Consider the following 56,993-nt stretch of genomic DNA (forward strand, 5'->3'; position numbering starts at 1 on the left):
GCAGTTTTTTCATGAAAACCATCCCACTCCAGGGGGTGATTTCTTTGTCAGTAAAGGCCAGTTTTAAGTCCATCTGCCATGTAAGTTAAAATGACACGGAAAATCGTGCAATTGTGGTCGAAAAAAACAACTCATAGCATTGATAATCAGTGATTTAAAACCTAAAAACCCTAATGGCGGCCATTAGAAATTAAGCCCTAATGACAATTCTGGGTTTAAACTATTATCTTCGTTGTATGCGCATCATTTTTTCCCTTTTCCTTCTGATGTCTTTCAACAGTGCGGTCGCTCAGGACACGCTAAAATGGCTGTCGGTTGGGTTCAATACGCAGGCATACAAAGGAGACCTGGGGGACAAATACAGCAAATGGACGGGTGGGCTGTACACGAGCCTGCAGTTTAAGACTCAGAAGAAATGGAATGGCAGCGTGAATCTTATCATAGGTAATGTTACCGGACAAGACCTCAATCCGGTTTTCAACGTCAGCCCTGAAAGTGGCAGACAGCCCAATACCTATTTCAGCAATTCCTTTGTAGCGGCCTACTACCAGCTTCACTGGAACGTTTATCTGAGGAGTCGTCTCAGGGTATTCCTGGGCCAGGGAATCGGCTTGATGAGATACAATGCCAAAGACGAGCAGGGGGTCAGCCTGGCCAACCAAACGAACACCCGGGCCGCTAATGAGTCGGCAGGCAATATTGCTTTGCTTCTGCCTACCAGCCTCGGAACAGCCTATCGGTTTAAAAACAACTTTGGCGTAAGCTACAAATTCACCCTGCTGAACACAGCCACTGACTACCTGGACAACATTTCACAATTGGGGGGTGTCACGGGTGGCGACAATGTGCTGGCACATCAGGTTTCCTTACTGGTGCCCATTTATTTCTAACTGAAGCCCTCAGCCTTCGATTTCTTCCACTAGCTGCTGATACCAGGCCTCTCCGTATTTTCGGATCAGCGCCTCTTTTAAGAACTTGTAGACAGGCACACCCAGCTCCTTGCCATGGTCACAGGCAGGCGCACATATTTGCCAGCGGTGGTAGTTAAGGGCGTCGTAGTTATCGTACTTCGATATCCTTATTGGGTACAAATGGCAAGAAATAGGTTTTCTCCATTTTGTTTTTCCTGCCAGCCAGGCTTGCTCAATGGCGCATTTTAAAATGCCTCTTTCGTCATAGATAGCGAAGGCGCATTCCTTATTATTGATAGTAGTGGTCGAAAAGTCACCCTCCTCGTCGAGCAGGTAAGCCCCACTTTTCTCAATGGCCTTCACCCCAGCATCGGACATAAAAGGCTTCACTTCATCCAAAATGCTATCAATTTGCTGAAGTTCGTCTTCCTCTAAAGGAGCGCCCAGGTCGCCTTCGACGCAGCAAGCGCCTTTGCACTTGGTAAGGTCACATACAAACAACTGCTCTTTGATGTCGTCAGAGATGACGGCGTTTTCTACCAATATCATGGCACAAAGTTCTCGCTATTTACGGAGTAAAACAACGATTCACCCTAAGACGCTTACCATTTCCATATTATCTTCAACCTGTCAGAGCTCTAAGTGAATAGTTTAAAACGAGATATGCCGATCAAATTCAGAAAATATCGTTATTTGTAAATGACAAGAAAGAGAGGGCAGAGTGTAGAAACGCTTCTTATAAATTAACTGTTTACTGAAAGTATGGCTTCCAACGACACATTCAACCTCAAAATAAGCCGAGCTCAGCTTTTCAATTTAGTGAGTAAAATGAGCAAGAAGGATCAGAGAGATCTGCTAAAAGCCCTTCAGGACAGAACCTATTTGCAGCGCTTCGAAGATTTACTTCAGAAATTCCACACAGACGATTTAACTATGGAAGAAATCTCCCAAGAGGTTGAATTGGTGAGACAAAAAAGGTAAGATGAAGGGAAACATCAAGTACAAAGTAATAGTCGATACTAATACTATACAACCTGAAGAAAAACCTTTCGGCTCTGATTCGAGCCCTTTTTTAGAGTTGGTCTTAGCTCTTTAATTTCGAACCTCCTAGCAAATCAATGTGGCACTAAACCTAAAATTCAAAGAGTGTCTTAAAAGTACTGATATACCCCAGCTTAATGAAGTTTCCAAACTCAAGGCCAATGCTTTTTGATGGCTTCCTTTCCTTCTTAGGTGAAACACTTGTTTTAATAAGTATCACATTAAACTAGCTGTTAATCTTCAGCTTGTTTTCGCACCTATACGGCGCTCAAATTTTGCTGGTCTTATCGCTGGAATGAATAATGGATAAAGTATTACCTGCGCCGCAGAAACTGCCCTACAATTCCAGCCAACCCTACTGCGCCGATAATTGCTCCTCCAATCTCAAATCCTTGTAAAACAGTATAAAACCCACCAATGAGGGCAATCATGCATAAGATAAATGCAAATACCTGACCAGTCCTTCTCAATAGAAAATCCTTATCTAAGTGTTTTTCATCAAGATTGTGCTGGTGTTTTTGCTCTTCTAATACCATCCTTTTCATTTGCCCAGTGAGATCAGGATCAATCTCATTGTAATAATCATAATCCTCTGGAGAAGGGTATGGCCCTGTTCTTATGCTGACCTGTTGAGAAACTATTTGAACGATTTTTCTAGCTTCATTTCCACCAAGCTTAGGAAACTGTTGGCGAATCTGTTTTGTGATTAACTCACTATCAACCTTTTTAGCCATTAATTATAATGTATCAAGGTCTTCAATAGAAAAACGATTATCAAATCCCTTTTTAATAGAGTTGCCACTTAACGCTCTCTTATAATATATGCCAACGTTATACCAACTAGATCTTAGATTATTGTTATTTCTTAACTCCAATCCATCTCCCATTATGCTAAAAGCAGACCAGGCTCCATTATTGAAGGATTTTCTTCTATTGTACATAGTTGATTCTCTGAATGGTGAAAGCATAATATTAAGTATCTACTTAACGATGTTGCAAATATATTAGTTTAATATACTAAAAGTATAACTAAAATAATAATACATTAAACTGAAGCCTCTTCATATCAATGCCATCAATAAGTTGAGAGCCTATTCCTCATACAAAGCAGCAATCTTCGACAACTCGCCGTCGATAAACTGCCTGTCCAGCAATTTGCCTCTTACCATCACCCACTGAATTTTGCTCATATTGGCAATATCATCTAGTGGGTTAGCCTTCACAAGCACCAGGTCGGCCGAAGCACCTTCACTCACCTCCCCAAACTTTCCTTTTTGATTGAAAAACACTGCACTGTTAATCGTGCCTGTTTTCAAAGCTTCATAAGGGGTTAACCCGCAGTCGATCATCGACTTGAGCTCGTGGTGAGCCGAGAACCCGGGCACATTAAACACCTGCGGTGCGTCGGACCCCAAAATGATGGGCACGCCAGCCTCGTGCATCTTTTTGATCATTACTTTCCTGATCTCATTAAGTCTGTTGGCATTGGCTGCGCTAAAAGTAGGTCCACTCAAAAAGTTCTCTTTTGACCTTTTCCAGTTGGCCCTGGTCTGCTGCGACATGTAAATCATTTCTGGATCGGCCAGCAATGCATCAGCCGATTTGGTTGATATCCAACGATCAAACAGCGACTGAGTAGGCACTATTGCCACATTATTATCCAAAGTCTTTTGAATAAGCCCATCCAGAAGGCCCATGTCTGTATACGGCACCCAGTCGACGCCGAAGAACCCATTGCTTTCCGGATCGAGCCCTAAAGTGTCCGGCACCAGCCCCTCGACATAGCCGTCAACATGATCTACCGTTCCATACCCCGCCTCCAACGCATGACGTATGCCAACAAACACTGACACGTGGCCGCTGTACGTCTGCCCAACCTCTTTTGCTGCGGTTACCATTGAATCAAAAACCGACAACTTAATGCCGGGATGCAGCTTCATAAAATCGTAACCCATCTCCTTTTGTTCTTTCACCAGTTTCACGGCCGACTCTCCGGTAGGCACACTATTTCCATTGAAAGAAGGGCCTGATGTGAAAATCCTGGGCCCAAGTATTTCGCCGGCCATTACCTGCTCCCTGAGTTTCAAATGTTCGGGATGCCCAAGCATGCCCCTGATGGTGGTGACACCCTGAGAAAGATAAAGGAAGAGCGTTTCAAGGGTTTTATCAGGGCCTGGACCTGGCTGAGGTATGTGTGCATGCATTTCAGTGAGACCTGGCACCAGGTAGGCTTCTTTCGCATCAATGATTGTAGCTGCCTGACTAGGCATGAAATGCTTTTCACTTACTATTTTGGCAATCAAACCGTCTTTCACATACACCACCTGCCCGGTTACCACCTTGTCAGAGGTCATTGTGACGAGGTTAGCATTGGTAATTGCAAAATCATAGCCATCGCCAACATTGGGGTCACCAACGCAGCCGCAGACAAAAAAAACAGCAATGAGGAGAAAGAATGGGTTCAACGATTTCATATAAATGCCTGGTTAGTCCACTGAGTAAGTAGCACAATTTAATGAAACTATTGATTGAAAGTACTGGCTATGGGTTGGAGCCAAAAAAAGCCCTGACCAACGGTCAGAGCTTTATCGCTATGCTTAAGAAAATTTATTCATTTCGAAGCGCATTCACCGGATTGGCCGTAGCTGCCTTTATCACCTGTGAAACAATAGTAACCAGGCCAAGACAACCAACAATGAGCAAAGCCATCGCTATGACGCCAAACCCAATCGACACTCTGGTAGCCATCAGGTTCAGCCACAAATCGCTGACCAGCACTGCAATGGGCACAAACACCACCACCGAAATGATAATTACCATGGAAAACTGGCGGGTGAGTGACATGACGAGGTATTGAGTGGTGGCACCAAGCACTTTTTTGATGCCAATCTCCTTCACTTTTGTTTGAAGATGGAAGCTCACCATGCCCAACAACCCAAGGCAGGAAATAAAGATGGCAAAAAGTGAGACAGCAGTTACAATTGCCGTGATATCCCCCAGAAAAAAGTAAAAATGATCCATTTCCTGATCCAAAAAGCTGTATTTCAACTCCCTTTTGCTGTCTATCGACTTCCACGCTTCCTGTAGGTCACTTATCACCGATGGCACATTGGCAGAACTAATTTTAAGGTTAATGTTCTCATAACTGTCCGGCATAAACCGCAGGGCCATCGGCTCTATGGATTTCATCAACGGCTCGAAGTGGTAGTCTTTCACTACGCCAATTATCTGCACCCGGTTTTCTTTGTCCAAAATAATCTCCTGTCCGATGGCCTCATGGGGAGTTTCAAAGCCGACCGTTTTTACAGCGGTTTCATTAAGGATGATGAATTTCTCTGTGCCTTCGCCGTCCCCAGGCGCATAGTCTCGTCCTGCCAAAAGCGTAATCCCGAACGTGGAAATGTAATTATCGTCGACAGAGAAGTGATTGAGCCCGAATCGCTCGCCCTCCATATCTCTTTGAAAATCGGCACCATGCGAACGGCCAATGGCAGGGTTGTGGGACGAAAAAGTGTAGGCAGTTACAGCCGGATTCTTACTAAGCTCAGCTGCCACTATCTCCGGTTTGCTGCCCTGCAATTCCACCACAAGCAAGTTCTCCTCATCGAATCCGTACTCAGAGTTCACCATCAGGCTGGTTTGCTCCCTCATCACAAGGATGGAGATGATCATAAAGATGGATAGGCCAAACTGAACGATCATGAGCACTTTTTTGAAAGAGAAGTTCGACATGAATCCCCTCTTACCTGCACCGCCCGAAACCCCATGATAGCCCTTCAATGCCTGAATGGGGCTAAACTTTGAAAGGAAAAGAGCAGGAAAAACACCCGCTATAAGTCCAACAAAAACACTAAAGCCAACGAAGTAAGGAAAAGCGCCGTAGGAGAAATCAACACTCAGTTCTGCCAGAGTAAATATCTCCAGTCCATTGAAGGCGGGGATCATCACTTTAAGAATACCCACTGAAAGAATGAGTGACAGCATGGCCATGATGACGGATTCGATGACAAACTGATGAATCACCTGACGCCGGGTGGCACCCGACACTTTGCGAATACCAATCTCCCGTGCCCGGGTCAGTGATTTTGCCAGCGACAAATTGGTGTAGTTGAACAGGGCAGTCACCATTACCACAAGGGCAAGAAACCCAAAGAACGCCAGCACAATGCTGGGAATGTAAAACCCCAGTTCGTTACCATACATATTGCCCATGGCAATTTTTGTCACCGGGGCCACGCCAAATGTGTAAGGCTGTCTGTCCTCAGCCCATTCGATGTTTTCTTCGGCTAGAGCAGTGACAGTAGCTGCTACCTGCTGAGGGTCTACACCCGGGTTCAGCTTGAAGTAATTATAACCCACCCACAAGTTTGACCAGTTGTCGTTCTTCTGGTTCGAAAAAGGACCGTCGTCAGCCATCGAATTGAGTGTACTCATGGAACCGAGGGCCTCAAATTTCATGTGCGTACTAACTCCGTCCATATCAAGCACGCCGGTGATTTTGAAGGGTCCAACACCTGTATAATCAAGCACCAACCCGAGATAGGAATCCCTTTTTCCAAAAAACTTTTCAGCTGTTTCCTTGGTCACAACCACTGAAAAAGGGTCTCTTAACGCAGTTTCTTTATTGCCTTCCATCAGTGGAAATGAAAAAACCTTAAAGAAACTTTCATCCGCCAAAAGGCCATTGATATCCAACACCTTGTCGTCTGTTTGTGCCTCTCTCCGAAAATCAGAACGTAAATTGGTGTATGCCTCAAAATAGGCATACTGATCAACCATCGCTTTCCTGAAAGGCAAAGGACTGCTGGCTGTTCCTGCGAAAATACGGGGTGCATTGGGGTTAAAGCTCTCGATCCTGTAAATACGGTCAGCGCCAGCATGAAACCTGTCGTAGTTGTACTGATTGTAAATGATGGTGATAAGCAGCAACGAAACCGACATCGCCAATGACAATCCGGCGATATTAACAAAGCTGAACAGCTTTTGGCGAGCCATGCTCCTCAGAGCAATTTTGAGGTAGTTCTTAAGCATAATAGTCCTTTTTTAAGTTATGAGCTTTAGACTATTACTTTACGCTTTCAGTTACCCTGCCAGTAGACCTATTGTATTGAAATGAATAAATGAAGGATTGAACAGATTATTCACTTAAGTGAGCTGATTGGCGGGTTCTCCCATTTGATAGGCACCCTGGTCAGCGTCCTGTTCCATTTGAAAAGAAGTTGGGTTCCGTTTTCATCGGGTTGAAACTCTATCGTCAACTGCTCTACTTCTTCTTTTGGGTTAAGCACCGGCACTTCCACCCTAAGCACATCCAGGTCGTAGTTGGGTTCGAACTTACCCCACTGGGCTAATTCACTGTTGAGTACTATTGTCCAGCGGGCAGATTCAGGAATAGTGTAGAGTCTATACCTCCCTTTTTTTACCGGCTTACCACCAAAAACCACATCTCTGCTAAACTCAATTTCTGTGGCTTCGTTGGCACCTGTGCGCCAGTACTCGCCGTATGGCACCAGCCCACCAAAAACCTTTCTCCCCCTTTTGTAGGGCCTGCCATAGTCAAGATCAATGGTAATGTTCTGCGTTTGGTAGGTTGCCTGCCCCCTTGGGCTCAGTCCCAGTGAATTATAGAATTCGTAAGCCGTATAGCCACCGTAGACCAGCAGTGCCAAACCCAGTCCAAATAATACCTTTTTCATTTCCTTCTACTTTAACCATTCGTACAATTGGTAGTGGTCGCCATTCATACCAAGTTTGCTGTACACGCCCTGAGCCGATGTGTTGGTTTTATCCACGTACAATCTCAGGCCTGCCAGAGAAGGAATCCTTTTAACTTTGTCGGAGAGAAACTGATACATTTTCTTAAAGACACCTTTTCCCCGGGACTCTTCTATCACAAACACCGACTGAATCCACCACACAGTGCTGTTTCTCCAGTCGGACCACTCAAAGGTGATCAGCAATGAGGCTACAATCTTACCTTCCTCCTCAGCTACAAAATACGTGCCCTTATTTGGATCGTTGAAAACAGAAATGACACCTTTTTCAACCACGGCCCTGTCCAGATTCAACTTTTCTGTTTCCCAGGCCATTTTTATCTGGAAGTCGATAATAATCTTAGCATCTCCTAATGATGCCTCACGGATAGTCAAATTCATACACTGCTCTTTGATAGAAGGCTGGCAAATTAATAAACGAGTAGAATAATCTGTCAGTATTAGAGGTATTATCAAAACATTCCAGCGCTAGCCGTCCTGCTAAACCCAGATTTCCACAGGCGTCCTCTCCTTAATTTTGCAGATATCAAAATTCCTCCAAAAGTTTCCTCGCATGTGAAGCCCGTCATTTGTTAACTTGCGGTCATGAGTCTAGATGCGGAAGAGGAATTTCTGAAAGAACTAAACGAACCTCAGCGAGAAGGGGTGATTAATACGGAAGGGCCGACCATGATCATTGCGGGCGCTGGATCGGGAAAAACCAGGGTACTCACCTACAGAATCGCCTACCTGATCAAGTACAAGCATGTTGATCCTTTCTCAATAATGGCACTCACCTTTACCAATAAGGCTGCCCGGGAAATGCGCAACCGGATAGAAAAAGTAGTGGACAATGATGCCCGAAACATTTGGATGGGCACTTTTCACTCCGTGTTTGCCAGACTTCTTCGTTCGGAAGCGCATCATATTGGCTATCCAAGCAACTTCACCATCTACGATGCCGACGACTCAAAGTCGCTCATCAAAGCAATAGTAAAAGAACAGGGCCTGGATGATAAAGTTTACAAAGCCAACGCTGTATTTAGCCGCATTTCTGGCGCCAAAAACAACTTGGTTTCGTGGAAAGACTACATCAACAACCCGTTGTATCAGGCCGACGACGAAAGCCAGATGCGGCCGCATATTGGCAAGCTCTACCAGCTTTATGTGCAGCGCTGTTTCAAGGCCGACGCCATGGACTTCGACGACCTGCTCTTTAACACCAACCTGCTTTTCAAAGAACACCCTGACGTGCTCAACAAATACCAGCAACGCTTTCAATATGTGCTGGTGGACGAGTTTCAGGATACTAATATTTCGCAGTACCTGATCACAAAAAGGCTCGCATCCGTTCGACAAAACATAGCTGTGGTGGGTGACGACGCACAGAGTATTTACGCCTTCCGGGGGGCCAATATTCAGAACATTCTCAATTTCGAAAAAGACTACCCCGACCTCAGGATCATCAAGCTGGAGCAGAACTACCGGTCGACACAGAACATTGTCAACGCTGCCAACTCGGTGATTGTAAAGAACAAAGCGCAGCTCCACAAAAACGTTTGGACTTCCAACCAGGAAGGTCGGTTGATAGAGCTCATCAAGGCCGTGAGCGACAATGAGGAAGGGAAGCTGGTGGCTTCGACCATTTTTGAGCAAAAAATGAACCACCAGTACCATAATAGCGATTTTGCTGTACTGTACCGCACCAACAGCCAGTCGAGGGCGATGGAAGAAGCACTCAGGCGGATGAACATCAAGTACAAGGTCGTCGGTGGATTGTCGTTCTACCAAAGGAAGGAGATCAAAGACCTGCTTGGGTACCTGCGCTTCGCTGTCAATCAAAATGACGAACAGGCACTTCGCCGTATTATCAATCTACCAAAGCGTGGCATTGGCGACTCCAGTGTAGATAAAGTTATTGTTGCAGCCGATGAGCAGGGTGTTTCCCTCTGGGAGATTCTTGAGAATATCCACCATTTTGTGGGTGGACGTGCCGGTGAAGCCATCAAAAACTTTGTCACCATGATCAAGAGCTTTCGCATCACGATGGAAAAAAGTGATGCTTACGACACTGCTCAATTGGTCGCAAAAAACTCCGGCTTGCTCAAAGAGCTTTACGAGGACAAAACGGTGGAAGGACTGAACCGGTACGAAAACGTGCAGGAACTACTCAACGCCATCAAAGAGTTCGTTGACAATCCAGAAACGAACGACAAAACGCTTGGTGCCTTCCTGCAGGAGGTATCACTCCTTACTGATGCCGACGACAAAAACAAAGAGCTCGACGACGCCGTGACACTGATGACCATCCACATGGCGAAGGGGCTGGAGTTTAAAAACGTATTTGTGGTGGGCATGGAAGAAGACCTTTTCCCCTCCCAAATGATGCTCAGCAGCCGGGCCGATCTGGAAGAAGAGCGCAGGTTATTCTATGTGGCCATTACCCGGGCTGAACAGCATCTGTTCCTTAGCTATGCGCTCAACCGCTATCGTTATGGCAGACTAAAAACCTGCGAACCCAGCCGTTTTTTGTCCGACATCGACACGACTTATCTGCAGGTGAGCAAATCTATTGGCAACCACGAACCACTGCCGGGAGTGCAGGCGCAGCACTTTGGAAAGCGCTCGCTCATCGCCGGCTTCCCCGAGCAAAAACCACAAGCACCAAGACATTTTGTAAAACAAACTGCTCACCAACCTTCCTCCGACTTCAAACCAAGCGACACCAGCAATTTAATAGTCAGCAACAGGGTGGAACACCCGAAATTCGGCTTTGGGAAGGTAATAAGGATGGACGTGGACGGTGCCAACAGGAAGGCCATCATTGATTTTGAGCAGTTTGGCGAAAAAACTTTGCTTTTAAGCTTTGCCAAATTGAGAATAGTAGAATAGTTTCGCCAAAAGTTTCATTTCGGAGTAAGAAGACTCTACCTTTAGATGAAACTTTTCATTGCGATTTTTGTAAATTGCTAGGAACCCTGTTAGAGTAGCACCAAAACGGCGTTCCTATGAATGACTTCGATGAAGATAAAAGCCCTTTAGTTTTGAGAGAATACGGAAGAAATGTCCAAAAGCTGGTCAACTATGTGAAGACCATTGAGGACAAAGAAAAAAGGACCCGCTTTGCGGAGACCCTTGTGGATTTGATGAAGATGATCAATCCTAACACCAAAGATTATCCGGAGTACACACAGAAAGTTTGGGACGACCTGTATATCATGGCTGGCTTCGAGCTTGAAGTGGACGGTCCTTTTCCTATGCCTGAAAAGAGCATACTTGGTCGTAAGCCAAGAAAAATGGACTACAATACTCACAATGTCCGGTTTAAGCACTACGGAAAAAACGTGGAGCTAATGATTCAGAAGGCGCTGGCTTTGGAGGATGCAGAAGAGCGTGAAGCTGCTGTCATTTCCATTGGTAAGCTGATGAAAACTTTCCAGTTGGCCTGGAACCGTGACAATGTTGATGATGAAGTAATTCTTCAAAACATTGAGCAGCTTTCTAAGGGGGATCTTACGATTGGCATTGAGAAAGTAAAGGAGCAAAACCTTTTCGACCCGTTGGTGAAAGAAAGAGAATTTGCCACCAACCAACCCCGCCAACAACGAGAAAATAACAACAGAGGCGGCAACAACAACAGAAACAAACGTAATTTCCAAAAGCGCAGGAGAAACTAGATGGCCTCTTTCAGGGTAAAGGGAGGGCAGCGCCTTAAGGGGGAAATACAACCTCAGGGTGCTAAAAACGAAGCTCTTCAGATAATTTCGGCAGTTTTACTTACAGCAGAACCAGTACACATCAAGAAAATTCCTGATATCAGGGATGTGAACAAACTCATAGAGTTGTTGGCTGATTTTGGTGTGCAAATAGAGAAAACGGGCCCTGAATCCTACATTTTTACTGCCAAGGACGTTAACCTGGACTTTCTTGAGTCCGATCAGTTCAAGGAAAAGGCTGCATCGTTGCGTGGATCTATCATGATCCTCGGCCCTTTGTTGGCTCGGTTTGGAAAGGGAAAAATACCAAAACCAGGAGGTGATAAAATAGGCCGCAGAAGGCTCGATACGCACTTTATTGGTTTTCAAAAGCTGGGGGCTAAATTCGACTACCACCTTGGCACAGGCTTCTACAACGTGTCAGCCAAAGAGCTTACCGGCACCTATCTTCATTTGGATGAAGCTTCCGTTACAGGCACCGCCAATATCATCATGGCAGCCTCAATGGCCAAAGGCACCACCACTGTTTACAATGCGGCTTGCGAGCCCTACATCCAGCAGTTGTGTAAAATGATTAACCGGATGGGTGGCAAAATATCCGGCGTTGGCTCCAACCTGCTTGTGATCGAGGGTGTTGAGAGCCTGGGGGGTACCGAGCACACCATGCTGCCCGATATGATTGAAATAGGCAGCTTTATTGGCCTCGCCGCCATGACCCAAAGCGAAATCACCATCAAAGATGCCCGCATTGATCAACTGGGCATCATACCCGACACCTTTAGAAGGCTGGGCATCAACCTAGAATTCAGAGGCGACGACATTTTTATTCCTGCTCAGGAGCATTACGTGATTGATTCCTTTATTGATGGCTCCATCCTTACCATTGCAGATGCTATTTGGCCTGGCTTCACACCCGACCTCATCAGTATCATCCTGGTGACCGCCACCCAAGCCAGAGGAACGGTGCTTGTCCATCAAAAAATGTTCGAATCACGCCTTTTCTTCGTAGATAAGCTCATCGACATGGGCGCTCAAATCATCCTTTGTGACCCTCACAGGGCGACGGTGATTGGACTGGACAGAGCATTTCCATTGCGCAGTATACAAATGACATCCCCGGACATCCGTGCAGGCGTATCGCTGCTCATCGCTGCGCTGTCTGCCGAGGGCATCAGCACCATCCACAACGTGGAGCAAATCGACCGTGGTTATCAATACATAGAAAAACGTCTAAACGCCATTGGCGCACAAATAGAGAGGTTTTAAACCCGTTAAATAAGCGTTAACACCTGACTTTGGGTCAGAAAAATATTTTTTTTATATATTCGATTTTTCTATCGACCTGTTCCTGCATGAAACCAATGTCCCAACTACTCGCTAGGGTAGCCGTGTGCTATTTGATTACTCTGAGCGTTTCACAAATTGCTGTGGCTAAAATCAGCCTGAAGACCTTCTCAGAAATAACAACGGCTTCCATCAACAACTCTGAAGAAGCGCCACCTGAAAACATCAAGCAAAATCCTAAGTTAACTTTGATAGTAGTCGACAGTGAAACAAAGAAAAACATCACTGCCAAAGTTAAAGTGCTCGACATGCTTAATAAAAAGGTGCTCCTTGCCAAAGAGCTTAGCGACACGCTTAAACTAAATCTTGCTGCAGGCGGAGACTATCGCATTGTCAGCAAAGCCGACAGCCATCTCTTTAACGAAGTAGAGTTCAATCTGGCAAAAGAAAACCTGGGGCCTGACATCAAAATAACGCTGGAACTAAGCCCTATTAAGGTTGGCATGAAGCTCCAGCTAAAAGAAGTTTTTTTTGAAACCAACTCGGCGAAAATGCTAGAAGAGTCTCTGGCAGAGATACAAGAGGTTTATGAGTTGCTGTGGGAGCACCCGAATCTGGTCGTTCAAATTGCAGCACATACGGACAATTCTGGCACTCACGATGATAACATGGAGCTTTCCGGTCGACGTGCACAAGCCATTGTTGAAGTGCTAAAGGACAAGGGCGTGCCCGAAAAAATGCTCGCAGCCAAAGGATATGGCGAAATGAAACCGCTCCTGCCTAATACCACCGAGGAGAACAAGCAAAAAAACCGACGGGTTGAGTTTATCGTGATTGATATTCTATAGACGCCATAGTACGGTTTTCATGTCGTTGTATTAATATTGTATTCTTAAATGCGGATGTGGTGAAATTGGTAGACACGCCAGATTCAGAGTCTGGTGCCGCAAGGTATGGAAGTTCGAGTCTTCTCATCCGCACTATTTTTTACTCCAAAGCTCGTAAAGCGGCAACCCCTGACTGCTTTTTCCTGTGTGAGTCCAGTTACTTCCCTCCAGCTTATACCTGAATCCAAGCGATTTACCGATCCTATCGTCCGCATTCGCATAAAATTCCAGACTCTCCACATAACCCGTCTGCGTGACAGAATAAGTGCCACCCGCCGTTGCCACAAACTTCCGGGAAATTGTGTCAAAGGCCACCCACTGGAAACGGGTGTCGGATAATATCTTGATGGTCTTTACTTTATAGTCAGTTCTGATTGTGTCGCCTGCTTCATTCCTATAAGCTGCGGCGTACCAAAGGCCAGCCATTTCGCTTTTACTGCCTGAGTCGATTCGCTTCCAATCGCCCAGCACCATGCCGTCCCGGGCCACCAGCTTATAGCCAGTCTCAGTCGGTTTTGCATGCAACACATGCTGTTTCCCTACCTGGTAGTGATCAGGAGAGTGGTACTCTATGGTCACCGACATTTTGCCGTCTTCCATCTTGTAGGTGCCTCCTGAAGTAGAAAGGAAATGATGATCTTTTGTCAGAAAGGAGGCTATAGTGAAGTACGTGTCGCTAACAATCAAAATCTGAGTGACAGGCCTCCCTTTGTCGACACTTTCGCTCATCCAGGCACCAACATATTCTTCATTGGCCAGGATTCCAGTGGGCGCATCAGGCGAGCTTTGCCATGAAAAAAAAACCGGCAAAACCAGCCAATATAAGATGCTCAAAAACTGCATCGGAGAGCAATCACCTCTTAGACCACACCTCGTAAATCGGGTCGCCTTTGCTGCTGAGTCCACTGTGGTGCCAGGCACCCTCCTTCAGCGAATAATCGAACTGCAAAGCAGCTCCTACCCTTGTATTGTCTCTGGAGAAAAACTCTATGTTTTCAGTGTACTTTCCACCTTTGGTGGTGTAATTGCCTCCACCGGTGCCGAAAAACTCTCCAGTAGAAGTGTTGAAGGCGATCCACTGGAAACGTGTGCCTGAAAGGATTTTCATTGTTTTACGAGGGCCACTGGTGTCTCTGTTGGCGATGCTGCCATCATCCGCCTTGCGGCCTGACATCAGCCACGGGCCTGCCAGAGCACCTGGCTTTCCCTTATCTACATTGGTAAAGGCATAATAAATCGAGCCGTCTGAGCTGCTCACTGTAAAACCTTCTTTGGTTTCTTTCAAATTCAGCGTTGTTGGCTGGCCAACAGAAGAAGGATCTGAGCTATTGAACTCCAAAGTGACTGATAGTGAGTTGTCAGTGTTAGAATAGCTACCTCCCAGCGTGGTGATAAAGGAGCCATCGGCCTCTGCATAGGTAGCCATGGAAAAGTATCCGTCGGTCATGACAAGCATATGTTTGGCAGGCTTGCCACTAACGGTAGCGGTGCTGCTCCAGGCTCCTGAAAGATCCAGCTCTCGAAATGAGTCAGCCTTGGTAAATGAAAGATTGATAGTGCCCGCCAAACCTATGCAAGCCATTACGAGTAAAGTGCGTCTTTTCATGGGTATTTGTTTGAGTTTATTACTCAAATTAATGAAAAACAATGACACACTAAAGCATCAGCAGAGGCTACTTACAGTAAAAGATATGACCGGTATAAAACGAGGTTCGCTTACACGTAATTGTTGAGCATTACCGGCATTACAAGCATGAGGAGGTCTTCATTCTCATCCTTGTCTACCGGCACCAATAAGCCTGCTTTGTTGGCAGCCTGAAGTTTAAACGAAATCTTTTTCGACTCCAGGTTACTCAACATCTGAATGAGGAACTGAGCATTGAATCCGATTTCAATATCTTCTCCGTCGTGCTCACATGAAAGTCTTTCGTTGGCTTCATTGGAAAAGTCCAGGTCTTCAGCCGAAATCATCAGCTCACTGCCAGTGATTTTAATCCTTACCTGGTGAGTGGTTTTGTTGGCATAAATCGCAATCCGCTTCATGGAGCTAAGGAACTCCAGGCGGTCGATGGTCATGATGTTATTGTTTTCCGCCGGGATCACATTGTCGTAGTCTGGGAAGCGCTCATCAATGAGTCGGCAAATCATCTTAACATGATCAAACTTGAAGTAGGCGTTTGACACGTTGAACTCCACACTTACGTTGGTGTTTGCCACCGGCAAAGTTGTTTTCAGCAGGTTCAAAGCCTTTCTCGGGATGATCATTGAGTTGGTTACATCCGCAGCCACATCCACCCTGCGGTAGCGCACCAGGCGGTGACCATCAGTGGCTACAAAAGTGGTGTTGGTTTCGTCAAGCTTAATGTATACACCCGTCATGGCAGGACGAAGCTCGTCGTTGCTGGTAGCGAAGAAAGTATTGTTAATGGCTGTTGAAAGCACGTCAGAAGATATATTCACAGAAAAACCATTGGTTACTTCCGGCACCTTAGGGAAGTCGGTGGCGTTTTCGCCTGAAAGTTTGTAGCGCCCGTTGTCGGAGCTGATCTCGATGCTGTAGGTGTCTTCGTCAACAGAAATGGTTACTGGCTGCTCAGGGAGGTTAGAAAGGGTTTCCAGCAAAATCTTAGCCGGAACAGCGATGCTGCCATTTTCTTTGGCCTCCACTTCTATTTCGGTGATCATAGAAGTTTGCAGATCCGAAGCCGTCACTTTCAAGGTTCCGTCGGTAATCTCAAATAGAAAGTTTTCAAGGATAGGTACTACCGGATTAGTGGTAATCACTCCCTTGATAGCTGATAGTTGTTTGAGTAGATATGATGACGAAACAATGAATTTCATAGAATTTCTGTATTGTAAGGTAAGATTGTTAACCCGGCAAAGTTATAACAAAAATTAGATTTGAGGGTAATAAAATGCTATTCCAGTCATCGTTGTCTGGGGAAATTTTACTTCCATAAAAAAAGTGCTTAATCAAGTTGTAAAACCGCTTTTATCAGATTCCCGAAGAAGGAGGTCTGATTCAGTTTAAAGGATACAATTTACCCTAGATAAATTTGTCAGAGACAACCCTTTTGTCCTAAAGCCGGACTGGCTGTTACTTTTCCTTGATGAAAAGTAACCAAAAATCATCGAAAAATTAACGCAAAGGCCAATTGCCCGCACCCTTCCGCCATTTTTCTCCCGCCCTCCTTAATTGGGCACGATGCGCTAAAAGGATTTGATTTCCTTGAAGCCTTCATCCCTCAAAAATTGAGAAGAGACATTACTTTGTTCCAGTTTTTAACCAGGAAACAGGCAATCTGGTCTAATTTTCAGGCCTCAAATCATCCAGAGAAATCAATAGCGAACGCACCCGGCCGGCATCGCAAACAGAGTAGTTTCCCTCCGCATCCTTTAGCAGCACATAGGGTTGATCTGCTGGGCCGGGGTAGACATCAAGCTCCGTATTCTTCGCAGCGTCAATGTCCCTCAACCTGATAGTTGCCACAGGCATTGCGTCCATCAAGCTGTCGTAAACAGGGATTTGCCCTTCGCTGATGAACTCATTGGTAAAAAAAGATTCGTACTGCTGGATGTAGTTTTCCAGCACGAGGGTGTCTGCTTCTGGCAAGTCAACCACTTTCAGGGTGGTCTTATCAAAGGCAATGGTTACATCTTCCTTCTGGTCATCGGCATAGTCGACTGTTAAAGACTGGATTGAGCGCCAGTCGCTGGAAAACAGCAGCCTGTTGCGCCACTGGTTTTCAGTGAATTCAAAGATGCCGGAGACATAGTTGGGATAGCCGGGCAGTTCCACCTGATACACCTTGCTGTCACCAGCCAAAGTGAAGTAAGATTCGGTTTTCGAGGGGTTGCCTGTAGCGGTGAACTCTGCGAGCACACCTTGCTCCCCGCTAACAATTACTTTTCTGCCTGTGGCCATCCACTGCCTTACTTCAGCCAGCTGACTTGGCCCCACTTCTCTTTTCACCCTCACCAGCTTCAGCACTCCCACCAGGAAATTTCGGATAGATCGATCAACTTTGTACTTGTCATTGACCAGCCACTTATCGTTCGCTTTGCTCAATACCACACTATTTTCAGGCGAAATCATCTCAATGCGTGAGATTTTGGTCGTGTCGGATAGCTCCAGTAAATCGTATCCTACAATGGATGTTTCGGATGGACGGCCAGCCCACCATGTGCCGGCAATTAGCAGCAACAAAACGCCCAGAGAGATAAGTAGTGTGGTGTTTTTATGCATGGCCTTGGAACCTGGTGTATTTTCTCTTTCTTAGGAACATTTTAGCGATACCGAAGAGCAGCAAAAGCACCAAAGGTCCTGCCAGATTCAGCACCTGCCAGAATGTGCGGCTTTCATCTATCTTCTGCTTGTCCAGCGGTCGTATCTTCACTTCACGGTTTCTGGCCAAAATCAATCCATCATCGTCCATGAGGTACTCAAGGGCATTCACAATGAAGTCTTTGTTGGCATACACTTTTTGAGAAATGGGGTCGATACCCAGCTCCATTGGCTGCCCGTTTTCAGGGTTCAGCTCATTGCGAATGAAATCGCCATCTGCTACCACTACTATTTTTGAGGGTACACCTTTTTCCCTGAAACCGGTTTTATTGACTCCTCTTGGCAGTGTTCTGTTTCTGTAAAGTGAGCTAAATGGCCCCTCCAGCAAATAGGCCACAGGCTGACTACCCTGATTGAAAGTTTCAGGATTGATGCCTCCCCGGATATCGTTGAGGTTGACCCTGACGGGTGATGACAGCACCCTCGATCTTTCGGAAGTAAACATCAAAGGCGTCTTCACTATGCCATCGGCCTTTACCGTGTCGATAGTAGACGTGAATCGGAAAATGACAGCGTCCAGGTTTTTGACCACAGGGTGATCAGAGAAACGGTTAACTTCGGGAAAAAACGGCCAGGGGATCAATTTCACTTGAGGCTGGTCGCCCACCATGCCATCGATGACCAGAAACTCACCGCAACTTAAATCTTGCACAAAGTCCTGGTTGATGCGGGCCCCGTAGTTGAAAAGCAGATCGGTAAGGTTGTGTTCAATTGGAAAAGCGATGGTGCCTGCTCCCTCCGCCCCTGCCATGTCGACGCTGAGCGCATCAATGAAAAACAGCAGCTTGCCTCCACTCATGACGTACTGATCGAGCAGGTATTTTTCATTTTCGCTAAACTCTACCGAGGGTTTTGCCACAACAATGGCATCGAAGCCAGCCAATGGTTGCACCTGACTGGCCAGCTGTATGGCACTCACCTCATACTTTTCCATCAACAACGACTGGAAACCAGCCAGCGCCAGTGTGTCAATGGAGTAATGATCAACGACCACCCCTACCCTCTTTCTGTCGTTGTTTACTAGCTGTTTGATGGCATAGGCCAGATTGTATTCCACCCCTTCTATCGACTGATTGAGCAGTTCCTCGTTGCCGTCGCCTTTGTTGCCTTTGAGCAGCATCACACCAGCTTCTAGACCTCCGTAGGAAATCAGTGCACCGGGATACAACCGACGACGGACAGTATTGCCGTCTTTGGTATAGCTCAGGTCGGTGGGCTGAATGCCTTTAGCGCTCAACTCCATCATCATTTTTTCTTGCGCCTGACGAGAACCACCTGCCACTGGATTCTTGAAAGTGAACTCCAGGTTTTTACCGCCATACACGCTGAACTCTTCCAACGTCTCCCTGATCGATTTCTGAAGCCTTTTCAGGTTGGAAGGCAGCTCTCCTTCGAGATACACCTCCACATACACCACCTCGTCGAGGTTACGCAACAGTTCTTTGGTGGGCTCAGAAATAGAATACCTTCCTTCCTCGGTCAGGTCAATGCGCACCGGCCAGGTTTCAGCCAGCATATTCACCCAAACAACCAGAAAAAGGCCATTGAGCAATATCAACCATCGGGTCATCTGTCTGCTTTTCCAGTTCATATCCGTTGGTTGAGTTTAAGCCTGGTGATAAGCAGAAAGATGAAAATCACACTTAGGAAATAAACAATATCCCGGGAGTCGAGCAGGCCCTTGCTTAGCGAGTTGTAATGCGTAAGCATGCCCAGCTGCTCAAGGAACAATGAATAGCTGCCCCACACGTTGATGGCGGCGATAGATGTGAAGCCAGTAAAAAGGAAGAAGCAGAGGAACACTGCCAGTATAAAAGCAATGATTTGGTTTTCTGACAACGACGATGCCATTAAACCAATCGATGTGAAAGCGGCCCCCAACAAAACCAAACCAACATAAGACCCCAGAATGCCAGCGGTGTCGAGGTTACCCGGCGGATTGCCCAGCGACGAAATAGAGAAATAGTACAGGGCCGTGGGCAGCAAAGTAAAGACAACGAGAAAGAGGCCTGCCAGGTATTTGCCGCCTATAATCTGCACTTCAGAAAGCGGCCGGGTCAGCAGCAACTCAAGCGTCCCTCCCTTTTTCTCCTCTGCAAAAAGCCGCATAGTAATAGCAGGAATTAGAAACATCAGCACATAGGGCCCGAGGCTGAACAGCGTTTCCATGTCGGCATATCCATAGTCGAGCACGCTGGTTTCGGGAAACACCCACATGAGCAGGCCAATGCCCGTAAGGAACACGGCAATGACCACATAGGCGATGAGGGAATTGAGGAAGCTATTGACTTCTTTGCTGAAAACTGTCCACATAGGCTAAGAAACAGTTTCTTGTGTGAGTTCCTTAAATATATTTTCCAGAGAGTTCTCCTCTTGCTGGATGCCCAACAGCGGCCAGCTATTTTCACCCGCCAGCTTGAGCAGCGACGGTCGAATGTCCTTGTCGGCATCGATTGTAAGCCGAATCTTCCTGGCGTCGATGGTCTCTATATTGACTACTTCTTTCATTTCATCCAACCCGGCAAAGCTGCTCATTTCGTCCGAAAACTCCAGCACCACAAAGGTTTGTCCTTTGGCCTGCTTACCCAGCTCTTTCACCGTACTGTCGGCCACTTTTTTGCCCTTATTGATAATGATGACCCTTTCGCAGATGGCAGTTACCTCCTGCATGATGTGGGTAGAAAACACGACTGTCTTTTCTTTTCCTATCTCTTTGATCACCTGGCGGATTTCCAGGATTTGGTTAGGGTCAAGGCCGGTGGTCGGTTCATCGAGGATAAGTACCGGCGGATTGTGGATGAGTGCCTGCGCTAAGCCCACCCGCTGGCGGTAACCTTTGGAAAGCTGGCCGATCAGTTTGTTTTGCTCTACGCCAAGTCCGCACAGGTCAATCATTTCCTTTACCCGATTGGAGAGGGCATTGCCTTTGATTTTATGCACCTGGCCAATGAAGGCTAGGTACTCATGCACGTACATGTCGAGATAGAGCGGGTTGTGCTCGGGCAGGTAGCCCACGTGGTTGCGCACTTCAGCCGATTGGGTTTCCACGTCGTAACCAGCCACGGAAATCGTTCCTTCCGTCGGAACAAAATAAGTGGTAGCCATTTTCATGGTGGTAGACTTGCCAGCACCATTGGGGCCTAAAAACCCGAGAATTTCTCCTTTCTTAGCCGAAAAAGAAAGATGATCAACCGCTCTCTGAGCGCCGAAAACCTTACTTACATTTTGTACCTCTAGCGACATATCCTGAATGCAACCCCAAAAATATTATTTTTTAGGCTTTCCTTGTGGTCTTAAGGGTCTTAATTCAATATCGCCTGGTAAGTAATTTGGGTGGGTGTCCAATAACTCAACTACCGACTTGGCAATATCCTCAGGCCGCATCATGTTTTCAGGTGGTGTAGAGGTATGTCTGCCTTCGAAGAAATGGGTATTGGTCGAGCCCGGATATACCCCGGTGACCTTGATCCCAAAGTCCCGGAGCTCCATCATCATGGAATGTGTGAGTCCGGTTACCGCATGTTTGGTAGCACTGTAGGCTGCGTACCCTTTCACCCCATTGAGCCCGGCAATAGAGGAAATATTAATGATATGGCCGAAGTCGTTTGTTTTCATTTGCGGCACCAGCAACCTGGAGATGTAGAAGATGCTGTCGACATTAGTGCGAAACATTGTCTGCCAGTCTTCTGGCTTGGTGTCTTCAAAAGCCGAAGGAATGCCGAGTCCGGCGTTGTTGATCAGAAAGTCGATAGTGGTACCGAACTTTGCCACTGTGGCCTTGTAGGCAGCTTCAATCGACTCGACCGATTGCACATCGGCTTCAATAAATTGAAAGTCGTTGTCTGAAATTCCGGGGTCTGTTCTGCTCCAGCCAGCCACCTTCACTCCCCTCTCTAAAAGTTCCTCTACAATGGCAAGACCTATTCCCTTGCTCGCTCCTGTTACAATTGCCGTTTTACCTTTCAAAACCATACTTTTGAGTCTTTCACTTGTTCGATGCGCTATACGCTTGCAATAATCTTTATTTTCAATCTACTATCAAATGTTTTCGGACAAAGCATTAGTTCCATCGCAGCATCACAAAGTATTGAATTGACCGGTGAGCACGGCGCCTTCTTTTTCAATAAAAAAATCCCTCACCTGACCAACACCTCCCTTAGCGGCTTTAGCCTCAGTTATCAAAAAACACCCATTCCTTTATATAATTGGGCCAACACACCCAAACACTTTGCCTTCCATGCAAAATTGACTTATCTCGACTTCCACAATAAAAACCTGGGTAAGGCCGTCGGCTTGCAGGCCTTCCTCGACATACCTATCATCCAATCTGGAAAATCTACGTTTTACGCCAACACAGGCGTAGGGCTGCTCTACTCCGGCTCTCATTTCAGCATAAAAGAAAGCAATCTCAACTTTGCCATCGGCGCTCCGCTTAGCTACAAAATCAACTTTGGTGTTGGCTTCAAAAGACACTGGGGCCAGAGGTGGTACAGCCGGGCGGAACTGTCCTTCATGCACATTTCGAACGGAGGCATTAGGGTTCCGAACCTGGGACTGAATAGTGCACAAATGGCCGTTGGGGCTGGCTACGTTTTTTCACAAAAAGAAAAGGGGTTTGAAGCGCCTAAACCTGGCCTGCAGCTGGTAAAAAAAAGCCATTGGCTTCTTCAGCTTGGTGGGGGACTGAGGCAACCGGAGTGGCTTCTTGCAAAAAAGTATGCGCTGGTTTACCTCGGGGTTCTGAGAGAAAGGTTGTTTTTTGAAAAAGTCTATCTTGGCATAGGCGTCGACTACTTCTATGATTGGGCGACGAAGTATGAGGTGAACACAGGAATTGTGACGGGAAACAGCCTTCAGTACAGAGTAGGCATCCACGCTCAGCAAGAATGGCTGTTTGGGCGAATAGGCTTGCAGGCAGGGCTTGGCTACCATGTGGTGAAGCAAACAGCCGACCCCGACTGGTACCAGAAGGCAGGGCTGAAATTCCATATCAACGACAAGTTCTCGGTGGCCAGTCACCTGATTGTCAGGAATTTCAAGGGATCTTACGCAGTAATTTGGGGAGGTGCCTATGCGTTTTAGTAGTAGACACATCTTGCAGTTACTAATGATGACGCTTGGTGGACTAACCGGGTCAGCCTGTCAGGATGGGTTTGTTGATCGGTGCTTTGAAAAATACGGCAGGGAGATAGTAGAGGAGATAGAATTGAAGAAGTTCACCAGCCTGGAGATCATGGATGACATTGAAGTAGAGCTGGTAAGCGGCGCCTTTCAACAGGTAGTACTTACTACTTATGAAGAGTTGCTGCCCAACGTGGTGTTTACAGAAATTGACCAGGGTTATCAGGTGGAGAACACAACGACTTGCCTTTGGAACAGCCACTATAAGAGCCCAAAGCTGACGATTTCTTCGCCTGACCTGAACTTCATTGTTCACCGAAGCACCAGCCCGATGTACAGCAAAGACACCATACAGCTCAACCGGCTTTGGCTGGCTATCCATCTCAGCTATACTGAGATTAACCTCACCATAAAAACAGGTGGATTTGTGCTGAGAAACTACGGCAAGTCCAACGTAAAAATTAGTGGCGCCAGCGACTACGCCGACCTGTTTGTCAACCAGCAGGTGTCGTTGGTTGACTGTAGCCAGCTTAAGGCAAAGGTGGTGGTGGTGGAGCACGAAGGACTGAACGATATGAAAGTGTTTCCCACAGACACGCTGAGAGGTACAATGAGCGGCTATGGAAATCTTATCTATTTCAATGAGCCAAAAGCAATTAAGGTAAGAATCAGCGGCACCGGAAAACTTCTCTCTTATGATTAAAGAGGTTGCTCTGATTTTCTGCACGAAGCAACCTCTTTAATGACTACATTGGGGCACTTTTCGTGGCCATAAACTATTAGTAAACTATGGAAGCTTCAGCACATCGACCGCAAACCCTCAAAGAGGAAATAGCCAATAGCCTCACGCACGGCATCGGCATCCTCTTCAGCGTGGTGGCCATCTCCTTGTTAGTCACTTTCTCGGTCTTAAATGGCTCAGCCATTCATGTGGTGAGCAGCAGCATTTTTGCAGGGTCGTTTCTCTTGCTCTACACCTTTTCGACGCTCTATCACGCCTTTCAGCACGAGCAGGTGAAAAGACTCCTCCGCACGTTCGACCACATCAGCATTTATATTCTGATTGCGGGCACCTACACACCTTTTCTTTTATTGGGAGTAGGCGGAGCACTCGGATGGGTGTTTTTCGGAATCATCTGGCTGCTGGCCGTGCTGGGCATCATCTTTAAGGTGTACTACCAGTACCGTTTTCCCAAGGCATCGCTGATATTTTACCTGGGCATGGGATGGATGGGTGTTTTTCTTATCAAACCACTTTTCGCTTCGCTCGACGCCACCGTTTTGTCATTGATTCTTGGCGGCGGCGTGAGTTATACCCTTGGCACCATCTTTTTTGTGCAAAAGAAAATGATGTATGCCCACGCAATCTGGCATTTGTTTGTGCTTGGAGGCACCATCACTCATTTTATTGCTATGATGTTTTTGCTGCAGGCGTAGTTAGATTGGGATTTCTGATCCATTTACTCTGTCTCTAACGGTGGGCATCAGAAAATTGCTATGGTGCAGTTTAAGTTGCCGTCGCTTCCACCATCCGGCTCACCATTTTTCTAAGCAAGGGCTCGGCCTTCTGGGCAGCATCTACTATCTCCTGAAGGTTTACCTTCTTAATCATTCCCGGCACGCCCATGTCGGTGATGATGGAAAGGGCAAACACCGGGATTTCCATGTGCCGGGCTACGATCACCTCAGGAACGGTAGACATACCGACCGCATCGGCACCAATAATTCTGAGGTATTTGTATTCTGCTGGCGTTTCCAGGTTCGGTCCCTCAACTCCGGCATACACTCCTTCCTTCAAATCGATGCCTTCCTCTTTCGCAATCTGTCTCGCCAGCTTCATCATGCCCCTGTCATAAGCCTCGCTCATATCGGGGAAGCGGTCGCCCAGTGTATCCAGGTTTTTACCTCTCAGCGGGTTTTCCGTGAATAGGTTAATGTGGTCGGTCACCATCATCATGTCGCTGTTTTGGAAGCCAGGGTTGAGTCCGCCTGAAGCATTCGACACGAACAGGCGCTTAATGCCCAGCAGCTTCATCACCCTCACCGGCAGGGTCACCTGCTGCATGCTGTAGCCTTCGTAAAAATGAAACCGGCCCTGCATCACCACTACAGGCACTTTCCCAATGTGCCCAAATATCAACTTGCCTTTGTGAAACTCAACCGTTGAAACAGGAAAGTGCGGAATGTCTTTATAGTCAATCACATCGGCAATTGTCACCTCATCTACCAGGCTATGAAGGCCAGTACCCAGGATGATTCCCGTTTCCGGAACAACGGAGGTTTTGCTCTGAATAAAATGAGCAGCTTCCTGAATTTGATTGAGATTAATGGACATCAGAAACAGTGATAGATAGAATTTTTGGTCAATCTAATTCTGTCAAATCGTATTTGAAATAAAAGCATCGGATTTCATCACGCACAGCGCTATATTAGCCTACTGTTCTAATGCCCAGGCATGTTACTTTATACTCTCTCCTTCTATGAAAAAGCTCCTTCTTTTTTTCCTTTTAACAGCTCCCTCCATCGCTTTGCACAGCCAATCGCTAAAAAACCCTTCCTTTGAAGAAGTGCTGTCACTGCAATCTGCGGGCAGCCCCGAGATATCTCCCGATGGAAAAAATGTCGCCTTCACCGTTAATTCCACCGACTGGGAAGAAAACAGGTTTGATACGGAAATTTGGCTGTCAAAAAATGGTGGCGCCCCCTTTCAGCTAACTAACAATGTAAAAAGTAGCAGCACCAGTCCGAAGTGGTCGCCCGACGGGCAATGGATAGCTTTTTTGTCGGACAAAACCGGAAAAACGCAGATACAAGTGATACGGCTGGAAGGTGGCGAATCAGTGCAGGTGACTGATACGAAGGGAAGCATCTCTGGTTTCGAATGGGCACCTGATGGCAAGCGAATTGCTTTCACACAAGCAGAAGACAAAGAGAAAGCCGAGAAGGCCAGAAAAGAAAAGTTTGGTGGCTTTGAGGTGGAAGATGCGGAATACAACCTCAGCAGGTTGTGGTTAACGACGTTTGATCCTGAAGAATTGTTTAAGCCCGAGCTCCCAAAAGATAAAAAGGATACGACGAAAAAAGACGAGACTACCAAAATTTTGCTGGACAGTGTGAGCTACACGGTGACCAGCTTTCTATGGTCACCCGATGGAACCAAGATCGCTTTCAATCACCAGCCAGATCCCATTATCACTTCTTTTATTAAATCGGATATCTCCATTGTGGAGGTGGCAACCAGGAAGGTGACGCCGCTGGTTAAAAACGAAAGCTCCGATGGGCTTGAGGCCTGGTCGCCTGACGGACAGTGGATTCTCTACAGCAGCTATCTGAGCGACACCACTTCAAATTTCTACAAAAATGAAAAGCTGTTTAGAATAAAACTGGATGGATCGGAAAACACACAACTGGCCAAGTCATTCGACGAAAACATGGGCTCACTGGTGTGGAACGCACAAGGGATCTTTGGTATTGCCTACCAAAAAACAGTGCGACGCATTTTCTTTATCGACCCTGACAACGGAAAGTTCAAGCCCATCTTTACTACCCCCGCAAGGATTTACGCTATGTCTTTCACCGGAGATGGCGAAGCTGTCGCTTTCTCAGGTGTGGAAGACAATTCCCTGACCGAAATCTACACGAGCCCCATCAAGGCCGTGGCGCAAAAGAAGCTCACCCATTTTACCGGGCAGCTTTCTGGCTGGGCCACTGCCGACAGCGAAGTGATCAGCTGGAAAAGCAAGGATGGCGCTACCATTGAGGGAATTCTCAGCAAGCCAAAGGATTATGATCCAAAAAAGAAGTATCCGCTGCTGGTCATTATCCACGGCGGCCCGACGGGCATCTCCACTCCGTCACCCGTCGCCAGCTATGTTTATCCCCTGAACCAGTGGATCAACAAAGGTGCGCTGATTTTACAGCCCAACTACCGGGGCTCCGCAGGTTACGGTGAGGCCTTCCGCTCGCTCAACGTGGAGAACCTGGGCGTAGGCGATGCCTGGGATGTGATATCGGGTGTGGAATCGCTGGAGAAAAAAGGCATGATCGACAGCGACAAGATAGGCTGCATGGGCTGGAGCCAGGGTGGCTACATTTCTGCCTTTCTCACTACCAATTCTGATAAGTTCAAAGCTATTTCCGTTGGAGCAGGTATTTCCAACTGGGTCACTTACTATGTGAATACCGACATCCACCCGTTCACCCGGCAGTACCTCAAAGCCACGCCCTGGGCCAATATGGGCATTTACCTGAAGACATCGCCCATGACCAACATCAACAACGCCAAAACGCCCACGCTTATCCAGCATGGCGAGTTCGACAAACGGGTGCCTATTCCCAACGCCTATGAGCTATACCAGGGCTTGCAGGATGTGGGCGTTGAAACAAGGCTGGTTGTGTACAAAGGCTTTGGCCATGGCATCACCAAACCCAAAGAAAGGCTGGCCGCCGTGTGGCATAACTGGCAGTGGTTTGGCGAGTACATCTGGAGCGAGGAAATCGAGGTGCCGGAGGAGTAACCTTACGAAAAACCATCGTAGCCAATCAGCAGTAAAGTTTGTTTTACCGGCTATTGTAACATTAAATTCTTTCGACTAGATTTCCCTCAGTTTCCCGTACTGCCGCAAGCAGATTAGCCTTTATTTTTATAACAGCCAGCCCATTCGGCGTGGCAATTTATTTTGTTTTAGCAAGGCTATCCAATGCTGTCATTGACACAAAACGCTATGTAGGCAACGCTACGCAATAGCACCGACTACAACTCAACTGAACCGTTCCATTCATATGAAAAAATCATTTTATCTGCTTTTCCTTGGCCTTGCCGGCATGGGGATTACTGCCTGCAACAGTGGCCAAACGAGCGAAAAAACAAGCCATGCTATTGTTGATGAATTCATCTCACTCCGAAAAAGCAGCTTTTCCGCTCCTAATCACACCATCTCCAAAACTGATTCGATCCTGGCTGACGGGTTCACTTTCTACGGCTTAAAGGAAAGCATACAGGACTCCAGCAGCTACTACACGGTTTTATTCGGCGCTGAGATAGAGGGAAAGTTTGTCACGCCTGATCAATTCCGCCAGGTGCAATCTCAGCTGGTGTCCATAGCCAATATCGTCCAACTAATTCCTGGTACAGTAAAAGAAATCGAAGATGTTTCCGGGGAAGGCAAAAACGATTTTCTATCCACCTATGAGTACAACCGAAACGGTGAAAAGATGAAAGAGTCGGCTTTCTGGGTAAGAAGCGACTCGATCACGTTGATTTGGGCAGCAGAGCCTCAGTTGGTAACAAAATGCGTGGCCAGTTGCTCAGAAGAAGACGGTGGAGAGCGACAGTATCCAGGTGACTGTATTGGCACCGTCACAACTTATGCGGTGGAAGGCGGCGGCGATGGCACCTTGCCCCAGATAGTCGTGACAACAACGAATATTTTAGCTGATGCCCGGTGCAATAACTGGGGAAATGTGGCTTCGGCAAGAGTTTATCAATGGCTAGGCGACAGGGACAACGGCATCGACTTCATCTTTCTGGCTGACCGAATGACACCGGAAGAGGAATTGGAAGGCTCAGGGGAGGTAATGGAAATTGACCCGGATGCGGAAAATCCACTGGATTTGTTAGCTGACCTCCAGGGTCTGGAAATCGAAATGCTCACTGAAAAAGACGGGCAGCTTGTAAGGTTTCTGATATGCGGCGGCGGTGTGCCCCGGCTGACGTTTGATAACGACGACAACGGCTGGGTGATGAGAACTGTCTGGTACCAGGATGCTTTTGTCTATCGGATAAAAACGATTTCAGCTGTAGATAACACCTACACCATTTCAACAGACAATGAAGCTATTCCAAAGGTGGATTTCGTTTATCACCCTGACCATGAAACCATAGAATTCGACGGCAATACCTACGCCATTCACTCCGACAATTACCCCATTGTGGAAGAAGCCCCTTGCGACAATGAATAGTCTTACATCACAAGTCGAATCTATCACCGACAAAGTAGCTATTGACCTGGCCTACCTGGAGGAGCAGCGCCTGGAAATCATGCAGCGCTACAATTATCGAGTCTACAAAAGGGCGATGGCTGCACTCGGCATTTTATGCGTGAGTACCATTGTCTTGCTAGTCTCTTTTCCTGCGCTGCCTAAAGTCTTCATCGCTGTTATACCTCTGACAGGTCTCTTTGCCATGAGCTACCCCATCTACATCAGCTATCATCGCCATAACAAATTCAAAAAACTTCAGTTGCTGCTTAAAACAGGCATTTACGAGGCATTTGGTGAAGCCCGTGGGTTCCATACGAGGACTGAACCTTTGTCGCCCGACTTTTTCGAAGAAACATATCTATCGAGAGAGCGGCGTTACATGAAGGTTGAAACTGAGTTGCAGCTGGAGGGTACTGCCAACGAACGACCAATAACAATAGCCGAAACCAAAGTCACCGGAGCTAGCACAACTACCCGGTCTCAGTCAAACAGTAACAAGGGTGTTATTCAATTCCACGGGCCCGTAGGCACACTGGTGCTAAAGCAATCTTGCTTTCCCCAACCAGTAGTGATCGGGTCTAAAGAGAAGGTGGCAGGCAGCGTCTTGATAGACAGGGCTGTAGACGGCCTGCTCGGTGCGACCCTCTCCAAAAAACTTGATGAGCTATTTTCGAGCGAGAAAGAGCTGAGCAGAAACGAAACACAAAAGAAGTTCCACGATCTGTTTTATGTGGTACCCAACGAGAACAAGTTGGTGGAACAGTTTCTTGACGATTCGATCATGAATGTGATGGTTGAGTCAAAATCGCTGATGACATCGCTCGACGTATCAGTTGTTGGGCCAAATATCCATGTAGCGGCCTATCCGGCTATAGGGCTCGCCCTGCAATATAATGAGCCCATTATGAACAAAGAGGAAATCAGGCAGCATGTACTGAACCTGGTGTTGGTTGAGAAAATACTGCTTTATATAGGAGGAAAGCTGGCTTCGTAGGTGGCTTAAAGTGGTGGCGAAATAAATAGCCAAAAGGGTGGTGCCTAATCATTAGTGACTAGTCAAATTATATTCATTAAATTTGATACATGAAGCAATTCACCATCACTATTCCTGACGGAGTTACCCTCGACGAAAGAGACACAAAAAGATTCCTGGCAGCGAAAATGTATGAGTCAGGCAAATTATCGCTTGGGCAGGCAGCTGAGATGGCTGGGCTATCGAAGGTGGCTTTTTCTGAGATACTGGCTGACTATGATGTTTCTCTGATTAATTACCCGCCTGAATATATCCTCAAGGATGCCGCTCAGTTCTGAGCTGAAGCACACACATACGAAGCATGCGGGAGAATAAAATTGTAAGATGCCAGACTATGACTCAACACAAAACTACCACAATATCGTTTTTTTGTTTGGCCGTGATGCTTTCCTGCTCCTCCCCTTCTCCCACTACCCTCTTCGACGGCAGCACCCTCACCGGCTGGGAAGGTGATGCCAATACCTGGCGTGTAGAAAACGGAGCTATCGTGGGTGGTTCGCTGACCGAAACGGTTCCGCACAACGAATTCCTCTGTACCCTTCAGCCGTACGGCGACTTTAAACTCACCCTTAAATACAAACTCGAAACCGGAGGTGGCTTCACCAACGCCGGTGTGCAGTTCAGGAGCGTCCGTGCCACCGAACCCGCTTACGAAATGATCGGCTACCAGGCCGATATCGGCAATGGCTACTTTGGTTCGCTGTACGACGAGTCCAGAAGAGACAAAGTGCTGGCGGGCATCGATTCCCTGGCCGGTGTGCAACTCTTCAAACCCAACGACTGGAACGACTACCAGATTATTGCCGAGGGAAAACGAATCCAGATCTTCCTGAATGGCGTTCAAACCGTAGATTACACGGAAGCGGACAACGACACCCCACAAGCGGGCCTTATCGGCTTACAGGTGCACGGAGGCGGAAAGGTGAAAGTGAGCTATAAGGACATTGAATTGACTGAGCTTTAATTGAAAACGAACACAGCTTCTTTTATGAACACCATCAACTACTGGCTGGACGAGTTGAACAGGTATGAATTTGAGCAAATGCTTGAAAAACCACAGCCGGACAAATGGTCGCTGGGGCAGGTGTACATGCACCTGATCGACGCCACGGGGTTCTTTCTGAGCCAAGTGGAAGCCTGCTTGCAAACCAATGATCATGCCGAAGGCGAGATGTCGGAAGTGGCAAAATCGATGTTTGCCAACGACGAGTTTCTCGATAAAATGATTGAAGGGCCTCCGTCGAACGCCGCTACCCCGCAGCCTGCATCGAAGGAAGAGATCGTCAGAGGACTCGAAATGTTAAAAGAGAGAATTTTGGCACTCGGCCATTCAAACAGTACGAACAAAGGAAAGACCAAACACCCTGGCCACCAGTACTTCAATGCGGCTGAATGGCTGCAATACGCTCATATGCATTTCCGGCACCACGAGCGTCAGAAAGGCAGGATTGAAGTGTTTTTGGAGGGGTGAAGTTGGCAGATACCGCAGATTACAAAAGTTTCGGAAAAGGCTTCGAGCCCTCTGCTCTCACTAACGATGGAGGCGGCACGAACCAGAGTAGAACCTGCCAAACTTTTGTAATCTTTCAACCCAAACGTTCTATGCCCAGGCCTGTTTCTTCATGGCCTCTGAGGAAGCTGATAAAGACAAAAGCAGAGGCACAAACGGGTAGTAATTTTTTTTTACTCTTCCCAAACCTTCTTTTAAAGTTTACGTCTGTAGATGAGGCTCAGGCGATCCAACTTCCTCAAATTTTTTAGACTGTTGACCGTCTGGCTCCTGCTATCAATTTCAGATGGCAAATTTTTTTAACAATTAGTAAAGGTCAAATAACTATGAAAAAGGTGTTCACTGGATCCCTGCTGGCAGGGATGGTTCTATTTTTTTGCGCTTGCAGTTCTGACGACACAGGCGACCCCGTTGGCAATGAAAAGATTGAGTTGACGATAGGCAGCGCTGACCCGATTGTCTTCTCCGGATCATGCATGAAGCTGTCGGACAACACTTATCAGCTCTCTGGCAACGCTAACGACGACAGCGGTCTCTCGTTCACTATTTCATGGCAAGGCGAAGAGCCAAAAGGCACCTTCGCCTGGGATGCCAACTTCGAAACCAGCGTGGCAGGCACCTGGCTGCTGATGGCCAATGACGACATGACAAAGTCGTACTATAGCTATGATGCAGCCAACGGCGAGGTTACAGGCAACCGCTCAGGAAGCCTGGTGATTGAAAAGTTTGGTGGCGTTGATGGATTCGTTGAGGGCACTTTCGAAGTAACCAATGCGAGGCTGCTCGAAGTGAGCAATGCAACGGCCAATGAAAGCAATGTAAAAATCACTGCTAAATTCAAGGTAAGCCGCTCAATTTAAGGGCGTAAGCAAACGATTTGAAGAACCACCGGACTGGAGCGCTTCGGTGGTTTTTTTTGTGGACGGACCAGGCATCGGTAGTAGCCGTCACAGTCCACCAGCTGGCAGAGAGAAGTCTCCACGGTGTTTGCAGTTTTCTTTTCTGAGCCACTGCTACTATCCGGGGGATGCCGTTCCACGTCGGCTCCCTCGTACCTCGCCATCGGCATGACGCTGGCCTGGATACGGTGGATGTGCTCATACCAAAAAACTGGGTACTAGCAAATAAGCGATACAATCGCCAGTCTCATACGTCCTCCCGGGCGGGTAGCCGTTTGGGCTGATGCTCAAATAAGGTCGGTGGAGGAATTCCGTAAACCGGGTTTGAAACCCGGCGAACTGCCTTCGGTTTTCTCGCTCAGCGGTTGAAATTTCGAAGAGTCGGATATCGGCGATGCAATCGCCAGTCTCCTACGCCCTCGTTTCCGCTATCGCTCAAACGAGGGCGATTAGAAATCATAATTATTAATTACGATATCGAATAAAATGAGCTTCTTGCGCTACGCCCTAGTTTTCTTCATTTGATCTCTCAATTCGTCAATTTCTAATGGCGGGTTTGTCCTATGCAACATTGAGTGGCAATTGGGGCAAACTGGTCGCAAATCGTTAATAGGATCCACGTTATAGGCTTCTCCAACTTCCGAAATAGGGATTAAATGATGAACGTGGATAAATCCTCTCCCCAATTCTCCATATACATTCCCAAAGTCGAAGTCACAAACGCTGCAAGATGGAGACCAATGTTCAATGCATCTTTTTCTGGCTACCGAATTCCGCTCGTATGTATTTACAACTATCGTTTTTTTAGATCCTTCGTGTAGCTTCGTCAATCCCTCTATTTGAATTTCTTCAGGATATTTTTCTTCACCTGTCTGGCCCATTTCCTCCAGCGCCTCAATAAGTTCATTTCTCATTTTCCAGATAAACAATCCTGAATTGGCGTCAGTCCAACCATCAAAAAAAATATCCCACTTTCTTTCAGTCCCATCCCCTCTCTTAGTAAATCTGACTGGAAATTTCTTCGCTAGTCGTTTCCCCCAATTTCCAACTTCCGAATTAATTGGAGCGGAAGCATTAGCACCGATAGCTCCAGAGATTATTATGCCGATTTGACTAGACGAAGCTTGGTGCTCTTCAAATCCATACATGGTTTGCAGGATCAATAAGTCTTTTTCCTTTGTAACTTCCTTGTCGTGAAGAACTTCAATCCATTCGATCCGACTAAGAGTTATTCCGGTGTGATAATTCTCTCTCATTATACTTTAGTCTTGCATTGATTGGCCCAAACAACAGGCTCTTACCACTGGTCAAACGTTTTACGCTTCAGATATTTCCAATTTACCAATTTTGCTCCGTAAACATATTCCTCAAAGGCGTAAATTGCCACTTATCATAAGTAACCTGCTCTCAATACTTTGGCCTACAATGAAACAGTACGCACCCTACGTCTTCTCCTTTTTTCTCTTTCTTCTGATAACGGCCTGCGGCCCTACAGAACCCAAATACCCTCCCATCACCGAAGACTTCTGCTCGCAGCTCCCGGATGCAGCGCCGGTAAAACTGTCGGACTACCTGGCGCCGTACGCTGAGCTGCTGGCCACTAAAACCGGTGTGCATTCGCTGGAGGAAGGCGACGTTTCCATGATTACCCGGGCGTGGCTCACCGAAGCGGCAGAGCAAACGATCGACATTCAGTACTTCATTTTTTCTACTGACAATGTTGGGTTGATAGCCGCCGACTTCCTCTTGGGTGCCGCCGACCGGGGCGTGAAGATCAGGATCATTGTGGACGACATCATGGTAGAAGCAGAGGAAGACGACCTGCTGGCCATCGATGCCCACCCCAACCTGGAAGTGAAAATTTACAACCCCAATGCCAATATCGGCAAAAACCTACCAGGCAAGCTGTTGTCGCTTGCCACCGACTTTCAGGGTTTCAACCAGCGCATGCACAACAAAACATTCATTGTCGACCAGCAGGTGGTGATCACTGGCGGCAGAAACATTGCCGATGAGTACTTCGACTACGACCATGAGTACAACTTCCGTGACCGTGACGTGCTGCTGGTGGGCAAGAAAGTGCGGGACGTGCAGCAGTCGTTCAACCTATTCTGGGAAAGCGGGCTCAGCGTGCCTGTAGGTGAGCTCGCCCAGGTAACCGATGAGGAGCTCAACCTGGATGTGAAGTACGCCTACCTGCACCAGTACGCCTGCAACCCGGAGAACTTCTGGCCCGAGGTAAGGGAAAAGGTAAAGCAGGTGCCGAAAGAATTTCAGAAAGCACAGGCCTCGGGCTCCCTGGTGTGGACCGACAGCGTGCATTTCATTTCCGACCTGCCCGGTAAAAACGATGGCAGCCAGGGCTTGGCGGGTGGTGGTGTGGCTACCGATTCGCTGGTCAGCCTGATCCGGCGGGCAAAGTCGTCCATACTGATTCAGTCGCCTTACCTGATTACAACAGAGGTCAGCCAGCAGCTCTTCAAAGCAGCCGCAGACCGTGGGGTAACCGTCAAAATCCTCACCAACAGCCTCTCTTCGACTGACAACCTGGAAGCATTCAGTGGCTACCAACGAGATCGGGAAAAGCTGCTGGAGGCTGGCGTAAAAATTTACGAATTCAAACCAGATGCTGCCGTCCGCTTTGAGGTGATGACCGGCGCCCTGCAAAGGCAAGTGAACTTCACCCCTGTCTTTGGCCTCCATGCCAAGTCGATGGTGATCGACGATAACATTGCTGTGATTGGCACCTTCAACCTCGACCCACGCAGCGCCAACCTCAACACGGAATGCATGGCGGTCGTTTATGACACCAAAGTGACTGCTGACCTTCGCCACGCCATGGAGGTAGACATGCGGCCAGAAAACGCCTGGGAGACAACGTTGGACTATAACCCCGATGCGGAGGCCGGCAGGGCCAAGCAATTCAAAGCATGGCTAAGGGGTTTGGTGCCCAAGTCGATTCTTTGACCTTTTTGTCTCCAACTTATAACTTTACTCAAATGAAAAATCTTTTGTCCCTCGCTTTTGTCATTTTTATCGGCTGCACCTCGAGTACTCAAAAGCGGTCATTTGATGGCATTGCGGCTACCAAAACGTATTTCGAGGCTTTAAACGAATCGAACTATGGCAAAGTCACCTCGCTTTTCCTGGACAGCATAAGAATGAGGGAAGGTATCTATGCAAACGTCCTTTCGAAGCAGGATTATAAACAGATGTTCCAATGGGACTCTACCTTCCATCCCACCTACGCCATACAGGAAATAGAGCAGTCCGGTGACACGGTGCTAATGCAAGTATCCAAAACATGCCCCAGAATTCACTTTTTGCATGAAGAGCCCACGGTCACCAAAGAACGGGTGGTGTTTCAAAACGGAAAGATTTTCAGCATTGAAATAGTAGACTTTGTGGTCTTCAACGACGATAGATGGTCTACCAACCGAGCCAACCTTGTTTCCTTTGTTGAGACCAAACACCCGGAGCTCAACGGCTTTTTGCATGATCAAACAAAAGCAGGTGCGATCAAGTACCTAAAGGCGATTGAGCTGTATCAAAGCCATGTGGCTCCCCCTGAAAAGTAAGGCAGTGTTTTCATCGGCTTCCCTCGTTCAAAAGTATTTGATCGGCCACTTACCTCCTTCAAAAGAAGAAATATGGAATTGTATCAGTTGATAGATAATTAGAAATTTATCTTATATTCGTACTGAGCGATTCATTCCACAACCATTTACTTTGATTGTGGACTTATTTTTCCCTATTCTCTAAACTATTTTAGAATGAAGTCGATAGCCCGGTTTCTAGCAATTGTTGTGTTTTTCATGACCTCACTTGAGGCAGTCGGGCAACGCAAGACCTACCTGGGGTTCGAATATGGGCCCAAACACGACGTATCCAGAGTCATCGGCGGCGGAAATTCGGTCAATGAATATCGAGAGAATGATGGAATAGTTGGAGGAGTAATACTGGGCCAGGAGATTGGAGAAAAACTTCTCCTTGAAACAGGTTTCTATGCGTACAGGTACACAGCCAGGGTCAGTATGGACTCCTACGGCTCAGCAGGGATCAGAGCGTATGGTGCATCTCAAATTCCATTCCACCTCAAAGCTCCGATCCCCCTTTTTGGCACCAGGCTAAGGCTTACGCCAGCAGCAGGTTTTTCCGTCGTGTTTCAGAACAACTATGGTAATGTTTTTACTAGCAGTGGCACGTCACTCGGCTATTATCCGGATGGTGATTATGTGAATGTTGGTGCCCCAACAAACTTTAGAAAAGTGTTTGTGTTGCTGGATGCCGGACTCTCCCTTGAATGGGAATTCAAAAGCACATTTATCGTTTACCTATCCGGCAACTATTTTGGTGGCCCTCAAAGAGTAATTGAGTCAGACCTGACATCCAAAACGGGTAGTGAGCCGCTCGAATATGGACAGCTTTACTCCAATGGAAGTTACTTTTCAAAAATACTCGGTGTGAAGTTTCCTATTAGCCCCATTTGGCAGTATAAGAAATAGTAAACAGCATATGCCTTTAAAAAAGCCAAAAAAGCCTTCACGAGTCGAAAAACTAAGAGGGATTGTAGAAGCAACCCCTGACTTCGACTATAAAAAAGTGCTAGATGAAGAGAGAGTGAAGAAGCATTTGGTCTTGCGTATGTCCGACGATGCTAATAATCGTCAGCCAGGCTAACCCGCCATTCGGTCTTCCAGGCTAAATACTACATTTCTTTTTACCTTAGCTCCAGAAACTTTTGCCTCCATCAACTGTTGTAAGGAAAACGAATCGACCATTGACCAACCCCATCACCATTATCGTCGGCACTAACCGTGAACCGGCCAATTCCCGACACATCGCTCAGACCTATACTGATATTTTGACTTCCAAAGGCGTAACGTCAGAGATCATCGACCTGGCCGACCTCCCAGAAGACTTTATCTTTTCGGCCCTTTACAAAAACAATGGCAAAAACGAGGCGTTCAACCGGTTCCGCCAGCAAATGAAGGACTCTCAAAAGTTTGTGTTTCTGGTGCCGGAATATAACGGTTCCTATCCCGGTGTTTTGAAGGCGTTCATCGACGGAATGGAGTATCCTGGCACCTTCAGAGGCAAAAAGGCGGCCCTGGTTGGTCTCAGCTCCGGCGGACAGGGCGGTGGATTGGCCCTCTCCCATTTTACGGATGTGCTCAACTATTGTGGCACGCATGTGCTGGCGTTTAAACCCAAGTTGCCGTTTATTGAGAAGCATCTCACAGGGCAGCAGATTACGAACGATGCCTACCTGAAGGAGTTAGAAATCCAGGCGGAGCAGTTGATTGGGTTTTAGTTTTGCTGCTGCAAAGGGCTGCACCCTTTGCGGTTGGATTACGCCCTTTCAGGGCTTGACAAACTCTCCGCAGGGACGGTAATTGCGAGGCTGAACATACTATTTTCTCTATGTAGTTAAACCACAACAGCCCTGGCAATCCGCTGGCTTCTGCTGTGAGCCCGGCAGATTGCTACGGAGGCACTCAGATTCTTCACACAATTGGGAATAAGGCAAGCATCCTCGCAATTACCGAAGAAGGGTTCTGTATCATGAAATCTATAGAAAAATCGCCGTGCTCAGCCCCGACAAAGTCGGGGCATGAGACAGCTCACAAAAGTTAGACAGGAATAAAACCTTTGCAATTATTAACTGTAAAACAAAAAAAACTAGTCCACGTTGTCGTGCAGGAAGCGATTGTTGCCCAAAATCTGGTTGTCGTCATTCAAGTTGAATTTTGAAATCTTCCTTTCAGATGAATGAGGCACTTCCTGCAGTTTCACTTTCTTTCTCATATAAGCAGGCACTTCCAGCTTCTCTTTAAAAGAATCACTATCCAAAGTTGATGGGCTTTTCAGGTTAGCCAGCTTACGCTCTCTTTCCCTTGCCTGCTCCATCAGCTCCACCTTCTTACTCATTTGATGCGCCGAACCTTCCAACTCTTCGAGGAAAGCGTCGTCTGGGTCAAGGTCGCTGCCTTCCACTACCTCGTACTCTTCTCCGAATTCAAACAGCCCATTATCATCGTCGTCCTTTTTCTTAGGCGTCGGCGGGGGGGTGTCTTTCTTCTTGAAATCAAAAACATAACTCCGCTCCTCAGCCTCCTCCTCTTCTCTTATCTCATCTTTCAGCTTCTTGATCACCGGTTCGCTAATCGGCCTTTCGGGCTTCTTAGGCTGGTGCTCAAAAAGATCAATCTGTTTAGCTTTCTCCAGATCGTGTACTTTTTTCTCTGACTTCTCTTCTAGTATCTTCGAAATGGACTCCTGGTCAAAACCTGTAGCAATGATGGTGACCCTGATGCAGTCGCCCAGCTCAGGGTCGACACCGTGGCCAAAGATTACCTCTGCATCGTCGCCGGCAGCTTCCTGCATGTATTCGGTAATGGCAGTCAGCTCGTCCATTTGCAGCTCAGCCTGCTCACCGGAAATGATGGAAAGCAAGATTTTCTGTGCACCAAGAATGTTGGTGTTGTTCAACAGCGGTGAAGAAATGGCCTCCTCAGCCGCACGAATGGCTCTGTTGTCGCCGCTGGTAACGGCCGATCCCATCACGGCTGCGCCACTGTTCTTCATGACTGTTTTTACATCCTCAAAATCGACGTTGACATAGCCTGGTACAGTGATAATTTCCGCAATGCCCTTGGCAGCGGTGGTCAACACATTGTCGGCTTTGGAGAAAGCTTCAGAAATGGACTGATTGCCGTAAATCTCCCTCAGCTTGTCGTTGAGGATCACCAGCACGGTGTCGCAGTTCTCCTTCAGCGCTCTGATTCCCTCTTCAGCTTGCTGCGTCTTCTTTTTGCCTTCGAAAGCAAAGGGAGCCGTCACAATGCCAACCGTGAGGATGTCCAGTTCCCGGGCCACTTTGGCGATGACAGGCGCTGCACCAGTACCTGTGCCACCGCCCATGCCTGCGGTGATAAATATCATGCGGGTGTCTTCACTCAGAAGCTCCCGAATATCTTCTTTGCTCTCCAACGCTGCATTCTTTCCCTTTTCGGGGTTGGCACCCGCCCCAAGGCCGCTCGTCAGGTTGGCACCTATCTGCAGTTTGATGGGTACAGGGCTGCTGTTGAGCGCCTGAGAATCGGTATTGCAAATGACGAACTCAACGTCTTTGATACCCTGGTTAAACATGTGGTTGACAGCGTTGCTGCCACCGCCCCCAACGCCGATCACCTTAATGATCGACTTATGATGCTGGGGTAGATCGAACTTGTATGCGTTTCCTGTCATAACTATAGAAGTTGAGGTGTAGTCCTTTTGTCAGATGGCCCAATGAAGCCCTCCGAAAAAGCGACCTATTCCATTTTATCGTCAAAATCATCAATCAACATTTTCTTTGTTTTCTCCAGCATATTGTTGAAGAAGTTCTTTGGTACAGTCAAGTCCTTGCGGGTAATTGACTTTCCAGTCACCGTTTTGTGCAATGACTTCTCATTGTACCGGTTTTCACGCTCATCGAGGGCCCGGAAGCCGCTCAATACCAAACCAACTGTGGTAGCATACATGGGGCTTTTCACTGTTTCCAGCTTGCCTTTGCCAAGGTGCTCGTTAGGGTAGCCTATTCTGCTATCCATGCCCGACATGTACTCAAACAACTGCTGCACACACGCTAGCTGGCTACCACCACCGGTGACCACAATGCCTCCTGCCAGCTTGTGCTGGAAGCCTGAGGTAATGATTTCGGTGTGCACCATTTCTATGATCTCCTCCATGCGGGCTTCGATCACATGCGCCAGGTTCTTTACAGAAATCTCCTTGGGAGCACGGTTTCTAAGGCCGGGAATTGAGATAATTTCGTTAGGGTTTGCCTCTTCAGCGATGGCTTTACCAAACTTGGTTTTCAATAGCTCAGCCTGGTGTTCCATCACCATGCAGCCCTGCTTGATATCGGTTGTCAGTATGTTGCCTCCAAAAGGAATCACAGCCGTGTGGCGAATGATATTGTCGTAGAAAATGGCAATGTCTGTGGTACCGCCACCTATGTCGACCAGGCAAACGCCCGCTTCCTTTTCTTCCTCGCTGAGCACTGCCAGGCTTGACGCCAGCGGCTCAAGGATGAGGTTCTCGATCTCAAGACCTGCTCTGCGCACGCACTTATTGATGTTGTTAATAGCGTTCGTCTGTGCCGTGATCACGTGGAAGTCAGCTTCGAGCTTCACACCCGACATACCTACGGGATCTTTGATACCTTCCTCATAGTCGACGATGTAGTCCTGGGGCATCACGTGGATGATCTCGCTCCCTGGTGGGATCACGATCTTGTACATGTCGTTGGTCAGGCGATTCACGTCCTCCACGGTGATCTCATCGTCGTTGGACTGACGGGTGATCGACCCATGGTGGATAGAGCTGCGGATGTGCTGACCAGCAATGCCCACATTCACCACCCGGATGTCAATACCCGAATGCTCCTCTGCTTCAGCCACGGCCTTTTCAATGGCGCTCACCGTCTTGTCGATGTTGGTCACAATGCCACGGATCACCCCGTCGGAAACGGCCTTACCCATGCCCATCACTTCGAGCTTTCCATATTCATTTTTACGGCCGACAATGGCACATATCTTGGTGGTGCCTATGTCGAGGCCAACAATAATTTTATCGTTTTGCATAGGAGTATTATTCACAGACGATTTGGTCTTTATATTTCACGTTCACTTTTTCGTAGGTATTCCAGCCTTTTTCGGGCAGGATTTTGGTATAGAAAATATGGAGTTTACTGAACTTCGTTTCAATGTCCTCCGCTTTTCCGAATTCGATATATTGCCTGGTCACCTGAGGGTAGAGTATCATTTCCCCTCTTTTGTCCATCGAAATCTCTGCTATTTGCGCTTTCCAGAACTTGCTTGCTTCCAGATAGCTCACCATTTCAAAGAGCCCTTTGCCCTGCTCGTCTTCCTCAATAGAAACTTTGTACTTTTTGGATGACGGTATTTTCACCAACACCACCCGGGCTGTGTAATTGTCCGAAAGAGGAATTACCTCACCTGCATCGGTAATGTAGGCACCAAAACCTCCGTTGTTGATAATTCTGGCAATGGGCTTTTTCTGCTTAATCTTCGCCTTTATATTGCCCCGCAAATCCCTGAAAACCTCGGCTTCCTTCACAAAAGGATGCTTCTCAATCTTCGTTTCAATATTCCTCAGGTTGATGTCACCAGCAAAAGATCCTGTCAGCACCTCGTTGCCTAGGGCATTGATCAGCTTCCTGATGTCGTTCTCGTGGATGAAATAATTTCCCTGGCTATAGTCGATATCAATATACACTTCGCTGAAAGGCTTGTCCATTTGCTTTTTGCTCACAAAGCCAATCAGTACGAACAGCAGGATGGCACCTGCCACGAAATACACTCCTCTTTTTATTTTAATTTTACGCAGCATAGCTCTTCGTCTTTAAAATTTCCGCCAGCGGCTTGACCATTTTATCAATATCACCTGCCCCTATCGTGAGCAGTACTTCCGGATCGTGGCTCTTCGTCCACGCCAGTAATTCGTCCTTGCTAATCACCTGCTTCCTGGAATGCGAAATTTTGGAAGCAATCATTTCGGCATCTACTCCAGGGATAGGTTTCTCCCTTGCTGGGTAAATAGGCAGTAGAATCACCTCGTCGGCCATAGAAAGGCTTTCGGCAAAACCATCAGCAAAATCCCTGGTGCGGGTGTACAAATGCGGCTGAAAAATAGCCGTTAGCTCTTTGGAAGGATACAATTCCCTCACCGAACGAAGGAACTGCCGGATTTCCTCAGGGTGATGCGCATAGTCGTCGATGAAGACATGGTGATCATCTTTCAGAATGCTCTCAAACCTGCGTTTCACGCCTATGTAGCTAGCCACTCCCTGTCTGATGGCTTTTTCATCAATGCCCAGTTGTAAGGCCACACCAATGGCGGCCGTCATGTTCTCCACGTTGTGGAAGCCAGGCACCTGAAGCCTCAGGTCGGTCATTTTGCCCTCGGGATATACCATATCAAAGGCAAACTGTCCGTCGACTACTTTTACATTTTCAGGACGGTAGTCAAATGAATCGCCATAGTGATTAACAGACGCTCTGCGGGCAGGTAAAATAAGTGTTTGCTGCAGCTTACCCTGGAGGAAGATGCTTCCAGAAGGGATTACCTGCCCGGCAAAAGCGCTGTATGTCTTTATCATTTCTTCAGCGGATCCGTAGATATCAAGATGATCCGGATCGACTGAAGTGATTACTGCTATGTTGGGATGAAGGCGCAGGAAGGACCTGTCGAATTCATCTGCTTCCGCCACCAAAAGCGACTCGGGGTCGTCAGAAAGCAGCAAGTTGCTGTTGTAGTTGGCCGTGATGCCACCAATAAATGCTTCTACCGGCTTGCCTGCCGACTTCAGCAAATGAGCAATCATCGAAGACGTTGTCGTCTTTCCATGCGTGCCAGCCACCGCTATGGTGAACTTGCTCTTAGAAATCAATCCGAGCACTTCAGAGCGCTTCTTGATATCAAAGCCTTCCCCTTTCAAATAAGCCCACTCTGTATGTTCAGCTGGAATGGCTGGTGTCAAAACCACCAATGTCTTGGCTTTGTTGGCTTTAAAGTTGTCGGGGATCAGGGAAACATCATCCGTAAAATGAATATCGATGCCCTCTTTCTTCAGGTCGTCAGTAAGTGCCGTCGAGGTAAGGTCGTAACCCACCACTTTTTTGCCCTGGTTGTTGAACCAGCGAGCCAAAGCACTCATGCCTATGCCGCCTATACCCAGGAAGTAAACATTGTCTATGCGCAGGAATGGACGGCTTTCGGCTGCACCTAATAGCTCCGCCAATTGATCAACGATGTCTTCGGTAGCCGCAGGCCTGGCCATTGCCTTGATGTTTGCAGAAAGCATTAACTGCTTTTCACTGTCCTTCAAAAGCAACAGCACTTCCTGCACCAGTTGTTGCCTGGCGTCTATATCTCTAATGGCGATGGCAGCATCTTTCCTCACAAGCGCCATGGCATTGCTTGTTTGATGGTCTTCCGCCACATTGGGTGAAGGCACAAAAATGACAGGCTTGCCAACTACGCAAAGCTCGGAAATCGACAGCGCCCCTGCCCTTGAAATTACCACATCGGCAGCGGCATAAGCCTTGTCCATTTCTTTGATGAACTCAAGCAGCACAATGCCGGTCATGTCCATCGATGCCGTTTGCTGCTTCATTTGCTCGAAATAGAAACGGCCGCACTGCCACAGCACCTGAACGCCGGCCTTTTGGAATTCTGCTAGCCCCGCAAGCACACTTTCATTCAAGGTTTTAGCACCAAGGCTGCCACCAAACACCAGCACCACTGGTTTTGTGGCATCAAGTCCGTAGAAGGAAGCGGCCGTCGCTTTTGTAATATTTCCAGCAGTGATGTCTTTTCTGATGGGATTGCCGGTGATGGTCAGCTTCTCTTTAGGGAAGAACTTCTCCATGCCCTCGTAGGCCACACATATTTTCTGTACTCGCTTGGCCAACCATTTATTGGTGAGGCCTGCGTATGAATTCTGCTCCTGGATAAGAGAAGGAATGCCTTTGGACGTAGCAGCGTACAACAATGGCCCACTGGCATAACCGCCTACGCCCACGACTACGTCAGGCTTAAAGTCGTTGATGATTTTCCTGGATTTCCATACGCTGGAAATTACCTTGAAAGGAAACATGAGGTTGCTGAGAGACAGGCTGCGCTGCAGTCCACTGATCCAAAGCCCAATGATCTTGAAGCCCGCCTCCGGCACTCGTTGCATTTCCATTTTCCCTTCAGCACCCACAAAGAGGATATCAGCATCAGGGAATCGCTCCCTGAAAGCAGTACCAATAGCGACTGCCGGGAAGATATGTCCCCCGGTGCCTCCTCCACTGATAATGATCCGATATGCTCCTGTTTTTGTCATATTATGCCATTGCGGCTACTTTCCTTTTTCCGTTTCCTTTCACGTCGCTGGGGAACTCATCCAATTCTCCCCTGCTCACGCTTAGTATGATGCCTATTGAAATCCCCATAAATAGCTGCGATGTACCTCCCATGCTCACCAGCGGTAATGGTAGCCCGGTAATTGGCCCCAGCCCCACGGCAACGCCCATATTGATGAAGGCCTGCATGACCAGTGCAAAACTCAGTGCAGCACTTAGCAAACCACCATAGGCCCTCTCGCTCTGCATGAACACAATCATGCCCCTGTAGAGCAGCGCCAGATAGAGCAGGATCACTGTCACCCCTCCTATCATGCCATATTCCTCGATGATGATGGCGTAGATGAAATCAGAATATGGATGAGGCAGAAAATTTCTTTGGTCACTCTGGCCTGGTCCTTTGCCTACGATTCCTCCGCTGGCAACAGCGATGTAAGACTGCTGCGCCTGAAAGGGTAGCGCTGATTCATCGTCAGAAAGGAAGGACTGCACCCGGCTGATTACCGTTTGTCCTCTTTGGCCCAGGGTTAGCGCCACGGCTCCGGAGAGCGCACCAATCATGACCAGCATGGCCAGGTATTTCACTGGCACACGGCCAATGAACATCAGCAGCATGCAGGTAGCGAAAATCAATACGGCTGTGGAGAAGTTGGACATGGCGATCAGGCCGCAAATGACGCCACACCACAGCAGGATGGGGATCAGCGATTCCTTGAGCTCTTCTTCACTCTGCTGCCGCTTCGACAAGATGCTGGCTATGGTCACAAACAAGGCCAGCTTGGCCAAATCGGATGGCTGGAAAGCCTGGTTGATAACTGGAATGGTTAACCACCGGGAAGCTTCGTTCATCGTGTTTCCAAACAGGTAGGTGATCATCAGCAACGGTACCGACACCCATAGAGCGAGCTTTGAAAGCTTCGAATAGTATCTGTAGTCAATTTTATGCGCACCCCAAATAGCCACAAGGCTGAGTATGGTCAAAACAGAGTGCTTCATCAGGTAATACTCAGTATCTCCACCCATTTTTGCATAGGCGAGCGTGCCGGTGGCGCTGTACACTACCAGGATGCTCAGTACAGACAAAGCAAGAACGATGGCCCAAATAATCGGATCACCTTTAAGGTTGTTCTCTATCCATTCCTTTATCATACGCTTTGCCCCCTTTCTACATGATTTTTTAACCCGACAACTGCATCTTTGAACTGCTCACCACGGTCTTCATAGTTTCGGAACAGGTCGAAACTGGCGCAAGCCGGTGACAACAGCACCACATCACCCGGGGCCGACAAATCTGCCCCCCAACGGGCGGCATCATTTACCGACTGTGTCTGCCTGATGGTAGCCACCTTGCCAGTGAAGTAGTCCGTCAGCTTGGTATTGTCTTTTCCCAAACAGATCAGGGCTTTGACCTTTTCTTTCACCAAAGCCTCTATCCTATCGTAATCATTGCCTTTGTCGAGGCCGCCAGCAATCCACACTATGGGAGCCTCAATCCCTTCCAGAGCATAGTAAACAGAGTCTACATTCGTGGCTTTGGAGTCGTTGATGAACAGCACATCGTCTATGGTCGCTACTTTCTCCAGGCGGTGAGGCGCATTTTTGAATGTCTTTAGCGCTTTTACCACTTTTTCCATGGGAGCTTCCATGGTTAGCGTTGTCAAAACCGCCGCCATCGAATTCACCATGTTATGCTTACCGATAAGCGACACCTGATTAACAGGAATTTTGTGGGATTTCTTCTTCGACTCTATGTTGAACACCAGATGGTCTTCGTCGAGGAAGGCACCGTTTTTCACATTCTCAACCAAAGAGATGGCGAAAATTGACGCCTCCACATTTCTTCTGGCCAGCTCTTCCTCAATTGGCCCTTTGTCTGCGAAATAGATAAAGCACTCTTCATGGGTCATTTTCTCGATGATCCTGAATTTGCTATTGACATATTTTTGGAAGCTATAGTCGTACCTGTCGAGGTGATCTGGTGTGATATTCAGCAGAATAGCCACATCGGGTTTGAAGGTATTCATCCCGTCGAGCTGGAAGCTGCTCACCTCCAAAACGTAGATGTCGAAATTGTCCTTTATCACCTGACGGGCAAAGCTGTGGCCTACATTGCCAGCCAAGCCGACGTTATAACCTGCTTCTTTCAGTAAATGGTAGGTAAGCAGGGTGGTGGTGGTCTTTCCGTTGGTGCCTGTAATGGCTATTTTTTTCGCCTTCGTATACCTTGAAGCGAATTCTATCTCGTCAATGATTTCAACACCCTTTTCCCTGGCCTTCTTTACAATATCTACCTTGTCGGCAATGCCGGGGCTCTTGATGATCAGGTCAGCTTCCAGGATTTGTTTGACTGTGTGCTTCCCTTCCTCAAACTCGATGCCGGCAGCATTGAGGTCTTTGCGATAGCGTTCTTTCAGCACGCCGCCGTCGGACACAAACACATTGAATCCCTTGTGCTGCGCCAGCAAGGCCGCTCCCACGCCGCTTTCACCAGCACCTAAAATGACGATATTTTTCACTGCTTCCATCTTAGCGTAGTTTGAGGGTTACAAGTGAGAAAATGGCCAACAAAATGCCGACAGTCCAGAAGCGGGCCACAATCTTGGCCTCGTGAATACCTTTTTTCTGGTAGTGATGATGCAAAGGAGACATCAGGAAAACTCTCTTTCCTTCTCCGAATTTCTTTTTGGTATACTTGAAATAGCTAACCTGAATAACCACCGATAGGTTTTCCACTACGAAAATGCCACACATGAAAGGGATCAGCAGCTCTTTTCGCACGATGATGGCCAACACGGCGATGATGCCACCAAGGCTCAGGCTGCCCGTGTCGCCCATGAATACCTGAGCGGGATAGGCATTGTACCACAAAAAGCCGATGCAAGCTCCCACCAGGGCGGTACAGAAAATTACCAGCTCGCCTGAGTTGGGAATGAACATCACATTCAGGTACTGGGAGAAAGTGACGTTGCCGGAAACGTAAGCGAAAATGGCAAGGGTGAGGGCGATGATGGCAGACGTGCCAGCTGCGAGACCGTCGACACCATCGGTGATGTTGGCACCGTTGGAAACGGACGTGAAGATAAACACCACTAACAGCACATAAAGTACCCAATCGAACTGTCCAAGGAGGCCGAACAATACGTGGTAGTCCAGCTCATTGTCCTTGATAAAAGGGATCGTCGTTATCAATGCCTTCACATCGTTGAACGAGGAAATAATTTGACCATTCACTGATTTGTAGGTGAACTCACGAACAGTCACATCGTCGTTAAACACCAAAACCAGACCTACAAGCAGGCCTACGCTAACCTGACCGATGATTTTGAATTTTCCGGCCAGCCCGTCTTTGTTTTTCTTTTTGAGCTTGAGGTAGTCGTCCAAAAAGCCAATCGATCCCATGCTAATGGCTGTGACCAGCATAAGTATGATGTAAATATTTTCCAGCTGAGCAAACAGCAACGTGGGAATAACGATGGCCATGATGATGATGATGCCCCCCATGGTTGGCGTGCCTTTCTTCTCCATTTGCCCCTGCAGGCCCAGGTCTCTGATTTCTTCGCCCAGTTGGTATTTGTGGAGCATGCCGATAAGATACTTGCCAAAAGTGACCGTGATTAGCAGAGAAATGAGCGCAGCCATGCCGGCCCTGAAGGAAATGAAGCGAAAAACGCTTGCACCCATCAGGTTGAACTCACTCTCCAGATAATCAAACAAGTAATACAGCATACTTGGTTATTCACTAAAAGCTTTTAAAACTTCGGTCACTACTTTTTTATCGTCAAAAGGGTGCTTCACGCCCTGAATCTCCTGGTAGGTTTCATGCCCCTTGCCCGCCACCAGCACAATGTCTCCCGGATGTGAGATGCTAATCGCTGTTTTGATAGCCTCTTTCCGGTCTGGCACGATCAGCGTTTTTCGGTAGTTGCTTGGGCCTACACCCGTTTGCATATCTTTAATGATCTCCATAGGATCCTCAAACCTTGGGTTGTCCGATGTAAGGATCACCTTATCGCTAAGCTGGCAAGAAATGGCGGCCATAAGTGGTCGCTTTGTCTTGTCACGATTGCCGCCGCAGCCTACTACCGTTACCACTGTTTCGTTGCCTGTGCGGAAACTTTTGATCGTCTTCAACACGTTTTCCAGCGCATCAGGCGTGTGTGCGTAGTCGACTATTGCGACAATGCCAGTAGTTGATGGCACAAGCTGGAACCTCCCTCTAGCCGGATCCACATCAGAGAGTTGTGTCAGCACTTCCTCCGTCGGCTCATCGAGCAACACAGCAGTTCCATACACAGCCAGCAAATTGTAGGCATTGAAGTCTCCTACCAGCTTGAACCACACGTCTATATTGTCGATTTGGAGCTCCAGACCCTGAATGGAATTGCTCAACACCTTTGCTCTGAAGTCACTCATGTGCTTCAGTGAGTAGCTTTTTTTCGCAGCTTTTGTATTTTGGAGCATAATGGCTCCCCGCTTATCGTCTTCATTTACCAACGCAAACGCTGAAGACGGAAGCCCATCAAAAAGCATTTTCTTGGCTTTGATGTACTCATCAAAAGTGCCATGGTAGTCGAGGTGGTCGTGGCTGATATTGGTAAACACCGCACCAGCAAACTGCAATCCGGCAACCCTGTGTTGCACAATGGCATGAGAGCTGGCTTCCATGAAGCAGTGTGTGCAGCCCTGGTCGGCCATTTCTTTCAACAGCCTGTTCAGCGCAATGGCGTCAGGCGTTGTATGTGTAGCCGGCAGCACTTCTTCGCCGATCTTGTTTTCTACGGTAGACAGCAGCCCCGATTTGTAGCCCAGCTTGCCAAACAATTGGTGAAGCAGGGTGACTGTCGTCGTTTTGCCGTTAGTGCCGGTTACTGCCACCAGCTTAAGCCTGGAAGACGGGTTGCCATAAAAATTGGAGGCAATAAAGCCCAATGCCCTGGCCGAGTTGTCGACCTTCACATAAGTAACTGTGTCGAGCAGCTTTGCTGGCAAGTCTTCACAAACCACCACGCTGGCTCCTTTGGCTATCGCCTGATCTATATATTGATGACCATCAGTTTGGGTTCCACGAACAGCAATAAATAAGCAGCCCTGCTTCGACTCTCTTGAGTCGAAGCAGATGCCGCCTAAGTCAGTATTCATATCACCTGCAACTGAGATTAGGTTAGTCTTGTATAATATGTCTTTTAACAGGGCCATTTAGCCTAGTTTAATTTTGATTTCACTTCCTTCCGAAACCCTTGTTCCGGCCATTCTCGACTGACTCTCCACTCTCCCATCTCCTTCTATCCGCACCTTCAGTCCCGCATTTTCCAAAACAAAGAGAGCGTCTCTCAGAGTCATTCCGGCTACATCAGGCACAAGGCCTTCTTTCACCTTGTTGGCAGTCCAGCCAATGCTCTTGCCCACAAGTCTCGTTTTCACCCATTCCTCGTCGTCGGCCATTTCATGGTTCGAAACGCCAAATTCATTGCAGATCATCGACAGTTCTGGTAAAAAGCCAGCTCTTACAACAGGAAATACTTCCGTTTGATACGCAACTGCAGGGCGATATTCCTTGTGCACGTCGATATCCTGCGAGTAAATCTTGTCAGCAATTTCCTTGAACACGGGCGCCGCTACGTCGCTACCATAAATCCGGTAGTTTTTCGGGTTGTCAATCACTACGATGCAGCTGTACTTAGGCGCATCGGCCGGAAAATAGCCAGCAAACGATGCGTAGTACTGGTTGACGTATTTCCCGTTGACATACTTCTTGGCAGTGCCTGTTTTGCCGGCGATCTTATAGTGTGTTCCATTGATGTTGGAAGCGGTGCCTCTTTCCACAACCCCCTCAAGGAGCTCTCTCAAATTCGCCAGCGTTTCTTTGGAGCAAATCCTTTTATTGATGACTCTGGGTTCAAATTCCTCCACCACCTTGTCAGCCTTGCGCACCGACCTGACTATAATAGGGGTGATCATTTTTCCATCGTTGGCTACCGCATTGAACATGGTGAGCGTTTGCAGCGGGGTAAGCTTCAGCTCGTAGCCGTGCGAAATCCAGGGCAGCGAAATACCACTCCAGGACGAGTCGGAGGGTGATTTTATGTAAGGCTTGCCCTCACCCGCCATCTGAAAGCCAAGCGGCTGACCAACGCCCATTTCCTTTACGAAGTCGATAAACTCAGAAGGTTTCTTTCCGAAATGCTCTACTACCAGCTTGGCAATACCAATATTGGACGACGATTCGAACATCTGCTTCACGGTGATGGTGCCGTATCCCCCAGGCTTATGGTCCTTCATTACCTGGTTGTAGAACTTATACTCGCCGTTGCCAGTCTGCACGGTATCGGTCAGCTTCAAGTCGGTTTCTTCCAGCAGTGCCATCATCGAGGCTAGTTTGAAGGTAGAGCCCGGCTCCACAGCGCCCTGGCTGCCTACGGCATAGTTGTAGCGTTCCCAATAGTTGCCTTCAGGGTTCTTGCTTAGGTTCGACATGGCTTTGATCTCGCCTGTTTTCACCTCCATCAACACCACGCTACCGTAATCAGCGTTGTGATCAGAAAGGGCCGCCAGCAATGCCGACTCGGCCACGTCCTGCAAGTTGACATCAATTGTAGTTTCTATATCGAGACCATCCTTCGCCTTTACTTCAGTACCATCAAATACGGGCCGCCAGCTACCAGCCATTTTTTGAAAAAGTGCTTTGCCGTCGATGCCGCCCAGCTGGTTGTTGAAGCTGTACTCTAAACCAACTGTCCCTTTTTCGGTCTCGTCTACACTACCGATGGTTCTGTAGCCCAACGTGGAAAACGGATGGTATCTCTTTTCTACTTTTTCAAAGATGATTCCGCCCTTGTTCCTGCCTTCTCTGAAGACAGGCCACTCCATAATTTTCTTCTTTTGCTGATAATTGATTTCAGCCCTGCTTAACAACAGGTACTGCCTCTTGTCTTTTCTGGCTTCCAGTATCCTTCGGCGATACTCCTTTGCTGAGTTGTCCTTGAAAGTTCTTGAAAGCAAGTACGTCAGCGAGTCGAGGTTCTTCTTCAGCAATTCGTCACTTGGCTGCGAAGGATCAAAAGCAACTTTGAAAAAAGGCAGGGAGGTGGCGAGCAAGCTGCCATTATCGGAGTAAATATTGCCCCTGGTGGCCTTCACTGGTAAATAACGAAGGCTGATTTGCTCCGCCATCTTATTCCATTTATCCCCTTGAATGCGCTGCAAATAGAAAATACGGTATACCACCGCTCCTGCAAAAAGAACGACCAATAAAAAGGCCACCCGGACTCTCAGCAATATGGAGCTCTTGATATTCAATCTATTCAGCGTTTATAATCGTCTTCATTAACCACTATCTTATAAGGAGGTATTCTTGTCTCCTGCAATCCTATTTTCTTCACCTTTCTGGCCACTTCTGATTGCTTACTAGCAAACATGTATTCAGACTTCAGCGTGGTGAAATCTGCTCTCAAGTCTTCTACTTCAGCTTCCATGTTGTCGATCTTTCTGATCGTTCTATCAGAAAAATGCCTGTTGCCTATGTAGATAATGCCCATTACAGTAATGAAAAGGGCATAGGGCGTAAAACGTGCCGGAAGTGTATCATCAAGCACACCTTCCAGTTTGAGCCAGCGGCTAAGCACCGCAAAGGGTCCTTTGCCACCGGGCTCATTTTTACTGTTTCTTACTCTATTTTCCATTTTCCTACTACTTCTTTTCTGCTATCCTCAGCTTGGCACTTCGTGCCCGGCTGTTCCTGGCGATTTCATCGTCACCAGCTACTATCGGCTTCCTGTTCACAGGCTCCAGCGGCCTGATCACATTGCCATAAAAGTCTTTCTCATCCTTCCCTTCAAAGTTGCCTTTGTTGATGAAGTTCTTGGCCAGTCTGTCTTCCAGCGAGTGGTACGACATCACCACCAGCCTTCCACCCGGCTTCAGCACTTCAGCACATTGCCCCAGCATTTCCTCCAACACCTCCATCTCCTCGTTCACCTCCAGCCTGATGGCCTGAAACAGCTGAGCCAAAAACTTGGCTTCCTTTCCTCTGGGCGCAAACCTGGCTACCGCCTCCTTCAACTGCTCTATGGTCTCCAGCGGCTTGTTCACCCTATAGGCCGTAATGGCCCTTGCTATCTTCATGGGCTGGTTCAGCTCTCCGTACATGCCGAAGATCTTAGCCAGGTCCCTTTCTCCGTATTCATTCAGCACCTCTTTGGCCGACACCTCGCTGTTTACATTCATGCGCATGTCGAGTGGCCCCTGAAAGCGTGTACTGAAACCTCTTTCCGGCACATCGATCTGGTGCGACGAAATGCCCAGGTCGGCCAGAATCCCATCTACCGCCTGCACTCCATGGAACCTGAGGTACTTTTTCAGGTTGCGGAAATTGCTTGGCACAAATGTGAAAGAACGTTTGTCAAACCCTTCGGCATTGACTTTGGCATCAGCGTCCTGATCAAATCCATATAAGTGTCCGGTGGTAAGCTTTTCTACTATCGCTCTCGAATGTCCGCCGCCGCCGAAAGTCACATCGACATAAATACCGCCGGGTTGAATAGCCAACCCCTCCAGGCATTCTTTGAGCATCACCGGTATGTGGTAGTTTTCCTGGGCCATAGGCATGTGGATTATTCGTCCAGCAGCTTTTGCGCCAATTGAGAGTACTCTTCGGGATTGTTGATCAAATGCTTTTGATATACCCCAGGATCCCAAATCTCAATGCTGGATCCCACTCCTACCACCATCGCCTCCTTTTCAAGAGAAGCGAATTTCATAAAGGTCTTAGGGATTAGTATTCGGCCAGCGCTGTCCATCTCTATCTGGGCAATGCTTCGGAAAAAATTCCGCTTCAAGGCCCTGTTCTCAGGAAGAAATTCGTTGAGCGAAGAAATCTTCGACTGGATCTTTTTGAATTCACCCATTGGGTACAAGATCAGGTTAGGCTCAAATCCCATCCTCAGCACAAGCTCATTCGCCGGCTGACCGGGAGCAGACGCTCCGGGAGCTTCGGGAAGATTGACCTTAATGCGGGCCGGAAGAACCAGCCTGCCCTTGGCATCAATCTTACATTCGAATTCGCTAGTAAAGAATGACATAATGGATTACAGGAAAAACTACAGCAACACTTTCAACAAATGTAATAAAATTATGACACTTCCAACCACTCTCTCCCACTTTCTTACACTTTACTACTAAAAAAGAGAATATTTCCCACTTTTACCCACTATCGACCACACAGTTTACCACCATGCGCATGTAATGAATGGGCGTCAAAGCGATAAAAAAGGCGGGAAACAGAAAATCAAATGCCTATTAACCAGCCAGATAAGGCTGGAATAATTGAAATTCCGGAGGAGCAAACGCAGGCTTGTGCCTACTCACGGCCCACGAGAAATGACGAAGAAAGTGGTGGGGGAAAGTGGGAGGCACCAGCGACCATCGACTAAAAAATTGGCATTTGGCCGTTAACCGATGGTCAATTATTGAAGCAATTCACCGTTACTCTCCTTACCTTGTTACTCCACTATTCGCTGAGTTGATATGAAAAATTTGCTGGTCTTTCTTGTGTTCATCATGGCTTCGGCCGATGCTTTTTCTCAAAAAGTGGTGTTTGTCATTATCGACGGTGTAGAGGCAGAAATCTTCGAAAGGGTTGCCACTCCCAACATGGATGCCATCGCCAAAAGCGGCGGCTATACCCGAGCCTATGTGGGTGGTGAAAGAGGTGGCTATTCAGAGACTCCGACCATCTCAGCGCCTGGCTACAACAACCTCATTACCGGCACCTGGGGCAACAAACACAATGTGTGGGGCAATAGCATCAAAGCTCCCAACTACAACTACTGGTCAGCTTTCAGGTTCGTGGAAGAGCTCGCACCAGAGAAGGAAACGGCCATCTTTTCGACGTGGCTCGACAACCGCACCAAGCTCGTAGGCGAAGGCCTGCAAGCCGCAGGAAATGTGATGATCGATTACCACTTTGATGGCTTTGAGCTAGACGAAAAAGCCTTCCCGCACGACAAGGAGAGGCTGTTCATACACAATATAGACGAGCATGTAGTGAATGAAGCCAGCCGCTACATCAAAGAAAAAGGCCCCGACTTTTCGTGGGTGTACCTGGAGTATACCGACGACATGGGGCACGCCCACGGCAACAGCGAAAAGACCGATGAGGCCATTCGCATGGCAGACGAGCAGATGGGTAGCATCTGGGAAGCCGTTCAGTATCGGCAAAAAGAGAAAGACGAAGACTGGATGATATTCATTACCACTGACCATGGGCGCAGTGCAGAATCAGGTGGGAAAGATCACGGTGGACAATCCGACAGGGAGCGCACCACCTGGATGGTAATGGGGGGAGGACAGCCCAATGCCTATTTCACCAAAGAACAGAACGCCATTGTGGACATTCTGCCGACTGCTTTGCGTTTTATGGGAATTGAGCCAACAAAAGAAAGGATGTATGAGTTGGATGGAGTGCCACTGACGGGCCCTGTTTCGGTCTCTAACCCGGGTGCAATATTGGCAGACAACAAAATCAAGGTCACCTGGAAGGCCATTGACCAAGCCGAAGAAGTGAAAATATCGCTGGCCACGACTAACAACTTTGAAACGGGTGGAACCGACACTTACACCCAGGTAGGGTCAGTGAAAGCAGGTAAAGAAGCCTTTGAAATAGACTTGAAGAAGTACCCATCTGACTTTTATAAAGTGGTGATAGAGGGGAAGTACAATAGTGTGGGGAGGTGGGTGAAGAGGTAGGCGGCGCCGCTTTCATCACAACGTTTCAATACAATGCCGCAGGCTGAGCGCAGCAAGGAATTATTCGAATGTTATACGCATAATATGGGTTCACAAACGGATAAATTATCTTTATTGGGTTTATTTAGACATTTTAATTAATACCTTGACCGGTAGATATAATGGGTATAACACGCACTAGTGCGTGTTACTCAATGTTATAGTGAAGGACTGCGGGACTTGACTACAGATACGGATAGAAAAAGAGAGCGGCCTTTCTCAGCTGCTTGCAAACATTGGTGAAACTTTCTGTCGACCCCTTGGAGGCAGCAAAAAATAGACGCCTACGGATGTCAGGATTTGCTGCGGCTCGACTTGCCACTTCCGACGGACCAGACCGACGCAGGATTCAGCGGTACTCCATGGATTTGATGTCTGGGCAGGCGGACGACCTGGCGGACGGACAGACGGGCAGACGGAAAATCACTATAACACAAGGCTAAAGCGAATGCGGGCCTCGCTGGTTTTCGGTCGTAGTTTGGCTTGGATTGTCCGCCACAAAGTATAATTTTATCATCGGCGTGGCTAAGTGATAGTGGAAAGGGAGCTGCATTGCACTCCCACACTCGCCTTAGCCGAGCGTTGGCATGCATAGACTGCGTGATGAAAAAAATTCTACCTCTTCTGTTCATGGTTATCTCGATTGCTTGCGGAGCTGGCAAGGATTCCCGTCCACAGACTCCTCTCAGAATAGACGCTCCTTTGTTATCAGAGTTTTCGACAAACAATAGTGATCTTACAAGGGCACTCGATCAGATTATTACTTACCTGGACTCGAAAAATGCGCCAACGGACAGCCTGTATTTGACGGACTACCAAACGGACTCAATTCCGTGGGCTTTTAGAATTGATCATTACAGAGCTTTTGTAGAACAAGATAAATTTGACAGAGAAATGGCTAAAGAGGATTCTCTTAGGCAGCTACCCTCTGGGGGACGGGGCGAAATAGTCTATGTTCCTAAGTCGGGCAATCAAAGTGGACATGATCGTTGGATCACCTACAATCCGAAGACAAGTGAAATTAATGACTATCTAGACCAGTAGCCGCAAGAAATGACGTCTTCTGTTAAAAAAGAAAATCGCAATTATGAGCTTTCGGATATCTACTCCCTAATCCGTGACTTCATTTCGAATGAACCCATCAATCCAAACACTGACATCTTCAAAGATTTGTGGTTAGTAGGTGATGATTTTCATGAGCTAATTGAGGGATATGCAAAAAAGTTTGATGTGGATATGACCAGTTATTTGTGGTATTTTCATGCCGACGAAGAAGGCCATAATTTTCCGGGTGGACTTTTCTCAGCGCCTCCATATGAACGAGTCAAGCGAATACCAGTGACTCCCGAACTTCTGCTCGAATTTGCTCGAACTGGGCTTTGGAACTTCCCCTACCCAGAGCATTCAATTCCGAAACGGAGGTACGACTTGCTGATCAATTCCGGCTTTTTCTGGCTGATAGTTGTTCTGATTGTCTTGAGCTTGTTAATCTGGCGGATTTGAAAGCATGCCAACACAGCGGTAAAAATGAATGTGGGCTTCAGCAGTTATCAAAGGTCAGATGGCTTGGATTGTCCGCCACAAATTATAATTTTATCATCGGCGTGCCTGCCTGTCGGCAGACAGGGCTAAGATGTAGTGGAAGCGGAGCTGCATAAAACTCCCACACTCATTTTACCGAGGCGTTGAACGAAACCTCCTTACGGAGGTAGCTTTTCGAAATCCGTATCTTGAAGTGAATCATCAAACTTCAAATGTTATGAAAAAAAAGAAAAGCTAAGCCAGCGGTTCGTTCGTGAGTTGACCTTCCG

52 protein-coding genes and 1 tRNA gene are annotated in these 56,993 nt (G+C 47.6%); 25 read left to right on the top strand and 28 right to left on the bottom strand.

The window, feature by feature from the left end; translation table 11 throughout:
• The first annotated feature begins 236 nt into the window (after positions 1-236).
• Positions 237-890: a hypothetical protein gene (locus tag GC130_RS22865; protein ID WP_152000690.1), complete on the top strand. Its 654-nt coding sequence runs from the start codon at positions 237-239 to the stop codon at positions 888-890.
• Positions 891-899: 9 nt separating this feature from the next.
• Here GC130_RS22865 and GC130_RS22870 read toward each other — a convergent pair whose 3' ends face one another.
• The 6 genes from GC130_RS22870 to GC130_RS22895 all read right to left on the bottom strand — a co-directional run bounded on the left by GC130_RS22870 (position 900) and on the right by GC130_RS22895 (position 8,107).
• Positions 900-1,460: a DUF3109 family protein gene (locus GC130_RS22870; protein WP_152000691.1), complete on the bottom strand. Its 561-nt coding sequence runs from the start codon at positions 1,458-1,460 to the stop codon at positions 900-902.
• A gap of 806 nt (positions 1,461-2,266) precedes the next feature.
• A complete protein-coding gene (locus GC130_RS22875) occupies positions 2,267-2,686 on the bottom strand; it encodes a DUF2335 domain-containing protein (protein WP_152000692.1) in 420 nt (139 codons plus the stop codon).
• Between the two features lie 357 nt (positions 2,687-3,043).
• Entirely contained in the window at positions 3,044-4,426 is a 1,383-nt protein-coding gene (locus tag GC130_RS22880) for an amidohydrolase family protein (RefSeq protein ID WP_152000693.1), read from the bottom strand.
• A gap of 133 nt (positions 4,427-4,559) precedes the next feature.
• The gene (locus GC130_RS22885; protein WP_152000694.1) at positions 4,560-6,983 is read right to left on the bottom strand and encodes an ABC transporter permease; all 2,424 of its coding nucleotides are present in this window, start codon (positions 6,981-6,983) and stop codon (positions 4,560-4,562) included.
• A gap of 110 nt (positions 6,984-7,093) precedes the next feature.
• Positions 7,094-7,648: a DUF2911 domain-containing protein gene (locus GC130_RS22890; RefSeq protein ID WP_152000695.1), complete on the bottom strand. Its 555-nt coding sequence runs from the start codon at positions 7,646-7,648 to the stop codon at positions 7,094-7,096.
• Positions 7,649-7,654: 6 nt separating this feature from the next.
• The gene (locus tag GC130_RS22895; protein ID WP_201568514.1) at positions 7,655-8,107 is read right to left on the bottom strand and encodes a GNAT family N-acetyltransferase; all 453 of its coding nucleotides are present in this window, start codon (positions 8,105-8,107) and stop codon (positions 7,655-7,657) included.
• Positions 8,108-8,311: 204 nt separating this feature from the next.
• On the opposite strand from GC130_RS22895, the gene GC130_RS22900 reads away from it, so the two are divergent.
• The 5 genes from GC130_RS22900 (at position 8,312) to GC130_RS22920 (ending at position 13,685) form a co-directional block, all read left to right on the top strand.
• A complete protein-coding gene (locus tag GC130_RS22900) occupies positions 8,312-10,597 on the top strand; it encodes an ATP-dependent helicase (RefSeq protein WP_152000696.1) in 2,286 nt (761 codons plus the stop codon).
• 116 nt (positions 10,598-10,713) lie between these two features.
• Positions 10,714-11,382 carry a DUF4290 domain-containing protein gene (locus tag GC130_RS22905; protein WP_152000697.1) on the top strand — a complete coding sequence of 223 codons (669 nt, stop codon included), beginning with the start codon at positions 10,714-10,716 and terminating at the stop codon, positions 11,380-11,382.
• Entirely contained in the window at positions 11,383-12,687 is a 1,305-nt protein-coding gene (gene murA / locus GC130_RS22910) for a UDP-N-acetylglucosamine 1-carboxyvinyltransferase (protein ID WP_152000698.1), read from the top strand.
• A 95-nt stretch (positions 12,688-12,782) separates the two neighbouring features.
• On the top strand, positions 12,783-13,553 hold the full coding sequence (locus GC130_RS22915; RefSeq protein WP_193217962.1) for an OmpA family protein: 771 nt from the start codon (positions 12,783-12,785) through the stop codon (positions 13,551-13,553).
• A gap of 50 nt (positions 13,554-13,603) precedes the next feature.
• Positions 13,604-13,685, top strand: a tRNA-Leu gene (locus tag GC130_RS22920).
• Here the strand turns inward: GC130_RS22920 and GC130_RS22925 are convergent.
• From GC130_RS22925 to GC130_RS22960, 8 genes are all read right to left on the bottom strand, one after another.
• A complete protein-coding gene (locus GC130_RS22925) occupies positions 13,686-14,402 on the bottom strand; it encodes a hypothetical protein (protein WP_152000700.1) in 717 nt (238 codons plus the stop codon). It lies immediately after the preceding tRNA gene.
• A gap of 43 nt (positions 14,403-14,445) precedes the next feature.
• The gene (locus tag GC130_RS22930; protein ID WP_152000701.1) at positions 14,446-15,198 is read right to left on the bottom strand and encodes a membrane or secreted protein; all 753 of its coding nucleotides are present in this window, start codon (positions 15,196-15,198) and stop codon (positions 14,446-14,448) included.
• A gap of 110 nt (positions 15,199-15,308) precedes the next feature.
• Positions 15,309-16,433 (bottom strand): DNA polymerase III subunit beta, encoded by a 1,125-nt coding sequence (dnaN, locus tag GC130_RS22935; protein WP_152000702.1) that lies wholly within the window; start codon positions 16,431-16,433, stop codon positions 15,309-15,311.
• A 466-nt stretch (positions 16,434-16,899) separates the two neighbouring features.
• Positions 16,900-17,838, bottom strand: coding sequence for a hypothetical protein (locus GC130_RS22940; RefSeq protein WP_152000703.1), 939 nt, complete (start codon positions 17,836-17,838; stop codon positions 16,900-16,902).
• A complete protein-coding gene (gldG, locus tag GC130_RS22945) occupies positions 17,831-19,528 on the bottom strand; it encodes a gliding motility-associated ABC transporter substrate-binding protein GldG (RefSeq protein WP_152000704.1) in 1,698 nt (565 codons plus the stop codon). Before gldG ends, GC130_RS22940 begins: the two co-directional genes overlap by 8 nt.
• Positions 19,525-20,250 (bottom strand): gliding motility-associated ABC transporter permease subunit GldF, encoded by a 726-nt coding sequence (gene gldF / locus GC130_RS22950; protein WP_152000705.1) that lies wholly within the window; start codon positions 20,248-20,250, stop codon positions 19,525-19,527. Before gldF ends, gldG begins: the two co-directional genes overlap by 4 nt.
• 3 nt (positions 20,251-20,253) lie before the next feature.
• Positions 20,254-21,180: a gliding motility-associated ABC transporter ATP-binding subunit GldA gene (gene gldA / locus GC130_RS22955; RefSeq protein WP_152000706.1), complete on the bottom strand. Its 927-nt coding sequence runs from the start codon at positions 21,178-21,180 to the stop codon at positions 20,254-20,256.
• Positions 21,181-21,204: 24 nt separating this feature from the next.
• Positions 21,205-21,909 carry an SDR family oxidoreductase gene (locus tag GC130_RS22960; protein WP_152000707.1) on the bottom strand — a complete coding sequence of 235 codons (705 nt, stop codon included), beginning with the start codon at positions 21,907-21,909 and terminating at the stop codon, positions 21,205-21,207.
• 24 nt (positions 21,910-21,933) lie between these two features.
• Between GC130_RS22960 and GC130_RS22965 the strand changes: the two genes are divergently transcribed.
• The 3 genes from GC130_RS22965 (at position 21,934) to GC130_RS22975 (ending at position 24,495) form a co-directional block, all read left to right on the top strand.
• On the top strand, positions 21,934-23,019 hold the full coding sequence (locus GC130_RS22965) for an acyloxyacyl hydrolase (protein ID WP_152000708.1): 1,086 nt from the start codon (positions 21,934-21,936) through the stop codon (positions 23,017-23,019).
• Complete coding sequence (locus tag GC130_RS22970; protein WP_152000709.1) at positions 23,009-23,761, top strand: GIN domain-containing protein; 753 nt, start codon at positions 23,009-23,011, stop codon at positions 23,759-23,761. Before GC130_RS22965 ends, GC130_RS22970 begins: the two co-directional genes overlap by 11 nt.
• Positions 23,762-23,847: 86 nt before the next feature.
• Positions 23,848-24,495: a hemolysin III family protein gene (locus GC130_RS22975; protein WP_152000710.1), complete on the top strand. Its 648-nt coding sequence runs from the start codon at positions 23,848-23,850 to the stop codon at positions 24,493-24,495.
• A gap of 70 nt (positions 24,496-24,565) precedes the next feature.
• Here GC130_RS22975 and GC130_RS22980 read toward each other — a convergent pair whose 3' ends face one another.
• Positions 24,566-25,393 (bottom strand): purine-nucleoside phosphorylase, encoded by an 828-nt coding sequence (locus GC130_RS22980; protein ID WP_152000711.1) that lies wholly within the window; start codon positions 25,391-25,393, stop codon positions 24,566-24,568.
• A 145-nt stretch (positions 25,394-25,538) separates the two neighbouring features.
• On the opposite strand from GC130_RS22980, the gene GC130_RS22985 reads away from it, so the two are divergent.
• From GC130_RS22985 to GC130_RS23015, 7 genes are all read left to right on the top strand, one after another.
• A complete protein-coding gene (locus GC130_RS22985) occupies positions 25,539-27,575 on the top strand; it encodes a S9 family peptidase (RefSeq protein WP_152000712.1) in 2,037 nt (678 codons plus the stop codon).
• 265 nt (positions 27,576-27,840) lie between these two features.
• Entirely contained in the window at positions 27,841-29,019 is a 1,179-nt protein-coding gene (locus tag GC130_RS22990) for a hypothetical protein (RefSeq protein WP_152000713.1), read from the top strand.
• Positions 29,012-30,034, top strand: a complete 1,023-nt coding sequence (locus GC130_RS22995) for a hypothetical protein (RefSeq protein ID WP_152000714.1) — start codon at positions 29,012-29,014, stop codon at positions 30,032-30,034. Before GC130_RS22990 ends, GC130_RS22995 begins: the two co-directional genes overlap by 8 nt.
• Before the next feature lie 89 nt (positions 30,035-30,123).
• Positions 30,124-30,351 (top strand): UPF0175 family protein, encoded by a 228-nt coding sequence (locus GC130_RS23000; protein WP_152000715.1) that lies wholly within the window; start codon positions 30,124-30,126, stop codon positions 30,349-30,351.
• Between the two features lie 56 nt (positions 30,352-30,407).
• Positions 30,408-31,037 (top strand): DUF1080 domain-containing protein, encoded by a 630-nt coding sequence (locus GC130_RS23005; protein ID WP_152000716.1) that lies wholly within the window; start codon positions 30,408-30,410, stop codon positions 31,035-31,037.
• On the top strand, positions 31,038-31,544 hold the full coding sequence (locus tag GC130_RS23010; RefSeq protein WP_201568513.1) for a DinB family protein: 507 nt from the start codon (positions 31,038-31,040) through the stop codon (positions 31,542-31,544).
• A 365-nt stretch (positions 31,545-31,909) separates the two neighbouring features.
• Positions 31,910-32,443, top strand: a complete 534-nt coding sequence (locus GC130_RS23015; RefSeq protein WP_152000717.1) for a hypothetical protein — start codon at positions 31,910-31,912, stop codon at positions 32,441-32,443.
• 539 nt (positions 32,444-32,982) lie between these two features.
• On the opposite strand, the gene GC130_RS23020 is transcribed toward GC130_RS23015, so the two are convergent.
• Complete coding sequence (locus GC130_RS23020; RefSeq protein ID WP_152000718.1) at positions 32,983-33,738, bottom strand: HNH endonuclease; 756 nt, start codon at positions 33,736-33,738, stop codon at positions 32,983-32,985.
• A gap of 169 nt (positions 33,739-33,907) precedes the next feature.
• Here GC130_RS23020 and GC130_RS23025 point away from each other — a divergent pair, with 169 nt between their 5' ends.
• From GC130_RS23025 to GC130_RS23040, 4 genes are all read left to right on the top strand, one after another.
• The gene (locus GC130_RS23025; protein ID WP_152000719.1) at positions 33,908-35,449 is read left to right on the top strand and encodes a phosphatidylserine/phosphatidylglycerophosphate/cardiolipin synthase family protein; all 1,542 of its coding nucleotides are present in this window, start codon (positions 33,908-33,910) and stop codon (positions 35,447-35,449) included.
• 32 nt (positions 35,450-35,481) lie between these two features.
• Positions 35,482-36,060, top strand: coding sequence for a hypothetical protein (locus GC130_RS23030; protein ID WP_152000720.1), 579 nt, complete (start codon positions 35,482-35,484; stop codon positions 36,058-36,060).
• Between the two features lie 195 nt (positions 36,061-36,255).
• On the top strand, positions 36,256-36,987 hold the full coding sequence (locus tag GC130_RS23035; protein ID WP_152000721.1) for a hypothetical protein: 732 nt from the start codon (positions 36,256-36,258) through the stop codon (positions 36,985-36,987).
• Between the two features lie 275 nt (positions 36,988-37,262).
• Positions 37,263-37,796 carry an NADPH-dependent FMN reductase gene (locus tag GC130_RS23040; RefSeq protein ID WP_152000722.1) on the top strand — a complete coding sequence of 178 codons (534 nt, stop codon included), beginning with the start codon at positions 37,263-37,265 and terminating at the stop codon, positions 37,794-37,796.
• 368 nt (positions 37,797-38,164) lie between these two features.
• Here the strand turns inward: GC130_RS23040 and ftsZ are convergent, their stop codons facing one another.
• From ftsZ to mraZ, 12 genes are all read right to left on the bottom strand, one after another.
• A complete protein-coding gene (gene ftsZ, locus GC130_RS23045; RefSeq protein ID WP_152000723.1) occupies positions 38,165-39,733 on the bottom strand; it encodes a cell division protein FtsZ in 1,569 nt (522 codons plus the stop codon).
• 65 nt (positions 39,734-39,798) lie between these two features.
• A complete protein-coding gene (gene ftsA, locus GC130_RS23050) occupies positions 39,799-41,112 on the bottom strand; it encodes a cell division protein FtsA (RefSeq protein WP_152000724.1) in 1,314 nt (437 codons plus the stop codon).
• 7 nt (positions 41,113-41,119) lie between these two features.
• A complete protein-coding gene (locus GC130_RS23055; protein WP_152000725.1) occupies positions 41,120-41,881 on the bottom strand; it encodes a cell division protein FtsQ/DivIB in 762 nt (253 codons plus the stop codon).
• Entirely contained in the window at positions 41,871-44,381 is a 2,511-nt protein-coding gene (murC, locus tag GC130_RS29295) for a UDP-N-acetylmuramate--L-alanine ligase (RefSeq protein WP_370455832.1), read from the bottom strand. Before murC ends, GC130_RS23055 begins: the two co-directional genes overlap by 11 nt.
• 1 nt (position 44,382) lies before the next feature.
• On the bottom strand, positions 44,383-45,549 hold the full coding sequence (locus GC130_RS23065; protein WP_152000726.1) for an FtsW/RodA/SpoVE family cell cycle protein: 1,167 nt from the start codon (positions 45,547-45,549) through the stop codon (positions 44,383-44,385).
• Positions 45,546-46,925, bottom strand: a complete 1,380-nt coding sequence (gene murD, locus GC130_RS23070; protein ID WP_152000727.1) for a UDP-N-acetylmuramoyl-L-alanine--D-glutamate ligase — start codon at positions 46,923-46,925, stop codon at positions 45,546-45,548. Before murD ends, GC130_RS23065 begins: the two co-directional genes overlap by 4 nt.
• A 1-nt stretch (position 46,926) precedes the next feature.
• Positions 46,927-48,126, bottom strand: coding sequence for a phospho-N-acetylmuramoyl-pentapeptide-transferase (mraY, locus tag GC130_RS23075; protein ID WP_152000728.1), 1,200 nt, complete (start codon positions 48,124-48,126; stop codon positions 46,927-46,929).
• A gap of 6 nt (positions 48,127-48,132) precedes the next feature.
• On the bottom strand, positions 48,133-49,596 hold the full coding sequence (locus tag GC130_RS23080) for a UDP-N-acetylmuramoyl-L-alanyl-D-glutamate--2,6-diaminopimelate ligase (RefSeq protein WP_152000729.1): 1,464 nt from the start codon (positions 49,594-49,596) through the stop codon (positions 48,133-48,135).
• On the bottom strand, positions 49,597-51,696 hold the full coding sequence (locus tag GC130_RS23085) for a penicillin-binding protein (protein WP_152000730.1): 2,100 nt from the start codon (positions 51,694-51,696) through the stop codon (positions 49,597-49,599).
• Positions 51,697-51,701: 5 nt separating this feature from the next.
• On the bottom strand, positions 51,702-52,079 hold the full coding sequence (locus GC130_RS23090) for an FtsL-like putative cell division protein (protein ID WP_152000731.1): 378 nt from the start codon (positions 52,077-52,079) through the stop codon (positions 51,702-51,704).
• A 7-nt stretch (positions 52,080-52,086) separates the two neighbouring features.
• Complete coding sequence (gene rsmH / locus GC130_RS23095) at positions 52,087-52,998, bottom strand: 16S rRNA (cytosine(1402)-N(4))-methyltransferase RsmH (protein ID WP_152000732.1); 912 nt, start codon at positions 52,996-52,998, stop codon at positions 52,087-52,089.
• Positions 52,999-53,009: 11 nt separating this feature from the next.
• On the bottom strand, positions 53,010-53,477 hold the full coding sequence (gene mraZ, locus GC130_RS23100) for a division/cell wall cluster transcriptional repressor MraZ (protein ID WP_152000733.1): 468 nt from the start codon (positions 53,475-53,477) through the stop codon (positions 53,010-53,012).
• A gap of 210 nt (positions 53,478-53,687) precedes the next feature.
• Here mraZ and GC130_RS28705 point away from each other — a divergent pair, with 210 nt between their 5' ends.
• The 5 genes from GC130_RS28705 (at position 53,688) to GC130_RS23115 (ending at position 56,685) form a co-directional block, all read left to right on the top strand.
• Positions 53,688-53,828, top strand: a complete 141-nt coding sequence (locus GC130_RS28705) for a hypothetical protein (protein WP_193217963.1) — start codon at positions 53,688-53,690, stop codon at positions 53,826-53,828.
• Between the two features lie 94 nt (positions 53,829-53,922).
• On the top strand, positions 53,923-55,143 hold the full coding sequence (locus GC130_RS23105; protein ID WP_152000734.1) for an alkaline phosphatase family protein: 1,221 nt from the start codon (positions 53,923-53,925) through the stop codon (positions 55,141-55,143).
• Between the two features lie 329 nt (positions 55,144-55,472).
• Positions 55,473-55,625, top strand: coding sequence for a hypothetical protein (locus tag GC130_RS28710; protein ID WP_193217964.1), 153 nt, complete (start codon positions 55,473-55,475; stop codon positions 55,623-55,625).
• A 187-nt stretch (positions 55,626-55,812) separates the two neighbouring features.
• Complete coding sequence (locus tag GC130_RS23110; RefSeq protein WP_152000735.1) at positions 55,813-56,226, top strand: hypothetical protein; 414 nt, start codon at positions 55,813-55,815, stop codon at positions 56,224-56,226.
• 9 nt (positions 56,227-56,235) lie between these two features.
• Positions 56,236-56,685, top strand: coding sequence for a DUF1493 family protein (locus GC130_RS23115; protein ID WP_152000736.1), 450 nt, complete (start codon positions 56,236-56,238; stop codon positions 56,683-56,685).
• Positions 56,686-56,993 lie beyond the last annotated feature (308 nt).

Origin of the sequence: Imperialibacter sp. EC-SDR9, from assembly GCF_902498805.1 — a bacterium.
Lineage (GTDB): Bacteria > Bacteroidota > Bacteroidia > Cytophagales > Cyclobacteriaceae > Imperialibacter.

Excerpts from the sequence above, each read along its gene's own strand:
- ftsA (WP_152000724.1), bottom strand. The coding sequence starts at position 41,112 with ATGCAAAACGATAAAATTATTGTTGGCCTCGACATAGGCACCACCAAG.
- GC130_RS22875 (WP_152000692.1), bottom strand. The coding sequence starts at position 2,686 with ATGGCTAAAAAGGTTGATAGTGAGTTAATCACAAAACAGATTCGCCAA.
- mraZ (WP_152000733.1), bottom strand. The coding sequence starts at position 53,477 with ATGTCATTCTTTACTAGCGAATTCGAATGTAAGATTGATGCCAAGGGC.
- dnaN (WP_152000702.1), bottom strand. The coding sequence starts at position 16,433 with ATGAAATTCATTGTTTCGTCATCATATCTACTCAAACAACTATCAGCT.
- GC130_RS22980 (WP_152000711.1), bottom strand. The coding sequence starts at position 25,393 with ATGTCCATTAATCTCAATCAAATTCAGGAAGCTGCTCATTTTATTCAG.
- GC130_RS23035 (WP_152000721.1), top strand. The coding sequence starts at position 36,256 with ATGAAGTCGATAGCCCGGTTTCTAGCAATTGTTGTGTTTTTCATGACC.
- GC130_RS23000 (WP_152000715.1), top strand. The coding sequence starts at position 30,124 with ATGAAGCAATTCACCATCACTATTCCTGACGGAGTTACCCTCGACGAA.
- GC130_RS23090 (WP_152000731.1), bottom strand. The coding sequence starts at position 52,079 with ATGGAAAATAGAGTAAGAAACAGTAAAAATGAGCCCGGTGGCAAAGGA.
- gldA (WP_152000706.1), bottom strand. The coding sequence starts at position 21,180 with ATGTCGCTAGAGGTACAAAATGTAAGTAAGGTTTTCGGCGCTCAGAGA.
- GC130_RS23065 (WP_152000726.1), bottom strand. The coding sequence starts at position 45,549 with ATGATAAAGGAATGGATAGAGAACAACCTTAAAGGTGATCCGATTATT.
- GC130_RS22970 (WP_152000709.1), top strand. The coding sequence starts at position 23,009 with ATGCGTTTTAGTAGTAGACACATCTTGCAGTTACTAATGATGACGCTT.
- GC130_RS23030 (WP_152000720.1), top strand. The coding sequence starts at position 35,482 with ATGAAAAATCTTTTGTCCCTCGCTTTTGTCATTTTTATCGGCTGCACC.
- GC130_RS23080 (WP_152000729.1), bottom strand. The coding sequence starts at position 49,596 with ATGGCCCTGTTAAAAGACATATTATACAAGACTAACCTAATCTCAGTT.
- GC130_RS23115 (WP_152000736.1), top strand. The coding sequence starts at position 56,236 with ATGACGTCTTCTGTTAAAAAAGAAAATCGCAATTATGAGCTTTCGGAT.
- GC130_RS22865 (WP_152000690.1), top strand. The coding sequence starts at position 237 with ATGCGCATCATTTTTTCCCTTTTCCTTCTGATGTCTTTCAACAGTGCG.
- GC130_RS22965 (WP_152000708.1), top strand. The coding sequence starts at position 21,934 with ATGCGCTATACGCTTGCAATAATCTTTATTTTCAATCTACTATCAAAT.
- GC130_RS22985 (WP_152000712.1), top strand. The coding sequence starts at position 25,539 with ATGAAAAAGCTCCTTCTTTTTTTCCTTTTAACAGCTCCCTCCATCGCT.
- GC130_RS22885 (WP_152000694.1), bottom strand. The coding sequence starts at position 6,983 with ATGCTTAAGAACTACCTCAAAATTGCTCTGAGGAGCATGGCTCGCCAA.
- GC130_RS22995 (WP_152000714.1), top strand. The coding sequence starts at position 29,012 with ATGAATAGTCTTACATCACAAGTCGAATCTATCACCGACAAAGTAGCT.
- GC130_RS23105 (WP_152000734.1), top strand. The coding sequence starts at position 53,923 with ATGAAAAATTTGCTGGTCTTTCTTGTGTTCATCATGGCTTCGGCCGAT.
- GC130_RS23110 (WP_152000735.1), top strand. The coding sequence starts at position 55,813 with ATGGTTATCTCGATTGCTTGCGGAGCTGGCAAGGATTCCCGTCCACAG.
- murC (WP_370455832.1), bottom strand. The coding sequence starts at position 44,381 with ATGACAAAAACAGGAGCATATCGGATCATTATCAGTGGAGGAGGCACC.
- ftsZ (WP_152000723.1), bottom strand. The coding sequence starts at position 39,733 with ATGACAGGAAACGCATACAAGTTCGATCTACCCCAGCATCATAAGTCG.
- GC130_RS22900 (WP_152000696.1), top strand. The coding sequence starts at position 8,312 with ATGAGTCTAGATGCGGAAGAGGAATTTCTGAAAGAACTAAACGAACCT.
- GC130_RS28710 (WP_193217964.1), top strand. The coding sequence starts at position 55,473 with ATGTCAGGATTTGCTGCGGCTCGACTTGCCACTTCCGACGGACCAGAC.
- GC130_RS22975 (WP_152000710.1), top strand. The coding sequence starts at position 23,848 with ATGGAAGCTTCAGCACATCGACCGCAAACCCTCAAAGAGGAAATAGCC.
- GC130_RS22890 (WP_152000695.1), bottom strand. The coding sequence starts at position 7,648 with ATGAAAAAGGTATTATTTGGACTGGGTTTGGCACTGCTGGTCTACGGT.
- gldF (WP_152000705.1), bottom strand. The coding sequence starts at position 20,250 with ATGTGGACAGTTTTCAGCAAAGAAGTCAATAGCTTCCTCAATTCCCTC.
- GC130_RS22940 (WP_152000703.1), bottom strand. The coding sequence starts at position 17,838 with ATGCATAAAAACACCACACTACTTATCTCTCTGGGCGTTTTGTTGCTG.
- GC130_RS23005 (WP_152000716.1), top strand. The coding sequence starts at position 30,408 with ATGACTCAACACAAAACTACCACAATATCGTTTTTTTGTTTGGCCGTG.
- GC130_RS22930 (WP_152000701.1), bottom strand. The coding sequence starts at position 15,198 with ATGAAAAGACGCACTTTACTCGTAATGGCTTGCATAGGTTTGGCGGGC.
- murA (WP_152000698.1), top strand. The coding sequence starts at position 11,383 with ATGGCCTCTTTCAGGGTAAAGGGAGGGCAGCGCCTTAAGGGGGAAATA.
- GC130_RS23020 (WP_152000718.1), bottom strand. The coding sequence starts at position 33,738 with ATGAGAGAGAATTATCACACCGGAATAACTCTTAGTCGGATCGAATGG.
- GC130_RS23055 (WP_152000725.1), bottom strand. The coding sequence starts at position 41,881 with ATGCTGCGTAAAATTAAAATAAAAAGAGGAGTGTATTTCGTGGCAGGT.
- GC130_RS23015 (WP_152000717.1), top strand. The coding sequence starts at position 31,910 with ATGAAAAAGGTGTTCACTGGATCCCTGCTGGCAGGGATGGTTCTATTT.
- GC130_RS22915 (WP_193217962.1), top strand. The coding sequence starts at position 12,783 with ATGTCCCAACTACTCGCTAGGGTAGCCGTGTGCTATTTGATTACTCTG.
- GC130_RS23025 (WP_152000719.1), top strand. The coding sequence starts at position 33,908 with ATGAAACAGTACGCACCCTACGTCTTCTCCTTTTTTCTCTTTCTTCTG.
- rsmH (WP_152000732.1), bottom strand. The coding sequence starts at position 52,998 with ATGGCCCAGGAAAACTACCACATACCGGTGATGCTCAAAGAATGCCTG.
- GC130_RS22880 (WP_152000693.1), bottom strand. The coding sequence starts at position 4,426 with ATGAAATCGTTGAACCCATTCTTTCTCCTCATTGCTGTTTTTTTTGTC.
- mraY (WP_152000728.1), bottom strand. The coding sequence starts at position 48,126 with ATGCTGTATTACTTGTTTGATTATCTGGAGAGTGAGTTCAACCTGATG.
- GC130_RS28705 (WP_193217963.1), top strand. The coding sequence starts at position 53,688 with ATGCCTATTAACCAGCCAGATAAGGCTGGAATAATTGAAATTCCGGAG.
- murD (WP_152000727.1), bottom strand. The coding sequence starts at position 46,925 with ATGGAAGCAGTGAAAAATATCGTCATTTTAGGTGCTGGTGAAAGCGGC.
- GC130_RS22895 (WP_201568514.1), bottom strand. The coding sequence starts at position 8,107 with ATGAATTTGACTATCCGTGAGGCATCATTAGGAGATGCTAAGATTATT.
- GC130_RS22990 (WP_152000713.1), top strand. The coding sequence starts at position 27,841 with ATGAAAAAATCATTTTATCTGCTTTTCCTTGGCCTTGCCGGCATGGGG.
- GC130_RS22870 (WP_152000691.1), bottom strand. The coding sequence starts at position 1,460 with ATGATATTGGTAGAAAACGCCGTCATCTCTGACGACATCAAAGAGCAG.
- gldG (WP_152000704.1), bottom strand. The coding sequence starts at position 19,528 with ATGAACTGGAAAAGCAGACAGATGACCCGATGGTTGATATTGCTCAAT.
- GC130_RS22905 (WP_152000697.1), top strand. The coding sequence starts at position 10,714 with ATGAATGACTTCGATGAAGATAAAAGCCCTTTAGTTTTGAGAGAATAC.
- GC130_RS22960 (WP_152000707.1), bottom strand. The coding sequence starts at position 21,909 with ATGGTTTTGAAAGGTAAAACGGCAATTGTAACAGGAGCGAGCAAGGGA.